Below are 50,135 nucleotides of genomic sequence, written 5' to 3'. Positions count from 1 at the left end.
TAGAATACTTTTATAATGCTACTCCTACCAGCAAAAACATATATTTTGTTGTCACGTTGTCACGGAAGTGTAAACGCGTTGATAGATAGCTGTTTATAAGCGTGACAGCAGTGTGACAACAAAATTTTATTGTCACCTTGTTGTCACGCTTATAATATGTACGTTATCAGATAGTTAAGACTAAAGTGTGACAACGTGACGACGTGACGATGAAAAAACAAAATGTAGGGAGGAGGGAGAGCATGTATAGATATAGTTTTCTTTGTTCTGTGCTCCATTGCTATAAAGGTGCTGACTGACGCAATAAGGCTATCAGCTGACAGAATAAGGCTATCAACTGACGCAATAAGGATGTCAGCTGACAGAATAAGGCTATCAACTGATACGCTTATTGTATCTGCTGATAGCCTTATTTTATTTGTGACTATTTAGACAATAGTGATGTGGCTCTGCCCGCTGCTGGGGAGTTTCTCTACTCGAATCTGTGGGCTGATTTGGTTGCGGATTTGGTCGGTATGACTGATGACGCCCACCTTTCTTCCCTGCGAGTCTTCGAGGCTTGAGAGAGCTTGCATCACCAGTTCGAGGCTTTCGTGATCAAGGTTGCCGAAACCTTCATCAATGAAAAGTGAACCTATGTTTAGACCGCTGGACGACAGATTGGCCAGACCGAGGGCTAACGCTAAGGAAACGACGAACGTCTCCCCGCCGCTGAGCGAGGTGACATAGCGTTTTTGGTCGAACATATCGCGGTCGATGATTTCGAGCATCAGTGTGCCGGGCATGTTTTGCAGGCGATAGCGCGGGCAGAACTTCTCCAACTGCACATTGGCGTGGTTGACGAGGAAACGGAATGTGTAGCTCTGCGCCAGTTCGCGGAATTTCTTTCCATCGGCCGAACCGAGCAAGTGGTCCAATCGTTGCCATTCGGCTGCGTTGTCTTTTGCTTTTTGGAACTCTTCTTTCCGCTCTTGGGATTGAGCAATGCTGTTGTTATGGGCCTGTAGGCGTGTGCGCAAGCCCACGATTGCTTCGTTGAGTTGTGCTTGCTGTTCGATGAGTGCTTGCTGCTCTTCGATGAGCTGTTGGCGCGTGTTGTCGTCAGTATTGGCAGGACGATTGCTTTCAGCCTGTAGTTGGAGCAGTGCTTTGCGCACCTGTTCCACTTGGTGCGCTGCGAGCGTTGCTGCCTTCTTGCGCGAATCGAGATTGGTGCGTAACTCGTTCCAGTTGCGTGTGTCGGAGAAAATCTGCTTTAGCTCAGTCATTTGTATAGGAGCGTGCGTTCCGTTGAACTTGAGAATCCATAAGTCCATTTGGGACATTCCGTCGCTGTATTCCTCTTGTTTTTGTAGGCGCGTTTTCTCCAAATTTTTATGTTGCCCCTCCAGCCGGTTAAGTTCGTTGTTGGTGCGGTCGAAAGCCTCCTGTGCTTTCTGCTGTGCTTGCAACATACCGGCGATATACTTCTTGAGGCGTTCCTCCTCGAGGCTGGGCGAAGATTCGCCAAAGAGGCGGCGCATCTCCTCGCGCTTGTCGTTGAGTCGTTGAAGGGCAGCATCCTTTTCGTCGCGCGCCTGCACCAGTTGGCGGTTGGCTTCTGTTTCGTTGTCCTTCATGGTCTTCACTTCCTCGCGCAGGATGTTGATTTTGCCGTTCAAATCCTCCAGGCTGTTATTGGTGCGGTTCCAATCCTCGAAGAGATTGTTGAGGCGCAGGCGGAAGTTGTCCGAGTTCTTTTGCCATTCTGTCAGCCAACTTGAGAGCGTAATCATGCTGTCAAGGTCGCGGTAGAGTTCGCTGCAAACGCGGTCGCTTCTGTGGAGGTTTTGTTGCAGTCGCTCAATGTCGGACTGCTTTATCTTCAGGTCAGAGCGGAACGTGTTTACTTGGTTTTCGTTGTTCTGAATACGCGTATTGAATTGCTCAATCTTCTCCGTGATTTCGTTGATGAGATTCTGGTGCTGATTGAAGGTGTCCATTTCTTTTGTAGACTCCTCACAACTCTTCATTGCGTTGTCGATAAGCATACCAAAGAGGGTGAAACGCGCACTGCGGTTGGTGGTTGGTGAGCAGTCGGTGAATGAAGGATCGAGGTAGACATAGTTTTGCCATTCTGTTTCGTCCGCCGCTTGACTTTGTTCAAGTTCTTGCAGGTAAGTCTTATCCGCTTTCAGCTCAGCTTCATCGGCCGCCAACTTATTAGAGAGTTCCGAAAATTTCTGCTCCGAAGTTTTGAGGAGTTCCTCCGCCTCTTCGAAGTCCTTACTGAGGTTTTCGATGAGATTGCCCAATTCGCGTTGTGTCTCCGTGTGGTAAGGATGATGTGTGGCACCGCAAACGGGGCAAGCCGTACCTTCTTTGAGACTTTTGCGTAACCGCTGAATGTTCTCACTATTGGAGAGCATATAGCTCTCGCGCTTTCGTTCGACATCCTCTTTGCGCACCGTCATCTCCAGTCTTGTTCGTTCCAAGTCCTTACGCGTTTGTTCGAGATTTCCCGTGTCGCGCGCAATTTTTGCCCGGCGTTCGTCAATACGTTCATAGCCCGTCACGATACGTTTCCAGAGTTCGCGTGCAGGTTTGAGCCCTTGCAGGCGATTGCGTAGTTGCGAGAGGCGCAGTTGGAGCTCGTCGCCGTTGTGTCCTTGATTGGCTTGGCGATGAATGAGCAATTCTGATTTTAGTCTGTTGAGTTGTGCTTGATCCTCCTGCTGTTTTTTCTCCAAACGCTCCAAAGTGTCGGAGATATTCTTGTGTTCGGATTGTTTCGTTTTCAGTTCGTTGTTGTCCTGCGCATTCTGTGTGGATTCCGTTCGGAAACTCGCCAGTTTGTCCTTGACAAGTTCGAACTTATCAAACATAACGCGGTGCACATTCAGTGTCTGTCGGTGGAGTTCCTTTTCTTTGATTTCCTCCTCCGTTTTTTCCATCACGGCGAGTTTCTCACGATAGCGCGTTTGCCTATCTATGAGTGTGTCCTGCGCTTGTTTGAGTTGCTGCAAGAGCTTTGTCACCTGATTTTCCGCTTCTGAAATTTCGCCCGATAGCTTATTTCCTTGATTGATAGCCGGCTGCCAACGCATTTGTTCGTTCTCGGCATCGGCCGTTTGCTCTTTGCTGGTGTCGAGAGCCGAAGTAGCCTGCTTCAGGCGCGTTCTGCAATCTGATAGTTGGCTCATAATCTCTTCGTCCTGGGCTTTGAGCTGCTCTATGTCGTTGGCGCGCACCTCTATCTTTTGGAAGAGCGGCAACACCTCCTGCACAGAGTCGTAGCGTTCCAGTTTGAGCTGTTCGCCTCTCATTTCAACCACGCGCTTCTGGGCTTCCATGTTGTGGTTTTCGGCAGCTTCCAGTTGGGTTTTGGTTTGTGTATAATTATTGAACCACAGTAGTTGCTCATCAATGCTTTTCTGTTTTTCGCCCACAAACTTATGGGTAGCGGTCTTCTGATGAATCTCGTTGTTGAGTTCGTCGAGTTCTTCAGGCGTCAGGCAGTAGCTGAGCAAACCTTTGATATTGCTATCCAGTTCCAGCACCTGCTTTTCAGCATCAGCGTGTAGTTCGTGGATTTTCTGCGAGATACGGCCGTAGATGTCCGTACCTGTGAGTTTTTCCAATAGCGACGACTTATCGCTCTTCTTAGCTTGCAGAAAAGTGGCAAAACTGTTCTGCGCCAGCATCACGGTGCGCGAAAATTGCGTATAATCGAGTCCGATAATTTCTGTGATTTTCTGTTGTATTTCACTATTGCGACCGTTGAAAGTAGTCTTCTTTGGCGCGAGCTGACGGAAGGAGCGTTGCACATCATCATAGTTGCCCGTGCGCTTCATGCGGCAGCTCCAGCCAGCCTCATAGCGCGCTCCGTCGGGCATAGTGAATTCTACCCGTGCATAAGCTTCTTTCTTTCCTCGGCGCAAGAGATTTCGCGTGTCGTAGGTCTGAAGATTTTTCACCACGCTGTCGTCCTGCGATAGCATTTCTTTGTTCAGCCGTTCAGCGTTGTCGAGGCGCGGGGCTTCATCGTAGAGCGCCAAACAGATGGCATCGAGCAGTGTGGATTTGCCCGCGCCCGTATCGCCACAAATAGCGAAGAGACCAGCCGAACGCAGCGGTTCGGCTGTGAAGTCAATGACCTGTTCTCCTTCAAAGGAGGTGAGGTTGGAGAGGATTATCTTATCTATTTTCACCGTAGTATATTCTGCTCAGTTAAATATCGGTACATTCCTTTTCTGCTTGTTCGAAACGCAGGCGGAGGGAGTCGGGCATTTCGCTGCCGTAGCGACTGTCGAACACCATTTGAGCCATTTCCATGGGGGTCAGATTGCGTATGGTTTCGATGCTTTCTGTTGTTGCGGAAGTAGGAGAACTCGTTTTCGGTGTTTCGCGCGTCATGCGGCAGAAGAGTACTGCTTTTGTGCTCAAGGCTTCCGTCACCTCGTGGAGGAAGTTTGGTTCTGGTTGTTCCTCCAGTACGCGGAGTTCCAGATAGGGCCATGCTTCGCCATTGTCCTTCTTTTCGCGCTCCGGCAGCTTATAGATTTCATCCATAATAGTGGCCGGAGTGGCAGATCCTTTGGCCGGAATGGTGAGCAAATGGCGCAAAGGGTTGTATTCAAGATGGCTCACAACAGTTTCGCCGTCTTCACCGATTTCCACCATTTCCACGCCGTGATGATAGAACCTTTCGCTGAAACTCATTGGGAGAGCCGATCCGGCATAGTAGGTGTTGCTGCTCACTTGCTGGGCTTTGTGGATATGGCCCAAAGCTACATAGCTGAATCCTTCACCCATGATGTCGGCATCTACGCGGTCCTGACCGCCCACCACGAGGCGTTCGCTGTGTTCTTCGGCGTTGATATCGGCCCCTGCAGCATAGTAGTGAGCACAAGCCACAGTGGGCAATACCTTAAAGGGCGATTTGCGAAAACGCTTCTGCAAACCATTGAGGAAATAGCGCAAACCCTCTTCCACGGACATTCCTGCTGGATAGTCGCCACTGCGCAGATAGGGAATGGCAAAGCAAACCACGCGCGCTTCGGCATCATCGCGCAAACTCAAAGGGAGGAGATACTCGTCGAAGTCTATCTCTCCTTCCTTGTTGCGGTGTATGAGTCCGCGCACATAGATGTTGTGAGTTTTCAACAAGGCTTGCGGAGCTTCCAATCGGCCTGCCGAATCGTGATTACCAGCTGTGATGACGATTTGAATACCTGGAACGGTCTCCGTAGCATCGTTGAGAAACTGATAGAACATTTCTTCCGCACGGACCGAGGGATTGGCCGAATCGAACACGTCGCCGCTGATGAGCAACGCGTCGGGCTGCTGCTGGCGGAGCGTTTCGAGCATCCAGCGCAAGAAATGGGTGAATTCCCCCTCACGATCGTGTCGGTGAAAACTATTGCCCAAGTGCCAGTCGGCAGTATGAATGAGTTTCATTTTCTTCTGTTTATATTATGATACAAAAGTAATGATAAGCGCGAAAATAGAAAACGCCACGCGTGGAATTATTCGTGACGTTCAGCAAATGAGGGCTCAGAAACTGACGGGATTGCATCTACTTTGGAACAATCCCCTCTGCTGCTTCTTGGAGTATGTACTTAAATAAGAATCTAAAAAAGTTGCTAATTTATTGATAAAATATATTCAGCAGCATGATGCTGAAAAAGGAGAATCTGCCCCATCTGCATCAATTTTTGCCCACTTTTTGGTGTGACAGATTTGATAAAATGGTGGAGAAAGTAGCAGGTAGTGCTGTTTTTCATAGTTTTTCCTTCATTTTCGGTCGGATTTTTCCTAAAATGAGTCTGTACCTCTTCGTTAATTTCCTTATTGTGTCTGCTGGCTTCCTTATTCTGTTGGCCGGCGCCCTTATTGTATCGGCTGACGCAATAAGGATATTTGCGTTCAGAAAGGTGGAGTTGCTCACTCTCTCCCTTTTGTGGAAGGTTTTGTGGCGTTTGTGGGGGGAGAAAAGTAAGAAGATTATTGATATTTTTAAGCCCCCTCCACCTCCCCCATAAGGGGGAGTGCTCAGCTTTGGTTCTCGGACTAGTCAGACTGGTCCGACTTGTCGGAGATTCAGTCCTCTGACTTGTCCGACTAGTCCGACCAGTCAGAAAACCAAAGCTGAGAAATCAGAAATCCAATAAGTCATCAAAGAATCCTGCGATAAGTGGCAGCCGATCACTCCCCCTCATGGGGGAGATGGAGGGGGCTCCCCATTGAATTGGAAAGGCTCTTAATTATCTCCCATCACCTCAACCACGCTTGCGGGTTGAGAGTAGCGGTTTCTTTGCGAATTTGGAAATGGAGCGTGCAGTTGCCCGAACCGTCGGGAGCTACAGCGCCGAGGGTTTGACCTCCGTTTACTTGTTGCCCGTTGTGGACAGAGACAGAAGAGAGGTTGCAATAAACGGTCATGTATTCGCCGTGGCGGACAATGACATTGTACATACCTCCGAGGGAGAAGATGGATGTCACCTGACCTCTGTAGACAGCGCGCGCCTGTGCACCAGGGTGTCCCGTAATGTTGATACCCTTGTTGTCAAGACGAATTCCGTTTAGGCCGTTTACGTTGTAAGAGCCATAGCGTGCGGTGACGGCAAAACTACCTGTGATAGGCATTGGCAGGCGACCGCGGTTGGCTGCAAAGCCACCACTGATGGCACGGTCCATATTGTCGGCCGCAGAGAATGTAGGTGTGGGTTCTGGCGTATCGTAGCGGTTAGGAGCATTTTTAGCTGCTTCAGCCTTTTTAGCTTCGGCTGCTTTTGTTACAGCAGCTTGGGCTGCTGCGCGAGCTTGTTGTGCTTTCTCAGCTGCTGCTTTCTTGGCTGCGGCAGTTTTTGCAGCTGCCGCTTTGGCCGCTGCTGCCTTTGCTTCTGCGGCAGCTTTTTCGGCGGCTTTCTTAGCTTCGGCGGCTTTGGCTGCTGCCGCTTTTGCCGCTGCGGCACGGCGTGCTTCTTCTTCCTGCTTCTTCTTGCGAGCAGCTGCTTCAGCGGCAGCTTTGCGCGCCTTCTCGGCAGCCGCTTTTCGGGCGGCTTCTTCAGCAGCACGGCGGCGAGCTGCTGCGGCAATTTCGGCCTGGATGAGGCGATCTATCTGAGCGTTGAGAGAAGCGTACTTCTGGCGTTGCTGCGCTATGGAAGTTTGCAACTCCTTTTGTTTCTGGTTCAGCTCGTTTACCACTTGCTGCTGCTGCACTCTTTTGCCATGGAGCGCTTGCTGTTGTTGGCGTCCCTCAACGAGCAGTTGGTTTTTCTCCGTCTTGATGCCGAGAATCTGGTTCTTCTTCTTCTGAATGGCTTCTTCCTTCTCGCGGATGATTTCGCCCTGTACCTTTTGATATTTGCTGTAGTTGTTCACATAGCGCATACGGCGGTACATATCGTTAAAACTACGAGCGTTGAGGATGAAGAGCCACTTGTTGTTGAGCAACTTATTGCGGAAAGTGTAGAGAACTGCGCGATGGTATTTTTGCTTAACGATATTGAGCTCTTGCTGCAATACGCTGAGTTCTTTCTCCAGTACGCTGAGGTTGTTGGTAAGAACAACCATTTCGTTCTGTATGCCTTCAACATATTTCTGCTGTTCGCCAATCTGCGTGTTAAGGACGAGCAGGTTGTTGAGCTGCGAACGGACGTCTTTCTTTGTGGTGTTGAGGAGTTGTTCTGATTCGTTGATTTTTTTCTGCATGGCAGTGCGTTCCACCTTCAGACGATTAATTTTTTTCGTCTGCGCGTGGATGGTCAGAGGCAACATGAGAACAAACAGGAGGAATACGAGATATTTTCGCATAGGAGATAGTTTTCTTCTTGCGGCAGAAGCCGTGCTACTAATTCATTTGAATGAGTCGGCCGAGTATGTCGTCGGCTGAGCGTTGCTTGTAAGTGTCTTTCACAGTAGTGCGAGTTTCCCAGTCGCTATTGTTGTTGGGGCCGGTGAGTTCGATATCGAGCTGAGCGTCCTTTCCAAGTCCCGTTATATTAAGGGTAATGGATTTTGGGAATGGTTTTCCGCCCACATTAACAAAAGAAGCGTATTTACACACCAGTTGTCCTTTCTGCCCCGCTTGTTTGCTCTGCACGGTGATGCGGTCGAGCAATGCCGTGCTGGTTTGTGTCAGAAACTGGTAGTCGAGTTTCGGCGCGTCAGGTAGGGATAGCAATGTGTGGTCGCCTGCCGATGAAAGATGGAAGCGGTTGAGGGAATTGTTAGCATTGTGTTGTCCTGGAACGAAAATCTCGTTCCAGAAGATAGCTTGCAGCGAATAGAAATCAATATTAGCTTGCTGGAGAAAACGAACCTCGTTGTAGTTGCCACGACAATACTGCTTGTTGATACGATCAATAAGCAGAACGTTTTGCGGCGTGAATTCGAGGCGGCCTACTTCGAAGCCGAGGAAAGAAAGGGAGAGTTGGATGACATCATTGCGCTTCATATTGAGCCGCCCGTTGCAGCTGATGTTTTTTCCCGCAGCGTTGATGTTAACCTTAACGCGGCTGGTGAGGTAATTAGCAGTCTGTGCGTTCTGAACGACCTTTCTTTTGTAAGCTGCCTCGGCGTTGTCAATAGCTTTGGTGTGTTCGGTCGTGTTCTGAATGTTTTTAGTGGTATGACAAGCCGACAAAAGGAGGGCTGCCAGAGGGAGTATTTTCAGAATGTTCATATTCTTGAGCTTGATAATGGTGCTGACGCTTAGGGGCGGCGGCGCTGAATTTTTCGTCGCAGCTGTGCACGCTGTTTTTTATCGGAAGAAACGTTGAGAGCCTTGCGCCAAAAGGCAAGGGCCGAACGGCGGTCGCCACAACGATAGTATATATCGCCAGCATGGAGGTAGAGCGTGGCACTTACCTCGTCGTTGGGAGTATGTTTGAGGGTTTGGTCAATATAAATACGCGCCTGCTGATAGCGACGGTTCTGGTAGAGAATCCAAGCATAGGTGTCGAGATAAGTAGCGTTCTGCGGCTCGGCATCTACTGTCTTTTTACTCATAGCTTCGGCCTGGTCGAGATTACGTCGTTCAAGGCTGAGAAAATAAGCGTAATTGTTGAGGCAAAGAAGGTTGTTTGGATTGAGATCTGCCGCCTGTTTATAGAGTGAAAAGGCTTTTTCGTGGCGACCCTTTTCGTGTTCGATGTCAGCCAGCATGCTGAGCATATCGGAAGCCGTTTCTTTGTCGCTCTCATTATCAATTCTGCTGATACCTTCATAGAGAACTTTCAGCGCCTCCTCTGTGCGGTCTTGCTGAAGGAGTGTAGCACCCTCGTAGTAGTAGAAAACGATTTCCGAAGGGGAGTAGTTGATACCTTCGCGGCAGAGGCGCAACACTTCCTTTTGGTTCTGATGATTTATAGCTATCTGAAGCAGCTGCAAACGGGCTTGCTTGTAGTCTGGCTCTACTTCCAGAATTTTGTTCATTATAGGTGCAAGCGAATCGACAGGCATATCGAGTGCCGCAACATAATAGGCGCAAAGTTCAGCCAAGGACCTATCTGCCTGCGGCTGGTCTAAAGCTTCGCGGAAGAGGGGGAGAGCAGCGAGCGAGTCCCCTTTTTGAGTCGTTGTTCCAATGTAGCCACGCATGGCCTCTACTTTAGCGTCGCTTTGCGTTTGCGGATTGAGCACCACCTCTCGAACCATCTGTTGATAGAGCGAATCTTGGTGCGTCTGGTTGTAGTATGCCAGCATGGAGATTTGAGCAAACGCGTTGTCGGGTTCAGAAGTCAGTACGTCGCGGTATACCATCGCTGCCTGCTCGGGATGTCCATTTTGGAAATATAGGTCGCCCAGAAGAACGCGATACTTGAGTTCATTGGGATATTCGGCGCAGAGATCCTCAATCGTTTTGTAGGCGTGGTCATCATCCTTCTGACCAATGTACATCTGAAACTTCTCGAGCGCTAAGTCCTCGTTGGGGCCCACTATGTCCTCTAAGCGGTTGATTGTTTGTATAGCTCCTTGAAAGTTTCCAGTTTGCTCGTATAGTTTCATCAAAGTGCCGAGCGTTTCCTCCGAAGGCTCCACGGCAGCAAGTTCTTCGTAGAGCTGCGTAGCTCCTTTGAAATCGGCGCGGCGAATGAGTTCGTTAGCGAGAGTTTCTTTGTAGAAACGATTTGCTGGGGCTAAATCCACAGCACGCCGCAGCAATGAATCGCCTTCATTAACAAGTGTCGTGTCAAATGCCCCACCTTGGGCAATCTTTAGGAGGGCCATATCAAAAACAGCCTCGGAGGCATCAGGATTCAGTTCCAAAGCCCCAGTAAGTAAGTCGTAAGAAGCATCATAATTGTTCTTTTCACGCTGACGTACCGCCTCGAGATAGAGATCATTGAAGCGTCGCTGCTGCTCATAAGAAAGCGTGCGGTGAGACACTTCATGCTGTGCCGCATCCTTATTTTGTCCAGCAGTCTGCGGCGCGGAGCAACCAACGGAAAGTAGCAGCACAACCAGCAAGCAGCTGTGCGCCCACATCTGATATTTCCAACTATTCTTCACTTTATACGTATCTTTCAATATCATTTTTCTCCGCTGTGACCGAAGCCACCTGCGCCGCGCTCGGTATCGTTGAGCTGTTCAACAGGTGTCCACTCCACCGCTTCGTGGCGGGCTACAACCATCTGCGCAATACGGTCGCCGTCGTTGATAGTAAAGGCGTCGCGCGAAAGATTGATGAGGATGACTCCTATCTCACCTCTATAGTCGGCGTCGATAGTTCCCGGCGTGTTTAGGCAGGTGATGCCTTTCTTTATAGCCAGTCCTGAGCGTGGCCGCACTTGAGCTTCGTAGCCCTCGGGTAGAGCTATGAAAAGTCCCGTGGGCACGATGCAACGCTCCAAAGGTTGCAGCGTGATGGAAGTATCGAGGTTGGCACGCAAATCCATGCCCGCACTGAGCGGCGTCTCATACTTAGGCAGCGCGTGGTGGGAGCGGTTGACAATTTCTATCTTCATGGAAATTCTCTTGTTTGGAATAGGGAACAAAATTACTGAAAAGCGTTTACATACTTCCATATTTTATGGAAAATCAGCGGGCTGCATAGTTTTTTACCGTATTTTTGCATTTCCACTTCCTTATGGGAGGGACAAAAAGAAGTATAGTATGGATTGGAAGCAACTTATCTCCTACAAGCGTTTTGGTAAGGAAGATGAATACCGCGTAGTAAATGAACGACGCACCGAATTTCAGCGCGACTACGACCGTCTTATCTTTTCATCGGCCTTTCGCCGCATGCAGAATAAGACACAAGTTTTTCCCTTGCCAGGAAGTATCTTTGTCCACAACCGTCTGACCCATTCTCTTGAGGTGTCGAGCGTGGGGCGCTCTTTAGGTACTGACATTGGCAACGAACTTCTCCACCGGCATCCCCATCTGGATCGCGCAGATATGGATGCTCTCGGCTCGATTGTTAGTGCTGCTTGTTTGGCCCATGATATGGGCAATCCGCCTTTCGGACATAGTGGCGAGCGCGCCATACGCAGTTTTTTTCTCGAAGGGCGCGGCGCGATGCTCCGTGAGCAATTGTCGGCCGACACATGGGCAGATATTACCAACTTCGATGGTAATGCCAACGCCTTTCGCCTACTTACCCATCAGTTCAACGGACATCGCCGCGGCGGCTTCGTTATGACTTATTCCACGCTGGCTTCTATTGTTAAATATCCCCGTTGCTCCCATCTGGCCGGTAAGCGTTCCAAGTTTGGCTTCTTTTATACTGAAAGCGAGGATTATTTGAAGATTGCCAACGAACTGGGAATCCCTCGCTCTGCTTCACATCCCGACACACTTTCTTATGCCCGCTATCCGTTGGTCTATCTCGTTGAGGCGGCCGATGATATTTGCTATGAAATAATGGACATTGAGGACGCCCACAAGCTGCGTCTGCTTTCGGACGAGCGGACGGAGGCTTTGCTTCTCGGCTTCTTTGATGAGCAAACCCGTCAGCGTCTTCAGCAGTCCTATGATGTGGTGACGGACTTCAATGACCGCATCGTTTATTATCGCTCCTGTGTTATCAATGCTTTGGAGCAAGCTTGCGTCCGCGTATTCCTCGACCACGAAGAAGAGATCTTGGCGGGAACATTTGAAGGAACGCTCATCGGACATTTGCCCGAGCCACTGAAAACTGCCTACAAACGTTGCGAGGAAGTAGCCGCCAGCAGGATTTATAAGGCCAAGGAAGTGACGGATGTGGACTTGGCCGGTTATCATATTATTTATACGCTCCTCGAACTTATGACCGACGCCGTTCTCTCCCCCGAAAAGGCCTACTCCCGCCTTTTGTTGAGCCAGGCCTCCCGTCAGTACGAACTTCATTCAGAGAATCTCTCCACCCGCATTATGGCCGTTCTCGACTACCTAAGCGGCATGACCGACGTCTTTGCGCTCGACCTTTATCGCAAAATCTCCGGCCAGAGTCTCCCTATGGTGTGAAACCTTTTTCCTATACATGAAAAAAGACACCTATAATCATGTTCTGAAATACACCGGCTTGTTGGGCGGCGTACAAGTGTTCTATATACTGATGTCTATAGTCCGAAACAAATTCACGGCTATGTTCATCGGGGCTTGGGGTATCGGATTGGTGGAGACCTATAACCGCGCCGTCGACCTCATAGCGAACATGACCAACTTCGGTATTGGCTTCAGTGCTGTGCGCCGACTGTCGGAACTTCACGAGCAGGGAAAGGAGGAAGCCATAAAGATGTATATCCGCCTCATACGTTCGTGGGCACTCGTCACGGCTCTCCTCGGCACGCTGATATGCCTTTTGTCCGCTCCATTACTGAGCTATTTCACGCTCTCCGACTTCCATACCACTAAAGGCTTTGTCTTGGTAGCTCCCATGGTGGGAATCTTGGCCATCACGGGCGGAGAAGTGGCCATCTTGAAGGGGTTGCAGCGCCTCAAGCAGATGGCCGCCATCAGTGCTTTGGGAGCGCTGGTCACGATGCTCATAACCATTCCTGCCTACTGGTTGCTGGAGTTGCACGGCGTTATTCCCGTGCTGCTGTCTACTACGGCTGCTGTCTGCCTGCTGAATCTCTACGCCACAACACGCGACTATCCCTACCGCGTTGGGCTTCGGAGCATGAAGCTTATGAAGAGCGGCGGCCATTTATTGAAGTTGGGTGGGGCTTACATACTGGCAGGGACCATCGGCAGCGGAGCAGAACTCATTGTGCGCTCTTATGTCACTAATTCCACGAGCTTGAACCGCGCCGGTCTTTATGCTGTGGGTGTGACCCTCATTGTTTCCTACGCGCGCCTGGCTTTTGTGGCCATGGATGCCGACTTCTTCCCTCGACTCAGTGCTGCTGGCGACGACCGCAAGCGGCGCAACAACGCCATCAACCGTCAAATTGATGTACTGGTGCTCTTGATGGCTCCGTTTCTCATAGCTTTCGCGCTATTTCTCCCTATTATTGTTCGCGTGCTCTATACCCCCGAATTCCTCCCCGTGGTTTCGATGGTGCTTTGCGGCCTTTCATTTATGTATTTCAAGGCTGTTTATACGCCCATCGCCTATCTGCCGTTGGCGCGAGGCCATTCGCGGCTCTATTTTTTGATGGAATTTCTTTACAACGTAGTGTTCACGGTGCTCGTCATAGTGGGGTATCACGTTCGCGGTATTGTGGGGGCAGGTATCGCCCTCTCGTTGGCCAATCTCTTTGATCTTATCAATATCTCGCTGGTTTATGCTCGCGTCTATGACTTTCGCTTCGAACGCCGCACACTGCTGCGTTGCATCGTGCAGTATGCCCTTTTGGTGGCAGGTATCGGAGCGGCCACTGTGGCCAGCTGGGGAGTGAAACTTCTCTTGGGCTTGCCCGTGCTTGCCCTTAGTCTGTGGTTCGCTTGGAACTTGCTGAGAAAGAAAACGAATATAGTTGATAAAATCAAGAATGTAATAGGGCGGAAAAAGCAGTAATTTGCTTGCGGTTTTAGCCCACGAATTTTTACGAAAAGGGCGAATGTTTACGAATTTCTCTATCATATTCGTGGGTGTTCGCCCTTTTTGTGAAAATTCGTGGGAGAGAGTTTTGGACAAGTCCGACAGGTCGGACGAGTCTGAGAAAGACGATGAAAAATAGCATATTTTTGTAAACAGAATTCTTAATTTTAGCTGCTCGTGGCTGGCTCGAAATCGAGCGCAGGTGGTAGCCATCGAAAAGAACGCAGCAGAAAAGCGTCCGTACAATAAGGCTGTTAGCTGATAGCCTTATTGTGTCAGCCGACCCAATAAGGAAGCTGAAAAATACAATAAAGAAACCGACGGACGGGAGTGGAGAAAATTTTCGGGAAATACGCTAAAAATGATCGGAAAAAGGGAGAAACGGGTCGATATGTGCCTTGTGTCGGTTGAGAGGGCTAACAATCTTCGTGAAAATCTTTGTGTTACCCACCGATAAAGCTATCTTTGTTCGCTAATAAATATAGAAGAATAATCAATAAATCGGAATGAAAATAGAAATAGCACTGATCGCTGCCGTGCAGAAAGCGGTTGAAACGCTCTACGGGCAGCAGATCGACGAGAAGCAAGTACAGCTGCAAAAAACTAAGAAAGAGTTCGAAGGCCATCTGACCCTCGTGGTGTTCCCCTTCGTACGCCTGGCGCGCAAGAAGCCAGAGGAAGTGGCACAGGAAATAGGCGAACAGTTGCAGCAAACCGACATAGTGGCGAGTTTCAACGTAGTGAAAGGCTTCTTGAACCTCGTCATCGCGCCCAAAGCTTGGATAGAGCTCTTGGCCGATATTGACGCGGCCGACAAGTACGGCTTCGTGCCCGTTACAGACCAGAGCCCGTTGATGATGATAGAGTATTCCTCGCCCAATACCAACAAACCGCTCCACCTGGGCCACGTGCGCAACAACCTCTTAGGTTGGTCACTGGCTCAGCTTGAGGAAGCCAACGGTAACCGCGTTGTGAAGACCAACATCGTTAACGACCGCGGCATCCACATTTGCAAATCCATGCTCGCATGGGTGAAATATGGCAACGGAGAAACTCCCGAGACCAGCGGAAAGAAGGGCGACCACCTCATTGGCGACTACTACGTGGCTTTCGATAAGCACTACCGCGAAGAGGTCAAAGAACTGCAAGCACGCTATATGGCGGAGGGGCTGAACGAAGAGGATGCCAAAGCAAAGGCCGAACAAGAAGCTCCGCTCATCAAGGAAGCTCACGAAATGCTCGTGAAATGGGAACAAGGCGATGCGGAAGTGCGCGCGCTTTGGGAGAAGATGAACAGCTGGGTGTATGCCGGATTCGATGAGACCTACAAGGCACTTGGCGTTAGCTTTGATAAAATCTACTATGAAAGTAATACCTACCTCGTTGGCCGCAAGAAGGTGGAAGAAGGCTTGGAGAAAAACCTCTTCATCCGCAAGGCGGACAACTCCGTTTGGGCAGATCTCACGGCAGAGGGACTGGATCAGAAACTATTGCTTCGTTCTGACGGTACGTCCGTTTATATGACCCAAGACATTGGTACTGCTGAGATGCGTTTCAACGATTATCCCATCGACAAGATGGTTTACGTTGTTGGCAACGAGCAGAACTACCATTTCCAAGTCTTGAGTATCCTGCTCGACAAACTGGGCTTCGAATGGGGCAAGAGTCTTGTTCATTTCTCCTATGGTATGGTTGAGCTGCCCAATGGTAAGATGAAGAGCCGCGAGGGAACTGTTGTTGACGCCGACGACTTAATCGCTGAAATGAAACGTCAGGCTCGTCAGACCATTGATGCTGCCGGAAAGTTTGGCGAACGTACGGAAGAAGAGAAAGACGAAGTGGCTCGCATTGTAGGCCTCGGCGCGCTGAAATACTTCCTCCTAAAAGTTGACGCCCGCAAGAACATGCTCTTCAATCCAGCAGAGAGCATCGACTTCAATGGTAATACCGGTCCATTCATTCAATATACCTACGCCCGCATCCGTTCCATCCTTCGCAAGGCCGAAGCTGAGCAGATGCAGGTTTCGTGCAACTTTGCCGCTACGCCTGAAATCTCTACGAAGGAAGAAGCCGTTGTTCAGCATCTTAGCGACTTCGCCAGCGTAGTGCGCCAGGCCGGCGAGGAATTTGCCCCCAATGCGATTGCTAACTACTGCTACGAATTGGCAAAAGAGTACAACCAGTTCTACCACGACTATAAAGTGCTGGGCGAAACAGATGAAAACAAACGTCAGTTCCGTCTGGTTTTGAGTCGCAACGTTGCCAAGGTGCTTCGCTTAGGTATGGGCCTGCTCGGCATTGAGATGCCAGAGCGCATGTAAAACCTTTTGACAAGCAGAGTTGTGGCAAAGGAGAAATACTATGTAGTTTGGCAAGGACGCAAACCAGGCATCTATGAATCGTGGGCAGACTGCCGCGAACAGGTGCATGGTGCGGAAGGAGCCAGCTACAAGAGTTTTCCAACACGAGCCGAGGCGCAGGCAGCGTATGAAGCCGGCGCACCCGCCCGTCCGCAACGGAAAAAAGACACAACGGCTACAAAGACCCGCTCCGTTAGCGCGTTGCCCGACAACCCGCCCGAAGATCGCCACGACACTGTACTGAATCTCCCGCCCGAGGTGACGGCCAACGCGCTGGCAGTGGATGCTGCCTGCTCTGGTAATCCTGGCAAGATGGAGTATAGAGGTGTCGATCTGGCCACGGGACAAGAGGTCTTTCATTTCGGACCTGTTTGGGGAACGAACAATATCGGCGAATTTCTCGCCATAGTCCACGGATTGGCATGGCTAAAGCAGCGAGGCGAAAAGAAGACTATCTACAGCGACAGCCGTAATGCGCTGCTCTGGGTGCGCGCGAAAAAATGTAAGACAACCTTGGCGCGGACAGCTCGAACCGAGGAACTCTACCAAATCATAGCACGCGCTGAGAAATGGCTGGCAGAAAATCGTCGCAATGTGCCGCTAAAAAAATGGGAGACCTCCAAATGGGGAGAGATACCTGCCGACTTCGGTCGGAAATAACCGATGGGCTCAGCAGCAGGTGCCGCCTGGCCGTGCGAGTGGGCTTGATAACAAACGCTACAATCAACCAATGAAAGAATTTTTCGAGGTTCTGCGACGCTATGTTGCTCCTTATAAAGGCTACCTTTTAGGTTCCCTTCTGTTCAATATTCTCTCTGCCGTGCTCAACGTTTTTTCGTTTGTCACGCTTATGCCGATGCTTAAGATTCTCTTTCGTATCGACACGCAGACCTATGTTTTCATGGCGTGGGATGCAGCGGACAAAAGTTTCAAGGATGTGCTCGTCAACAACATGTACTACTACACGCAGACGTGGATGGGAGAATTTGGCGCAAGTACTACACTGCTCTTCCTCGGCCTATTCCTCATCACGGCTACACTACTGAAAACGAGCACCTACTTTGCTTCGGCGGCCATTATGGTACCGATGCGCACGGGTATCGTTAGAGACATTCGCAATTCGGTGTATCACAAAATAACGGAATTGCCGCTCTCGTTCTTCAGCGAAGAGCGCAAAGGCGACATCATCGCCCGTATGTCCGGCGACGTGAACGAGATAGAAAACAGCATCACAGGTTCGCTCGAGATGCTCGTAAAGAACCCAATTCTCATCCTCTGTTATCTCGGCGTGTTGGTGTACACCAGTTGGCAGCTCACTCTATTTACCGTTCTGGTGCTTCCGCTCCTGATTTGGGCGATGAGTACCATAGGGCGCAAGCTGAAAGCAAAATCGCTCGCTGCACAAAACAAATGGAGCGAGACAATGGCGCAACTCGAGGAAACCTTGGGCGGAATGCGCATCGTGAAGGCATTCACTGCTGAACAGAAAATGCGGAATCGCTTCGAGAACGTTACGGATGACTACCGCCGCCTAACAAATAAAGTGAGCATCCGTCAGGCCAGCGCGCACCCCGTGAGCGAATTTTTGGGAACTGTACTCATCGTCATCGTTCTCTGGTATGGCGGTACGCTCATTCTTGATGGAGAGAACCCGCCCATTGATGCGCCGCAGTTTATCTTTTATATGGTGATACTCTACAGTATCATACAGCCGCTCAAAGACTTCTCGAAAGCCAGCTACAATATCCCCAAGGGCATGGCAAGCGTGGAACGCGTCAACAAGATACTCAACGCGGAGAATACCATCGTGGAAGCCCCTGCCCCGAAAGAGGTGAAGAAGCTCGAAAAGGAGATACTCTTCCGCAACGTAAGTTTCTCCTACAACGGGCGGCAGCAAGTGCTCCAGGACATTAACCTGCACGTGGGCAAAGGCCGCACGGTGGCACTTGTGGGCCAGAGCGGTTCGGGCAAGAGTACACTTGTCGATCTCCTGCCGCGCTATCACGACGTGACAGGTGGGGAAATCCTCATCGACGGAATAAATGTGAAGGATTTCCGCCTTAAAAGTCTTCGCGGACTTATTGGTAATGTCAATCAGGACGCTATTCTTTTCAACGATTCTTTCTTCAACAACATAGCCTTCGGAGTAGAGAACGCAACGATGGAACAGGTGGTGGAAGCCGCCAAGATTGCAAATGCTCACGACTTCATTATGGAGAGCGAGCAGGGCTACGATACTAACGTGGGCGACCGCGGCTGCCGTCTGTCGGGCGGTCAGCGTCAGCGCATCAGTATAGCCCGCGCAATTTTGAAAAACCCAGACATACTCATCCTCGACGAGGCTACGTCCGCGCTCGACACAGAGTCGGAGCGTCTTGTGCAAGAGGCGTTGGAGCGCTTGATGAAGACGCGCACCACCATCGCTATTGCGCACCGTCTTTCAACAATCAAAAACGCCGACGAGATTTGTGTGCTCTACGAAGGAAAGATTGTGGAGCGCGGCACACACGACGAACTCATCGCTCTGAACGGCTACTACAAGCGCCTCAATGATATGCAGCAGCTTTAGTGGGAGGCGCAGCAGCGTTGGTGGAAGATAATGAATGGCAAACGCCAAGAAATCTCCGGCAAGTGTGGCAGGACTGACCCTTCCGACTGTTCTGAGAAAAGCTAAGACAAAGAAAATGACAGATACAAAAGAGAAAATACTCATCACAGGGGCGAGCGGCTTCATCGGAAGCTTCCTCGTGGCGCGCGGCCTTGAACTGGGCTTCGATGTGTGGGCAGCTGTCCGCAAATCCAGTTCGCGCCGCTATTTGCAAGACCCGCGCATCCATTTCCTCGAACTGGATTTTGATGACGACGACCTACTTGCTGCGCAGCTTGAGAAACACGTTGCCGAACACGGGGCATTTGCTCATGTGCTTCATGCAGCTGGTGCCACGAAAGCCCGTTGTGAGGCCGAATTTGTTCGAGTAAATGCTGAAGGCACGGCACGTCTCGCTCGACAGCTCCTGCAGACCAAAGCACTTCCCGCTTCTACAGGTCGTTTTGTCTTTTTCTCCAGTCTCTCTGTTTATGGTCCTGTTCGCGAGGAGGACAATCGCCCCATTTTGGAAAGTGATGAGCAAATGCCCGATACTGCTTACGGTCGGTCGAAGCAACAAGCCGAACAAGAGCTGGCTCATATCCCTGATTTGAACTATATCATCCTTCGCCCCACGGGAGTTTACGGTCCGCGCGAAAAGGATTATTTCCTGATGGCCAAATCTATCATTCAGCGCGTCGACTTTTCCGTTGGCTACAAGCCGCAGACCATTACCTTTATATATGTCCGCGACCTTGTAGAAGCCGCCTATCTCGCGCTAAGTCATGGAGAAAGCGGCCGCGCATACTTCCTTACTGACGGACACAATTATAGTAGCCGTGATTTCAGTAACTTGCTCCAAAAAGAGTTGAATATCCGCGGCGTACTACATATAAAAGCACCCATCTGGTTCTTAAAGCTGGTGTGCTGCATTAACGGCGGACTGGCGAATCTCTTTGGTAAAACCACTACGCTCAATATGGACAAATTCAACATCCTAAAGCAACGCAACTGGCAGTGCGACATACGCCCCGCCGAACAAGAGTTGGGCTATCGTCCGCAGTATCCGTTGGAGCGCGGCGTAAAGGAAACTGTGAATTGGTATATACAAAACGGCTGGCTCTAAAGCTATAACCACAAGCAAAGCCCTCGGGCTGAACAATGAAACAAATGAATCGGATAGCAATACCGAGAAAATCAGAAGCAGAAGGCTTCCGTCTGTTGCCCATCGAATGGGCCACCATTCTATATGCGCTCTTCACCACAGCGCTCTTATTCTTATTTTGGCAAAATATGCACGCGCCCGGCTTTCTCCTTGCTGAGCGCATCGCCGTGTTAGGAGGTGTTGCTGCCTTTGCCAGTCTCAATCGTTTGCTACCTTTGAAGAGCACACGATTGCTCCGTACGCTATTCTCCCTCAGCTTACTTGCCTACTGGTATCCGGACACTTACGAATTTTGCCAGCTCTTTCCCAATCTCGACCACGTCTTTGCTCACGCTGATTTGGTGCTGTTCGGCTGTCAGCCCAGTTTGGCCTTCAGTGCAGCATATCCCTCATGTTTCTCCAGCGAATTATTCCACATGGGCTATTTCAGTTACTATCCCATGATAGCAGTAACCTGCCTATTGCCTTTCTTTGTGAAAGGAAAGAGCGAAGAGTCGCGTTTGGAAACGTATGAGCACATGAGCTTCATTGTGATGGCTGGATTCTATCTTTACTATGTTGTATTCTTATTTTTGCCCGTAGCTGGTCCTCAATTCTACTTTCAGGCTATTGGTTTCGATAATGCTTCCAACGGCTATCTCCCAGCTTTGGGCGACTATTTCCGCTATCACACAGAGCTCCACAAGTCGGGCGAAAGCAGCGGCCTATTTCAGTGGCTCGTAGAGTTCACGCAGGGCGCCGGAGAACGCCCCACCGCCGCCTTTCCCAGTTCGCACGTTGGAATGAGTACAATAATGATGATACTCATCTTTAAGCAAAAGCGCGTTGTGGCCTATTGCTTCTTGCCTTTCTACCTTCTGCTCTGCGCCTCCACCGTATATATCCAAGCACATTATTTAGTGGACGTTATCGGCGGCTTAGTAACCGCTGTGCTCTTCTATTATATCTGCGAGAAAGTGTATAAGAAAGTGATGAGGCAATAAAGCCCTCTCCCGCGAGTAGAACTTTTCCCATTCGCTCAAGGGTTGTGTCATTCAATATCCCGAATTTCCTAACTACCAAAACAGTATGAAAAGAATTCTTACCTTAACCTTTGGCTTGCTGTCTGCAGTGGCTTTCGCCCAAAAGAACGGCGCCATTACAGAAAGTATGCTGCAACAAATCAAGCAGCAGAACCCACCAACCGCCACCGACCGCGCGTTGCGCAATGCTTTGGCAGCTAACGGAATTAACGACCTAACAAAGCGTGCCGATAAAGCACCTGTTGACGGCAACTTCACTTATCGCGTTCCCTCCAATGGAATCACCGATCAGCAGTCCAGCGGTCGTTGCTGGCTCTTCACGGGACTCAACGTGATGCGTGCCCGCATGATTAAGGACTACAAGCTCGGAGAGTTCACTCTCTCCCAATCTTTCCTCTCTTTCTATGATCAGCTGGAGAAATCAAACCTCTTCTTGCAGTGTGTCATTGACTACGCCAAGGAACCGATAGACTCCCGCCAGAACACCTGGCTCTTCGAGCACCCTTTGTCCGATGGCGGCACGTTCAGTGGCGTACAAGATCTCGTGATGAAGTATGGTGTTGTTCCGGCCGAAGTTTTCCCCGAGAGCTACAATGCTAACAACACATCGAAGATGGCAGAAATCATTTCCTTGAAGCTTCGCCAGTACGGACTTGAACTGCGCGACATGGTCAGCAAGGGAAAGAGTGCTACCGATTTGCAGAAGCGCAAAACAACGATGCTGGGCGAAGTGTACCACATCCTGCAAATCTGCCTCGGCACACCCGTTGAAAAGTTTGTTTGGACCCTCCGCACGGCCGACGGAAAAGCTGTCAGCACAGCCGAGTACACTCCCAAGCAATTCTATCAAGAATTTGTGGGTAAGGATCTCAAGAACGATTACGTCATGCTTATGAACGACCCAACGCGTCCTTACTACAAACTCTACGCAGTAGACCTCGACCGACACACATACGACGGACGCAACTGGACATATATCAACCTGCCGATGAGCGAGATTAAGGCAATGGCCGTGAAGTCACTCAAGGACACCACCATGATGTATATGTCCTGCGACGTAGGTAAGTTCCTCGACAAAAAGACCGGTGTTCTCGACGTTGATAATTATGACTACGCTTCGCTCTTCAATACCACCTTCCCCATGAATAAGGCTGAGCGCATCCAGACCCATGCCTCTGCTTCCAGCCACGCCATGACGCTCATGGCTGTAGGGCTTGACGCAACTGGCAAGACCACAAAATGGATGGTAGAAAACAGTTGGGGGCCAACGTATGGCTACAAAGGACACCTTATCATGACCGACAAATGGTTGGATGAATACCTGTTCCGCTTGGTAGTAGACAAAAAATATGTCGACGCAAAGACGCTGGACATCCTCAACCAGAAACCAACCCTTCTTCCTGCTTGGGACCCTCTCTTTCAGGCAGAACAGTAAGAACACACCTTTTGCGGCTTTGGTCGCATATATATATAATGAGTGGCAAGTGAGAACTTGTCACTCAATTTTATAAAGCTCATGAAAAATCCAGAACTGGAACGCGCCCAGCAGATAGTGGAATGGACAGGTACGAACCTGTTTCTCACAGGCAAAGCAGGAACAGGGAAAACCACCTTCCTGCGGCAGCTCCGCGAACGCAATCCCAAGCGCATGGTGATACTCGCACCCACAGGAGTTGCCGCTATCAACGCCGGCGGCTCTACTATCCACTCGTTTTTCCAGTTCGACTTTGGCCCTTACCTGCCCGGGCGGACGAAGATGGAGTATAAGTTGCGCAAGGACAAGGTGAAACTCATTCGCAGCCTTGACCTCATCGTCATCGATGAAATATCTATGGTTCGCGGCGATATGATGGATCGCATTGATGAGCTATTGCGCCACTATCGCACTCCTTTCCAACCATTCGGCGGTGTACAATTGCTGCTCATTGGCGACCTCCAGCAGTTGGCTCCCGTAGTGAAAGACGACGAATGGGAACTGCTGCGCACTAACTATCCTACACCTTATTTTTTCAGTAGCCGAGCACTCAATCAGAGCGGTTATGCCACCATCGAACTGCATCATGTTTACCGTCAGAGCGACCCTCATTTCGTAGAACTTCTCAATCGTGTGCGTAGCAATACGGCAGATGCTGAAGTGCTCCGCCTTTTCAACGAGCGCTATGTGCCCAATTTCGAACCGCCCGAGGAAGCTGGCTATGTGCGCCTTGTGACTCACAACCATCAGGCCCGAGCGCACAACGCCCAGGAGCTGGACCGCCTCTCCACAAAAGAGTATGTGTTTGAAGCCTGCGTGGAGGGCGTATTTCCCGAGTCTTCTTACCCGACCGACGAAGAGCTTGTGCTCAAGCAGGGCGCGCAGGTGATGTTTGTCAAGAACGATGTGAAGCACCGCTACTTTAATGGAATGCTCGGCACAGTGGAGGAACTCACGGACAAGCGCATAGTGGTTTGTCCGTTCGATAATGATGAGCGCATCGAAGTAGACATCGATGCATGGGAGAATACGCGCTATGAGATGAATCCGCGTACGAAAGAGGTGGAAGAACGCATTGTGGGAATGTTCAAGCAGTATCCGCTCAAACTCGCGTGGGCTATCACCGTTCACAAGAGCCAGGGGCTCACCTTCGAACATGCTATTATCGACGTACACGCTGCTTTTGCCGCCGGACAAACTTATGTGGCCTTGAGCCGCTGCAAGTCGCTCGAAGGAATGGTACTCAGTGCGCCCATTCCTCCGCGGGCTATCATCACCGATGCCAATGTAGATCGCTACCACCGCGAACTGTCCGCCCGCACTCCCGATGAATCTGGCATCCGCCAATTGCAGCGCATCCATTTCGTCAACCTAATTGCCTCTCTCTTCGACTTTCGCAGCATCGAGCATCTCCTGTCTCTCTTTCTGCGCCATCTGGAAGAACATTTCTACAAGGATTATCCCGCCACACTGGAGCGTTTCCGCAAAGAGCAGCTGGCTCTTCAGCACAATCTCTTCCCTGTTGCCCATCGCTTTCATATTCAGTATGAGCAGCTGGTGGCTGCCTCCGACGACTATGCCAATGATGCGCTTTTGCAAGAGCGTATCTCGAAAGGTGCCACCTATTTCCGCACACAAGTGAGTCCGCTCCAAACGTTGTTGGCAGATACAGATTTGGCTTCCAACAACAAAGAAGTGCTTAGCCGCTATATGGATCTCGATGCTGAACTCAATGAGGCCATCCGCCAGCGCAAAGCCCTTTTCGATTATGTCCTGCGCAATGGTTTCCACATGGCCGACTATCAGCGGGCGCATGCACTGATCATGGCAGGCGAGAAGCCGAGGAAGAAGGAGAAGCATACAGAAGAGTGAAGGAGCCCCCTCCAGCTCCCCCATAAAGGGGGAGTGCTCGGCTACCACTTGTTTGTATTTCTGATTATCCCTATTCTGAACACTCCCCCTAATGGGGGAGTTGGAGGGGGCTTCCTGATTCGTGCCCATTCGCCTAATTCGTGCTCTTTCGTGGGCTGAAATTATCAACAGATTTCTTACTTTTACCCTCTCACAAACGCCTCGAAATTACACACGAAAGGGAGAGAGCGAACAAAGTCTCCTTCTTGCGCACGGATTTCCTTATTGCGTCAGTCGGCACAATAAGGATGTCGATTGACAGGATAAGGAAGCCAGCCGATACAATAAGGAAAATGACAGACGGAACAAGGGCTACTGACGACCGAAAAAGGCTGTTTTCTTCTGAAAAGAATAAAAAAAACGGACTTTCTTCGATTTTTGGTGGATTTTCTCTCACTGATTTTTTGAGAAAACCACTTTTATCAACGAAAAAAGCTGTACAAAAATTCTCTTTTATTAAATGCGTTTGTTAATAAAAGCGTACGTTTTTACTACGGTGATAATCCTTTTTTCAAGCAGAAAAAGGCTGCTGGAGGATTGGAAAAAGCTGCGGAAGAAGCGCCTAATCCTATCCCTCCATCCAAGTATAAACGTAGCTTTTTTCCCTAAATACGCAGAAAGGTAGAGCCTTTTTTGTATTTTTGTAGGCCTTTCCCAACTTTTGTGAAAATAAACTAAGGGAGGAATACACTAAAAAAGAAAAATATTACGTTCTTTAGGGTAACAGACACTACAGTCTCTGGCAAGCCTTCAGGCCATCCCAACAACCATTATGCTCAAGATATCCATCATCACAACAGTCTATAACAATGGTAGCACTATCGAGGACACAATCAAGAGTGTTCTCGCGCAGGACTATCCCAACATAGAGCACGTTATTGTGGATGGTGGGAGCACGGACAACACTTCGGCCGTCATCGCGAAATATCGTGACCAGATAGGACAGTATGTTTCCGAACCCGACAAAGGGCCTTACGACGGCATGAACAAAGGTGTGCGCATGGCTACGGGAGATGTTGTGGGAATTCTCAATTCTGACGATTTCTTCACTGCTCCCAATGTTGTGAGTCAGCTGGTTGCCGCTTTCGAGGAGTATGACTGTGACGCCGTTTACGGAGATATTCACTACGTTCGCCCAGAGAATCTGAAGAAAATCATACGCTACTATTCTTCGCGTTATTTTCGCCCGTCGTGGATGCGACTTGGTTTCATGCCCGCGCATCCTTCTTTCTACTGCAAACGCTCTGTTTATCTGCAATACGGACTTTTCGACACTTCCTATAAGGTGGCAGCAGATTTTGAGCAATTGCTCCGTTTGATTTATGTACACCACATCAAGACTCACTACCTGCCGCTGGACTGCGTGACTATGCGCATTGGCGGTTTGTCGAGTTCGGGTGTGCCCAGTCACCTACAGATTTTCAAGGACCACAAGCGTGCCCTGAAAACCAACGGAGTGAGAAGCAACAGTTTCCTACTGGCGTTGCGCTATATTTATAAGGCAGGCGAACTGCTGGTTAGCAAAATTCGCTATTGATACACACGGCAGAAGGGAGCAGGGAGAAGAAGAACCACTTCCGGCATCTCGCACCAAGCCACTGCCGCATATTTCAAGAAGAATCAAAGATTTTGATTATGGAACAAAAGACAAAGGTTTCGGAAATAGATATCATCGGGATGCTGCAAAAGGTGCTCCGTCGTTGGAAGCTCCTCTGCATCTATGTGCTGGTGGGAGCCGTTGTCGGCATTGTTGTGGCTTTCAACACGCCAAAGTTCTTCACAGCCAACGTGGTGTTAGCCCCCGAAATGCTCAGTGGAAGTTTGGGACTCTCAGAGAGTTTGAGCGACATGGCCTCTTCCTTCGGTCTCGACCTGGGAGGAAAGGGCAAACAAAGCGTAGATGCCATCTATCCGCAGATATATCCCGACCTCTTTGCCTCCACTGATTTTATCATACCTTTGTTCAGCGTGAACGTAGTGACCAAGGACGGACAGAAGAAGACATACTTGACCCATCTCGTGCAAGACGTCAAAATTCCTTTCTGGCAGAAACCAAAACTTTGGGTACTGACAGCCATCAAGAAGATGAAGGAAAAGAACGCTGCACCAGGCACAACGGGCATCGGAAAGATGAATCCCTTCCGCCTGACAGAGGACGAGGAACAGATTGTGGACATGGTGCGTGGCTCCATAGGGTGCCAGATTGATAAGAAGACCAACGTCATCAATATCAGTATAACAGATGCCGATCCGCAAGTAGCTGCCATCATGGCCGATACTCTTCAGATGCGTTTGCAAAAATATATCACTCAGTATCGTACGAAGAAAGCGCACGCCGACGAACGCTACTACACGAAACTCCAACAAGAGAGTCGCGAGGCTTATCTGAAGGCGCAAAAGAAATATGCTGATTTTGCCGACTCCAATCAGGATGCTACGTTGGCCTCGGTGCGTTCACAAGAAGATGAGTTGGAAAACGAAATGCAACTCAAATTCAATGTCTATAGCCAAATGCAGGCACAGGTGCAACAAGCCCGTGCAAAAGTGCAAGAGCAAACGCCGGCTTTCACCATTATAGAGAAAGCCACTGTGCCCAACAAACCGAGCAGCACACCAAGATCGATGATTTTGCTCTTTTTCCTGGTGTTGAGTGTCTGCCTCCACGTTGTTTGGGTGCTTATGATTTCTCCAGTTCGGCAAAAGAAGCGCGAGCCGGTTATAGAACTTGACGAAGAATAGTTGGGCATCGCTTTAACTCTACAACTATTCTGCAACGTTCAGTAAAGCAAAATTCAAATGTTAGGAAAGATAAAAGCACTACTGGCAAGTAATGACAACCGTTCAGTAATGCTGCGGCGGAACATACTCTTGTCTGTTGTTCTCAAAATAATAGGCTTGGCCACTTCGCTCTTGATTGTGCCCGTCACGCTCCACTATCTGCAAAAGGAAGAATACGGTATCTGGATGGCTATCTCCTCCGTGCTCTATTGGTTTTCCTTTTTCGATATTGGGCTGGGTAATGGTATGCGCAACTACTTGACCAAATCCATTTCGACAGGTCACTTAGAAATGGGGCGCGCCTATTTGAGTACGACGCTCTGGGTACTCTTCCTCATTGCTTGCGGGCTCGGACTGATTTCTTTCTTTGGACTGAATTATATTGACCTTACCAAGGTGTTCAACACGCGGGCAGTGTCCGACGAAGTGCTGCATGGCGTGCTGTTTACAGCTATTGCTTTCACGCTGGCAAACCTCGTGGTGCGCAACGTGGGCTTTGTATTTGTGGCTTTACAAAAGTATGCGCTCAACGACTTCCTGCTCATCTCGGGCAACATTATTTCGCTCATCGTCATCTTTGTGTTGAGCAAGACAGCAGAGCCGAGTCTCTTCAAGGTGGTACTCGTGTTTTCTGCCACTCCCGTATGTATCTTTCTCTTGGCGGCTATTCCGCTTTTCCGACATTATAAAGGTTTGCGTCCGTCCTATCGTGCCGTTGACCGCCGTTTGGCAGGTGGTATCATCAGTAAGGGGATGGGATTTTTTGTTATTCAGATCACCAGCTGCCTCGTTATCTTCGGTTCGTCCAACCTTTTCATCTCCCATTATTATGGTCCGGCTGAAGTCTCAGTTTATAATGTTGCTTACAAATACCTGAATCTTCTGGCTGTAGGTTATGCTGTAGTGTTAGCTCCCATGTGGAACGCTTACACCGATGCTTATGTGAAGAACGATTTCGATTGGATTCACCATGCCTACAACAAAGCTTTCCGCATCTGGCTACTGACGCTCGCTGGCGGACTCCTTATGCTGCTGTTGTCGGGCTTATTCTATCATTTGTGGATAGGCATTTCGCTGAAAGTGCCCATAGAGATGTCGATCAGCGTGTTCCTTTACATTTCATTCTTCAACCTGAATAATTGTGCCACATATCTCATCAACGGACTCAATAAAATACAGGTGCAAATCTATACATCCATAGTCGTAACAGCCATCTATGTTGTGGTGATGTATTTCTTTGGTACGCGCCTTGAGCCGCAAGGCATCGTGCTCGCTATGGCCGCTTGCTACGCCGTGATGAGCCTTATCCACTGCTATCAGTGCCACCTGCTCATCAATCGCCGCGCTCGTGGTGTTTGGAATAAATAGTTTATAGCGCGTTGAAGCTGCTGATGGAGTCCTACTATGTAAGCCTGTTTATTCATACCTCAAAACTACCTTTCTATGCAACATAAAATCAGTGTTATAACAGTGGTCTACAATGATGTGAAAGGCATCCGTCAGACCCTCGAAAGTTTCTTTTCACAGACATGTGCAGAGAAAGAACTCATCGTGATTGATGGGGGAAGTCAAGACGGTACGGCCGATGTCGTGCGCGAGTATGCCGACCGTTTGGCGTATTGGTGTTCGGAGCGAGACGAGGGAATTTATGATGCCATGAATAAAGGTATCGCTCACGCCACGGGAGAATGGATCAACGTTCTCAATGCTGGTGATGTCTACGCCAATGAAGCTACGTTGCAACAGGTGGTGGATTTTATCGCAGAACAGGGTGCAACGGCCGATGTGATATATGGAGACAGCATTGCAGTAGGGCGCGACTACGACCAATTAGAGAAAGCTTCTACTGATGTAAGTCTGATGGACTACTATCCCATATATCGCCATGGAAGTTCCTTCGTCCGCACGGAAGTGCAACAGCAGTTTCTTTACGATTTGAGCCAGCGCGCTCGCTTGGGGTATGCACTGGATTGGCACATGATTTATCGTGTTTATAAGGCTGGTTATCGTTTCCAAAAAATAAATATCCCCATCGAGCGATACCTTGTGGAAGGAGCGTCGAGCAACGTATATCGTAATTTCTACTATAATTATAAAGTCACGTCCGAGGGGCGTTTCAATTTGCGCCACTTTTTGGTGCTCGCAAAGAGTACTGTGCGCTATGCTTTTTCTCGCTCTTGGCTGTATCGATATTTGAAAGGTTTTGGAACGGAAGTGATGGTGAACGATGTTTTGCCCCATCTGCCGTGGCGTTTGCGCCGTGCATACTTGAAACTCTTAGGTGCAAAAATCGGCAAAGGCTCTTTCGTGATGAAGCGCACTTATTTTATGGCTCCATGGAATGTAGAAATCGGTGAGGGAAGCCATATAAACCGTGGTTGCACGCTGGACGCCCGTGCAGGCATTACTATTGGCAATAGCGTTTCGGTTTCTCACCGCGTAAACATTATGACGGGTAGTCATGATGTGCGTAGTCGTCGTTTTGAAGGCGTATTTGAACCCATAACAATTGCCGACTATGCTTGGCTGGGCATAGGTTGTACGATTCTGAAAGGCGTGCACATAGGCAAAGGTGCAGTGGTGTGTGCAGGCGCTGTTGTAACAAAGGATGTCCCCCCTTATGCGATTGTGGGCGGTGTGCCCGCGCGTAAAATCGGAGAACGGCCGCAGGATTTGGACTATCATTGCTATTGGAACGAGCCTTTTACATAAGAATCTCTCCGACTTAGATTCTCATTTTCAGCAGAGACCTCTCCCGTGGCATCTCCTATGTCTTTCTTGTATAGCTTATGAAAAGTTTCAGCAAATGAAGCTTGGCTGAAACTTCACCGAAACTTTTTCAACTTTTTCTTGGAGCGCATGCGCAGCCGCTATATATGTAGTTGTAAATACCCTTATTGCGTCAGCCCGCGCGCTTATTGTATGGAGGGTTGCAATAGACGCGCTGACGGATTCTTCTATTCGTACTTGCGTGTGAAGAGTTTGCGGAGCGTGGCAGCTATGCGTGTGAGAAAGAACGGGAAGTTGTAAGCGAAAGGTCGGCGCAGGAATAGCGCGAGATAGCTAAAGGTTAGGCCGAAAGCCACTTGCAGGCGGTAGCTGTAAGGATAGGTCTTATGAGAGGCAGAATTATCGCGATTGCGAACGTAATAAATTGCATCTTCGCCCGACATGCGGATGGAGCGGATTCGGCGGGAGATGGTGAACATGAAGAGGGAGTCTTCTCCCAATTTGTATGCTTTGTTGAACCGTTCTGTGCCGATAACTTTTCTTGGAATCAGTTTGCAGCAAGAGCTGGAAAGGAAACTCCGTGCATTGAAGAAGGTGAGTTTTTGGCTACCTTGGAGGCGTTGGAAAACAGATGTAAGGAAGTAGTCCATTCTCTCGCCTGTGCTATCTCGGTACTGTATCACGTTGGCGTGGACAATGGCTTCTGGTGTGGCGCGTTGTAGCAATTCTTCGAGATAGTTATCGGTTACCCAATCATCGTCATCAAGAAAGGAAATATACTCTCCCTTTGATTGGTCAATACCTATGTTGCGAGCGTTCGATACGCCCCCTTTTTCGGTTTGAATGAGCTGGAAGTTGTGAAGAGGGTGCGCATGGATGTATTGCTGTATGCGTCCGAAGTACGGCTCGTTGCAACCATTTAGCACGACCACTACCTCAAACTCTTTGGGCGCTAAAGTTTGGCGACAGAGAGAGTCGAGACATTCCCAAAGATAGTTGGCGGGCTGATAGGTAGGGACGATAACGGAAATCTTCATACTTAACTATTTTGTAGCGAGAATCTGTGTGTAGTCTGGGCGGAGCTTTTCAGCGGTGGCCACACACTGGAGTGAGGAATCCTCTGAGAGTTGTTTCAGTAGCTGGCACATTTGTCCGATGTTGTCGAATATAGGATCGTAGTTGTAGAACTGCCGGCAATAGTTGAGCGAAGGATTGTGGAAAATGAGAACCTTTTTGTGGTTGCTGACACATTCGAAACTCACGCCGCTCACTTGGAAGCGGAACTGGGGCGGATAAGCCAATAGGATAGTATCTGCTTGGAGGAAAAGCTGCTGATACTGCGACTGTGTGAGATAGTGATTGATAAAACGGATATTACCTATTTCTGTTTTTCCTTCTGGGTGGTTTCGCAGGATGAGCAAGATGTTTTCTCGTTTCAGAAAATCCTGTAAATCGGAATCTTTGAGCAGCTGTTGCATAAACACTCTATCTGGACTGGCCGAAGGATGAAAGACAACGTGCCGATAAGCCGACAAGTTGGGTAGTACATTAGTGGCGTTTGACACCTGGAAGGGAGGGATGCAGCCATGGGAGATGATGTCAACATTCTTTATTCCGTTTTCAAGAAAAGGCTGAGCCATCTCGGAATTGAACACGATGAAACGATTATGGCGAGCCAGCCGCTGGAGGAAGAACGTTTTCAGTTTGCTGAAACCAAAGCTTTGCGCATTGCCATGACAAATGATGTGCATATTGCGACAGAGAGGGAAAAGTCCCAGCGTGATTTCCTCACAACTGGATACAATGACGCTGCGATACTTCTGCGGGCGTATCTTCCAGCGGATGAAGAGCAGGGTGAGAATAAAGAGGAGACGATTGAAAAAAGGTCGGTTGTCCCGTTGGTAAAGCCAGGAGGGGAGAATGGCTGCATACTCATCTTTGGAGTAGGGCAATTGATCTGCCAATTCTTTATGTAGCACCAAGCGAACATTGCGATGGGTGGACTTGAGCGCATCAATATGAATATGGTCGAAATTAACGTGCCCCACTTGGTGGATATAATCTACATAAAGGATATCTTTCACAGCTTTAGCCATAAGCTTATTTTGATGTTGTGTATGTTCTTAACGTTATCGAGTTTCTCTTTATTGTATCTGCCTTACTTAATCGTTTCGCTGTACACATCGAAGGTGATGCGCCGCAGGTTGTAGCTCTCTGTGCTAAAGATAACGTTGTCGTAGCGATAGATGACATTGTTGGTGGATTGGTATATCTTGAGCATCGAATAGATAAAGAGGAAGCAGACGAAGAGCCGTCGGTTGTTTTGCACCGCGAAACATTTGATTAAGTCGAGCCATATCACCCAATAACCAAAGGCAAAGAGATAAGAGAAACGAACGCTCAGAACCCGGAATTCGCTTAGGAAGAAGAAGAGTGCAAAATAGATGAGGAGCGCGTTGATAAAGAGGTCGGCATCTTTGCGTATGTCGTGGAGTTTATTGTAGTAGATAAGTACCAATACCCCCGTGAAAAGGCGTTCCAGATAGCCAATGCTGATTTGGAAACCTACGCCAGGTGCCATTTCCATATAAGCATCGATTTTTTGCTTTAGTGTAGGGTCGATGATGCTTGATGCAAAGCTCACTATGTTCATGAGCATAGGGATTCGCATGAGGTAGACAACGTTTCCGATAAGGAAAACGATGAGGAAAGTCCAGCGCCCCCATTTCCGGTGTAAAAAGAAATAAAAAGGGATGAATATCAACGAAGTGGAATGAAAGAGAAACGCCACGCCGCATATAAGGAAATAGGGGATAGGTCGGCGTGCCTCTAAATAGGGCAAGGCGTTAAGGAAGAGCATGATAGCGATAGAGTTTCGCATCAAGTCGGTGGACATCACCAAGCCGCCCATGGCCAGGTATATGATAAGTGCTAATGGCGTGTTCTCAACGTAGCGCGAGAGGAAGCGGGCGAACAAAACGAGGTTGATAGCTGCACAAACGAACGAGAAAAAGAAATAGTTGCTCGAAATGCTCTTACACGTTAGCATCAGTACCATGAAGCCCGGTTCGTACTGCCAATCGGATATGTCTGTCTTGGGTAGTTCCCACCATTTCCAAGTAATGAATGCTCGGTAATATTCTGTCCAGTCGTAGAAACAGAATCCTCGGAAACCGAAGAAGAAGAGGAATACGCCCAAGGCTAACCATGTGAGGCGCTTGCGGATCTTTTCGTTTTTAGTATCATTCGACCACCAGGCCAAAATACTGAAAAAGACAATCAGTGCGAGGTAAGGGATTGAATACTCCATCAACTTTGGCTTTTAGTGAATGAAACGCGCTCTTTGATGACTACAACCCACAAGCCGTCAAGTACTACAAATAAAAACATCCATATCAGAACGATGGTTAGTGGGGAAATTCCGCTCGGATGATTAGGAATCGTAGGGCTTGAAAGCTCCGCAAATACGGGGGCAGCATACTGCACGTCGGCTTGTGCCTTCTCCTTTTGTTTCTGGCGTTGTTCGTAGCGTTGGTAACTGATTTGCATATCGTTTTCCAGCGTTGAGAGTTTTGTGCCAATAGTTTGCAGTGTCACATCCTGATTGGCGTCAGCAAAGGCAGTATAGCGTTCTTTTGCTTTCTCATATTCAGCTCTGCTCTCATACAGAGCTTTCTGTGCGTTGCTTAAAGCGATGCGTTCTTTCTGCGTTTTATAGTCCACCACAAAGCGTTTCAACCGATTCTGAAGCGTATCGGCAAGCGAAGCAGCCACGCGCGGATCTTGATCAACTACTGTGATACACAGAATGCCCACTTTGCGACTATAGATACAAGCCACCGAACCTTGAATAAGTTCAACCATATCTTCTTGCTCATCGGTGAGGCGGAACGGATCGAGCTTATCTTTGCTGGATGTGGCTGTCTTTTTCTTCGGGATGAGGCTCATGAGGCTGCGTTTCGCCTGTGCGGTGAGTCCCAGTTTAGTGTCTTCCACAAGGTGGCGGTAGTAAGTTTTTCTTTCCCCTGTTTTTAGTGTGACAGGAACAGAGAAAAGTTTGATGATGAACGATTTTGTCGAAAAAATATCGGGATATAATGCTGGATACACCCCATCTGCACTCGTGTTAGTATTGAGATCCACATCCAAGGCTTTAAGCGTATTCTCCACGTTCTCAGAGAAAGAGGACTTTCCTGTTTGTTCTGGCGCTAAGAGAGTTTGAGCAGTATAGTATCGTGGAGTTTGTATGGCAACGAATATGCCTATGAGCAAACCAAGTAGTAAGAAAACCACCAGACTGATACGATCTGTGATGATTTTCTTACATATATATTCAAAATCAAATTTGTTTTCTTCACTCATTTGAGTGTGTGCCAAAAAAATTACTATATAGAGCAAAAGTAATTTATTTTTCCCGTTATTCAAAACATCAGTTTAGATTTTCGCGCCTTCTGTCTTCCCCGAAAAAGAAAGTGCACTTTTAGATTTTCCAGTATAGCTCCGTGTTTGTTCGTCTTTTATGTGAATATTTATGGACTAAAAACACCTGTGATTATCTCAATTATAGTCAATAATATTCTTACTTTTTCGTTCTGAAAATGGCTCAAAAATTGGCGCGGAAGGGAGCGGATGAATCGTTTCTCCTTCTTGAGCGTGGATATCCTTATTGTGTCCGCCAGCGCAATAAGGATGTCGGCTGACAGAATAAGGAAACCAATGGATACAATAAGGATGCAGACGAGCAGAGTAAGGGTGTTTTTGAACGAAAAAGAGGAAAGAAGCGGGCCGTTTGTGTTGTTGAGCGGAGCGTTAGAGGAAATTTTCGGAAAAATAGGACAAACTGCTTGCTCGACAAAAGAAAAAAATCGGCAGAAAGCGGAGAAGAATGCTTTTTTAGGAGAAAAGCGAATGTCAAATAATAGGGCGGTTTTGTGGGTGTGTTTCTCTCAGTTTGAAAGCTTATTGTGGCAATCGGTGCGTGAGCATCGAGCGATTGACAGCATGAAGAAGCGAGAGGAGAGCTGGGAAGTGTTGGTGATTTACTGACTTATGGGCATAAAAAAAGGGATACCACTGTATCCCAACCTTGTTAACCTTAAATCTAATACTATGAAAAACACGTTGCAAAGGTAAGGTGGTTTTCTTTATCCTGCAAGTGTCTGAGTATATTTTCTTTCTATAAAATGCTATTTTTAAAGAAATTTAGCAGAACGAGTATCTGTTTGCTCCGTATATTAAGCTCCTTTCACAAAAATATTTAAGCTATTGGAAGAGCAGAAGGAGTGCGTGAAGGAAGGATACAGAGGTGCTGACAAACATACTCATTATTATATATAAAAGCTATAATTTCAACGCGGTAAACCTTTTGTATTGTGAAAAAAACGTATATTTGCACGCTAATTGTACTTATTTTAGCACAAGCTATAAGCAAATTCAATAAAAAACTAAATCAATAAAATCAATGCAAAACAAAGGATTTGTAAAAGTCATTGCAGTCCTGCTTACGCTGATTTGCCTCTTCTACTTCTCTTTCTCTTTTGTGGTGCGCCACTACGAGAGCAAGGCGGAGGCTATGAACGCGAAAGTGGCAGGCTCGGGTGACCGCTACCTTGATTCAATGCGCAACGTGGTTGTTTATCCCGTTGTTGGCAAAACGCTCAAGGATTGCGAGGCCCTGCAAATTGGTCTGGGTCTTGACTTGAAGGGTGGTATGGATGTCATCCTCGAAGTTTCTGTTCCCGATGTAGTGAAAAACCTTGCAGGCGATAATGCTAATACGCCAGCTTTCAAAAAAGCTGTTGAATTGGCTTATGCCGACTACAAGCAAGGTAAGGGCGACTTCGTGGATATGTTCGTTCGTCATTACGACGAAGCCAACGGCTCAGGAAAGTTAGGTGCTGTATTTGCCACTGGCTTAAAGGCTAAGAATATCACATTCTCTTCTTCCGACAACGACGTTCGTAGCGCGCTCAACGAAGAGGTAAATGCTGCCGTTGAGAATGCTAACCTCGTGGTACGCCAGCGTGTCGATAAATTCGGTGTGGCTCAGCCCAATATCCAAATCCTTCGTGGTAAAGGCCAGATCGGTCAGATCATGGTCGAGATGCCGGGTATCAAGGAACCGGAGCGTGTGCGCAAGCTGCTTCAAGGAAGTGCCAACCTCGAATTCTGGGAGACTTACAACCGCTCCGAGATCCAGAGTCAGCTGGCAAGCCTCGATCTCATCGGTACTGCTGCCGATACCATCGCAACTGATACTACAGCTACAGCTAAGCCCGCTGCAAAGACCAGCACGCCTGCCCTGAAGTTCAGCCAGCTTGTGATGAACGCTGGTGGCCGTGAGGGTTGCTCCGTTGGTCTGGCTCGCTTGGCCGATACTGCCGCAGTGAATGCCATTATCAACAGTCCGGCTGCTAAGTCAAGACTGCCGAAGGATTTGCGCCTGGCTTGGGACGTTAAGGCAAACAACGGATTAGTGACGCTCTATGCGCTCAAAGGCAACGGCAACAACCAGACACCGACTATGCAAGGTGCTGTGATTGCCGATGCAAAAGCCGACTTCAACCCCACAACTCACGCTCCTATCGTTTCGATGGAGATGACGAGCGACGGTGCCCGCGACTGGTCCACTATGACAGGTAAGAACGTGGGTCGCGACGTGGCAGTTGTCCTCGATGGCGTTGTATACAGTGCTCCGCGCGTAAATGGTCAGATTTCTGGCGGTAAGACTGAAATCTCCGGTGCTTTCACTATCGATGATACTAAGGACCTTGCCAACGTGCTCAACTCTGGTAAGATGCCCGCGCCTACGAATATCATCTCTGAAGAGACTATCGGTCCGTCACTCGGTGCTGCCTCTATCCAGGCCGGCCTCGAGAGCGCGATTATCGCCTTCGTTCTGTTGATGGTCTTCATGTGCTGCTACTACGGTCTTATTCCGGGTATGGTAGCAAACCTCGCACTGATTCTCAACTTCTTCTTCACGGCCGGTGTCCTTACATCGTTCCAGGCTGCCTTGACGATGAGCGGTATTGCCGGTATGGTGTTGTCGCTCGGTATGGCTGTCGATGCCAACGTGCTTATCTATGAGCGTACGAAAGAAGAGTTGGCCGCAGGTAAGAATATCAAGAGCGCGCTGGCAGCTGGTTACGGCAATGCCTTCAGTGCAATCTTCGACTCCAACCTTACTTCAATCATCACCGCCGTTATTCTGTACAACGTTGGTACAGGCCCCATCCGCGGTTTCGCCCTCACGCTGGGTATCGGTATTTGCGCAAGCTTCTTCACCGCCGTTTGGATTAGCCGTATCATCTTCGAACATTTCCTCAACAAGGACAAGTGGCTCCACCTGACGTTCGAAACGAAGCTCAGTCGCGGTCTGTTGCAGAATAGCAAGTTCAACTTCCTCCAGAATGCTCCTAAAGCTTATGCTATCTTTGGTATCGTTCTGCTCGCAGGACTTGTATCCTTGGGTGTGCGTGGTCTGAGCAAGGGTATCGACTTCACGGGTGGTCGCAACTTCGTGATCGAATTCGAACAGAAGAACACGACGCCAGAACAAGTGAAGGAAGTGGTTGCTAAGACCATTCGCCCGTTGGACAACAACGCCACTGTTAATGCCATCGAGGTAAGTACCACGCAGGGCAAGGCAGTGCGTCTGACAACCAACTATATGATCAATAGCGATGCAGCAAATGCTGATGAACAGGTAGAACAAGTAATCTGGAAGTCGCTTCATGACGCAGGTCTCATCAAGGCCGACTACAATACGTTCAAGAACCGCGACGACCACACAGGAGGCTCCATCGTGAGCGCGCAGAAGGTGGGCGCCAGCGTAGCTTCCGAAATGACTAAGGATGCTATCTTGGCTACGGTGCTCTCCCTCATCGCCATCTTCATCTATATCCTCGTGCGTTTCCGCAACGTTGCGTTCTCCATTGGTTCTGTTGTGGCATTGACCATCGATACTATGCTCATCATTGGTATGTACTCCCTCTGCTGGGGATGGGTTCCCTTCTCGCTTGAAGTTGACCAAACCTTCGTTGGAGCTGTGCTAACCGCTATTGGTTACTCAATCAATGATAAAGTGGTGGTATTTGACCGTATCCGCGAGAACCTGAATCTCTACCCGCAACGTGAGACGGCGAAACTCTTCAATGATTCTATCAACCAAACGCTGACACGTACGTTGATGACTTCATTGACCACGTTGCTCGTATTGCTCTGTATCTTCATCCTCGGCGGTGACAGCATCCGTAGCTTTGCTTTCGCAATGATTCTCGGCGTTGTCTTCGGCACGATGTCCTCTATCTTCCTCGCTGCTCCTATCGCAAACCGCGTGCTGGGCAAGAAACGCGCAGCTGCAGCAACGGCAGAATAAGATTCAAAAGACATATACCTATATATAATATAGGAGTGGTTCTCTCGCAGGGCCACTCCTTTTGCTATCTATGGGAGGAAGAAAGCAGAGGTCAGCAGCAAGAAAAAAATTAGTATCTTTGCAAATCAAGCAAAAAGGCTCTTATGGAAGAAAAGATCCGCGTGAAAGGTGCACGCGTCAATAATCTCAAAAATATAGATTTAGAAATCCCCTTAGGTAAGTTTGTCGTGATCACGGGCCTGAGTGGTTCTGGTAAATCGTCACTGGCTTTCGACACCCTCTATGCCGAAGGGCAGCGTCGCTATGTGGAGAGTCTGTCGGCTTATGCCCGTCAGTTTCTCGGGCGCATGAATAAGCCCGACTGCGACTATATTAAAGGACTTCCGCCCGCCATAGCTATCGAGCAAAAGGTGACGGCTCGCAATCCGCGCTCTACCGTGGGGACATCAACAGAAGTGTACGACTATTTGCGTATGCTCTTTGCGCGAGCGGGCCACACGATTAGCCCCGTCAGCGGGCAGGAGGTGAAGAAGCACAGTAGCGAGGATGTTGTCAGCTGCATGCTGTCCTATTCTCCTGGCACTCGTTTCACGCTGTTGGCACCCATAGTGTTGCGCCACGGCCGAACGCTCCGTGAGCAATTGGCTGTATATCTGAAGCAAGGCATCTCCCGCCTCGATGTCGATTTGCCCAATGCCTCTTCCGACACCTTGCAGGGAGGAACGCTCATCCATATCGACGACCTCCTGGCAGACGAGGAAAAGTTCAGCGAGATAGAGGCAGCCTGGAACGCGCAGCAGGAAACCACGGCTACAGAAAGCGGAACGAGCGGCGTGTACCTACTCATCGACCGCCTCGCGGTGGATAATTCCAAAGATGTCCTAAACCGCTTCCGCGATTCGGTAGAAACCGCCTTCTTTGAAGGAGATGGCGAATGCTTGTTGCGCTTCTATCCGAGCCGCGCTCTGCACCACTTCTCCATTCGCTTTGAGGCCGACGGCATTTGCTTTGAAGAACCCAACGACCAGATGTTCTCTTTCAATTCTCCAGCAGGGGCGTGTCCAACGTGCGAAGGCTTTGGCAGCGTGATAGGTATAGACGAAAAACTCGTCGTCCCTGACACGTCGCTCAGCATCATGGACGGAGCTGTAATTTGTTGGAGAGGTGAGAAAATGGGGATGTGGAAGCAGGAATTCGTACGTAGGCAAAGCCCGAAAGGTTTTCCTATATTTAAGCCTTACTATGAGCTTACCCAGCAAGAAAAAGACATACTCTGGCACGGCGACGCTGAAGAGCGTCAACGGGAAAAGACCGACCAAGTATTCATAGATGCCTTCTTCGACATGCTCCGCGAGAACCAGTACAAGATACAGTACCGCGTCATGTTGGCACGATACAGAGGCAAAACGATATGTCCCACCTGCCACGGCTCACGTTTGAAGCCTGCGGCAGCGTATGTATACGTGGGCGGCCGCAACATTATGGAACTGGTGCGTATGCCCATCAGCGATTTACAACAGTTCTTCAACAATCTCCAATTAGATGAAGCCGATGAAAAAGTGTCTCGGCGTTTGCTGACCGAAATCCGCAACCGCCTGAACTTTTTGTCCGATGTCGGCCTCGGCTACCTCACACTGGATCGTATCTCCAACTCTCTTTCTGGTGGCGAAAGCCAGCGCATCAATCTGGCCACCAGTCTTGGCAGTAGTTTAGTAGGTTCGCTTTATATTCTCGACGAGCCCAGCATCGGATTACATTCCCGCGACACGGGTCGACTTATACACGTGCTCAAGCAGCTGCGGGACTTAGGCAATACCGTTATAGTGGTGGAGCACGACGAAGAAATCATGCGCGCCGCCGACTATATCATAGACATCGGCCCAGAGGCTGGACGCCTCGGCGGGCAGGTTGTGTTCGCCGGCGAAGTAGCCCCCCTCTTGTCCGCCCATACTGCGGAGAGCAACGCGACCGCTTCGTCTGTCGCCACAAGTTCTCAAAGCCACACCGTCAACTATCTGCTCGAGCGCGAAAAGATTCTGTTGCCGAGCAGCCGGCGGAAATGGAACAACAGCATAGAGGTGAAAGGCGCTCGAGAGAACAACCTGCGCGGTATAGACGTGAAATTCCCGCTCAACATAATGACCGTGGTCACCGGCGTAAGCGGATCGGGCAAATCAACTTTGGTAAAGAAGATTCTCTACAATGCGCTGAAGCGTAAGTTGGACGAACCCAGCGACACGCCGGGCGAATTCTCCAGTCTCTGCGGCGACCTCACGACTATCAAAGGTGTAGAGTTCGTTGATCAAAACCCCATCGGCAAGTCCTCCCGCTCAAATCCCGTCACCTATATCAAAGCCTACGACGAAATCCGCAAACTGATGGCTTCGCAGCCTTTGTCCAAGCAGATGAACTTCACGCCCGCGTTTTTCAGCTTCAACGCCGACGGCGGACGCTGTGAAGAATGTAAAGGCGAGGGAACTGTCAAGGTGGAGATGCAGTTTATGGCCGATTTGGTGCTCACTTGCGAATCCTGCCACGGTATGCGCTTCAAGAAAGATGTGCTCGAAGTGCGCTACCAAGGTAAGAACATCCACGACATCCTTGAGATGACCGTCAACCAAGCCGTGGAATTTTTCACTCAGTATGGCAACGAGAAAATCTCCAAGCGCTTGCGCCCACTCCAAGATGTAGGTTTGGGCTACATCAAGTTAGGGCAAAGCAGTTCCACTCTTTCTGGCGGTGAAAATCAGCGTGTGAAACTGGCCTACTACCTAAGCTTGGAGCGCACCGAGCCCACACTTTTCATTTTCGACGAGCCTACCACCGGTTTGCACTTCCATGATATTCAAAAACTCCTCCATAGTTTCAACGCACTCATTGAGCGCGGCCACAGCATTCTCATTATTGAGCACAACATGGACGTTATCAAAATGGCCGACTACGTTATCGACCTCGGCCCTGAAGGCGGACGCGACGGCGGACAGATTGTTGCTGTTGGTACGCCCGAGGAACTGGTGGCGCAGGGTAAAGGCTATACGGCGCAGTATCTCAAGGAGAAGTTAGAATAAGTGCTCACTTAGGCTGCATCCGATCCATTCTATCGTTCAGTCAGTGGCTCGAGGCCGTTAGAATTTCCTGAAAAATCATCACTCCCCTTATCGTGTTCATCATTGCGATAAGGGGAGTGTTTTGTAGCTAAAATTCTGTATTTTGCAAAGTATGGATGCTAAAATATAACTTTTTTGTGTAATTTTTTTGATACATAGAAAATACTCCATATATTAGGCCTTCGAATCAATGAAAGCATACATACTGACAAGAATATCAAACCTTAAATAAAAACATTTATGACTGTAACTCCCCTTTTCTGGCTGGTGCCCATCGCATCAGTAGTAGCGTTGACTATGGCCTGGTTCTTCTTTAAGAATATGATGAAGGCCGACGAAGGAACGCCCCGTATGCGCGAAATCGCAGAGCACGTCCGCAAGGGCGCAATGGCTTACCTCAGACAGCAGTACCTCGTCGTTCTCAAAGTCTTTTTAGTGCTCGTCGTTCTCTTTGCTTTCATGGCCTATGTCCTTAAGATTCAAAATCCCTGGGTACCTTTCGCCTTCCTCACGGGTGGTCTTTTCAGTGGTTTAGCCGGCTTCTTCGGTATGAAGACTGCTACCTATGCTTCCGCGCGAACCGCCAATGCTGCGCGCAAGAGCTTGGACAGCGGTTTGCGTATTGCTTTCCGCTCCGGTGCGGTAATGGGGTTGGTCGTTGTAGGCCTCGGACTCTTGGATATTGCCCTGTGGTTCATCGCCCTCTCCTATGTCTACGGCTCTGACCACGTTGCGCTCATCACCATCACTACCACGATGCTCACCTTCGGTATGGGAGCTTCCACCCAAGCCCTCTTTGCCCGCGTTGGAGGCGGTATCTATACGAAAGCAGCCGATGTAGGCGCGGACATTGTTGGAAAAGTTGAAGCCGACATCCCAGAGGACGACCCGCGTAACCCTGCCACCATTGCCGACAACGTAGGCGACAACGTGGGCGACGTTGCCGGTATGGGCGCCGACCTTTATGAGAGCTATTGCGGTTCCATTCTTTCTACGGCAGCTTTGGGTGCCACGGCCTTTGCTTCGGCTGGCGACATGCAGCTGCGGGCTGTCATCGCCCCCATGATTATTGCCGCCGTCGGCATCTTCCTTTCGCTCTTCGGTATCTTCCTCGTGCGCACCAAAGAAGGGGCAAGTATGAGCCAGTTGCTCCGTTCGCTCGCTGTCGGCACCAATACCAGTGCTGTGCTGATTGCACTCGCGACGTTCCTCATCCTTTATGTCCTCGGCCTCGACAACTGGTTAGGCCTGAGTTTCTCCGTCATCAGCGGTCTGACAGCGGGAGTTATCATCGGACAAGCCACAGAGTTCTACACTTCGCATAGCTATAAGCCCACCCAGACTATTTCCGAGTCGGCCCAAACAGGATCTGCCACGGTCATCATCAAAGGTATCGGTACAGGCATGATTTCCACCTGTATCCCCGTGCTTACCATCGGTGTGGCCATTATGTTGAGTTATCTTTGCGCCAATCATTTCGATCTCTCCATGAGTGCTGAGAGTATCTCGAAAGGACTCTACGGCATCGGCATTGCAGCTGTCGGAATGTTGTCCACGCTGGGCATCACGCTCGCTACGGACGCTTACGGCCCTATCGCCGACAACGCCGGCGGCAACGCTGAGATGAGCGAGCTGGGCGAGGAGGTGCGCCACCGCACGGATGCACTCGATGCGCTCGGCAATACTACGGCTGCCACGGGCAAAGGCTTTGCCATTGGTTCGGCAGCACTCACTGCTCTGGCCTTGCTGGCTTCCTATGTAGAAGAAATAAAAATCGCCATGACGCGGGCCATGGAGAGCGGACAGCAATTCATTGACGCGGCCGGTAATGCCTTTGATCCTTCAAAGGCTTCGATGCCCGAAATGATGGAATACTTCCAGGTGACGCTGATGAACCCGCGCGTACTCGTAGGTGTATTCATTGGCGCGATGGCTGCCTTCCTTTTCTGCGGCCTCACCATGGGTGCTGTCGGCCGTGCCGCAGCCAAGATGGTCGATGAAGTGCGGCGCCAGTTCCGCGAAATCAAAGGAATCCTCGAAGGCAAGGCCACGCCCGACTATGGTAGCTGTGTCGAAATCAGTACGCGCGCTGCCCAGCACGAAATGATTCTGCCCTCGCTCTTAGCCATCATCATCCCCATCGTCACGGGCGTAGTCCTCGGCGTTGCCGGTGTGCTTGGTCTCCTCGTTGGCGGCCTCTGCGCTGGCTTTACGCTGGCTGTCTTTATGGCCAATGCTGGTGGTGCGTGGGACAATGCGAAGAAATTCGTGGAAGAAGGAAACTTCGGCGGCAAGGGTAGCGATGTCCACAAAGCCACGATCGTGGGCGACACCGTTGGCGATCCGTTCAAGGACACATCAGGCCCAAGTTTGAACATCCTTATCAAACTGATGAGCATGGTCAGCATCGTCATGGCCGGCCTTACGGTGGCCTGCAATCTGATGTAGTGGTGCACAATTCCATCAAAAGCCCCGGCTCAACCAAGTATTGCTTTGGTTCAGCCGGGGCTTTTGTGTGTCAGCGAGAAGAGTCAGTGCCGCACAATAAAGTCCACGATGGTTTCCACAACGGGGGTGGCGATGAGTTGCCGAGTGGCGTAGTCATCGGGGCGGGACATGTTCGGACTTTCCGCCATCAGATGGTTCAGCGTAGGCATCCAGCGAAAGTCTACGTTGGGCCTCTTCTCCAGTGCCTGCTGCCATAGTTGGAAGTCGGTTTGGCGCACCTGATAGTCGTGCCCACCTTGTATGAAAAGCATCGGCACTGCGAGCTGCTGCGCCGTTCGGAGTGGGCGGTATTTGCGGTCGAATTTCAGATACTCCTTAGGGAGCGGTGCGAGGGCGGCTCGGTATGCGCTGTCGATTTCAGTAGGCGCGATGTTGTTGAGACGTCCCAGATAGTTCAATTGTTCTTTCATCACCTCGGCGAGAGGGCGCGCAGGAGCGGCCAGAGCTATCATGCCTGCCAAAGGCGTTGTGGCGCGTTGCGCTATGCGCGGCAGTAGCATTCCGCTGAGCGAATGCCCCACCACAAAGATGCGCCGTGCATCCACTTCGGGCAAAGCGCCGGCCTGCTGAAGTGCCGCAAGTGCATCGTCCACAATTTCTTTGTCGTAGTCCATGCCGCCACTGATTTCTACGCACGCCGACCCATAAACAAGGGTGCGCTTGTCGTAGCGGATAGAGGCGATACCATGGAGCGCCAACGAATCGGCCAAATCGCGCAACAAAGCGTTCCGCCCGATAGTCTCGTTGCGGTCGCAAGGGCCGCTGCCCGCCAGCAGTACGGCCAGCGCCACTGGTTTCTTTCGTTCAGTGGGTAGCGTGAGCGTTCCCGGTAGGAATATCTTACCATTCTCAATCTGCACCTCACGGTTTTCCACGCCCCCAACCGCCACTGTCTGCGGTCGCGTGGTAGGTCGGAAAAAGAGTCCGCAGAGCTGTCCCTCGCCATTCCAAGAGAGGAGCGCCATGAGCGACGTCTGCGAAAAATCCAGTCGTATCCCATCGACCTCTACTCCTCCTTCAACCACCGTCCGCTCCCATTCGCCGCGGCCGTTCTCCGTGCCCGCCTGCTGCACAAGCTGTGCGTAGATTCCTCCTAATTGTTGCGTGGAGAGCGCCGCTTTCATCTCGGCGTTGCAGAGCGCATATACGGAGTCGCCCTTTTGTTGTTGCAACCAGTCCAACACGCGTTGCGACCGCCCGAAGTCTTGTGCCACAGCCGCCGATAGGCAGAGCAGTAGGCTGAATAAGATAGAGATGCGATGTATCATAGCCTTTCTTTTTTTGTAGGCAGTTATTGTCTGCCTACTTTGCAAAAATAGGGATTTTTCTTCAGAAAAAGGTGGGAGAAGAGAAAAGCCCCCTCCATCTCCCCCATAAGGGGGAGTGCTCAGCTGCCTCTTGAGGCTCGAGCTGCTTTATTGGATATCGGACTGGTCCGACTGGTCCGACCCGTCCGACAAGCTGTTCTCTCAACAGAATCTCCGACTTGTCCGACCCGTCCGACTTGTCCGAGAACATCTAAAACCTCCCGAAAATTTGACAAGATGCCTTTCTCTGAAAATTTGAGAAAGGCTCTCCTCTTTGCTTTCTGCCAAAATTTTCGCGGCATTTTTGTTTTCGCGGACGGGAAAAATCGAGCGAAATCTTGAAAAAGCAGGAGTTTTCGTGAGATTTTCGATTTTTTCGGCCGTTTTTGCTGAAAACTCTCCTTATCCTGTTCGTCGGTTTCCTTATTGTGTCGGCTGGTTTCCTTATTCTGTTGGCGGACGCAATAAGGAAGTCAGCCAGCAGCCTTATTGTATCGGCGCGCAGGAGGGGGAGGTTGTTCGCTCTCTCCCTTTCGTGCGCGGATTTGTGGCCTTCGTGGGAGGGGAAAAGTGGGAATTCTGTTGATGTTTTTAGCCCACGAAAGGGCACGAATAAGGCGAAGGAGCACGAATCAGTATCGGTTCTCGGACGAGTCCGACTGGTCCGACTCGTCTTAAAGCTCTCGCAACGGTCTTGGTAAACAAAGGCTGGTGTGCGACTGTTCCTATTGAAAAAATCTTAAATTTGCAGCAGCTTAGCAATAGCGCAGTAGCAATACAGCTTATGAAGTACAACAAAGACCTTGATTTTTTTAGGGCTATCTTAATAGGATTGGTCATTCTGATACATATCGTCAATTTTGGCAATATCTACCCCGACATTAAGAATGCAATTCTCGCGTTTTTTATGCCCGCCTTTTTGGTGATAACTGGTTATTTGGTAAACATCGAAAAGACGCTCCGGCAGTTTGCCTTATATCTTTGGAGGATATGGTTGCCCTATATGGTGCTCGTCTTGGGCTTTGCAGGGCTTTCGCTGTATCTGCCCGTCCGCGATGGTATCACGTCGTTCGATGTGCCCACGGTGCTCAATGTGCTCTTTGTGAAGTCGATTGGCCCCTACTGGTTTCTGCACGTCATGATGGTGTGTGGCATCCTCTATTATGCAGCTTTCCGCGTCTTGCCCAAACTCGACATTACGGCCAAATATTCCCTCTTTGCCGCCCTCCTCATCGGCGTATCGCTCCTCACGCCTTTGCTGGACATTCATGCCGCGTTCTATTATTTCTTAGGCGTGGGCGTGCGGCAATATATAGGCGATTTCTCGCGCATCTATAAGGCGAGTCTGTGGCCCATACTTCCGTTCGGTTTGCTCATCGTTCAGCGCGAGTATTGGGGCTGGGGAACAATCGCCATGCTCGTTTGCGTGGTGTCGTTTCTTTGTTTTGCAGCTTATTTCAGTAGTCTCACAACGGGGCGCACCAAGCAGGTCATCGACTACATTGGGCGAAACACTTTCCCGATCTATATCTTCCATCCCATATTTACAATGCTGTCGAAATACTACCTGCCTCTCTTCGGCTTCGACCCTACGGGATTGCTCCACGCCTTTGTGACCGTTGGCGTGGGTCTTGGAGGAACTCTTGCGCTCGCCCTCTTGCTCGACCGCACGCGCTTGTCCTATCTTTTCGGCCGTAAGAGAATTTTGCGATAACCAAGCAGGTGGGAAAGAATAGAAAGAATGTGCTGATAGGAAAAACAAACAAAATGCGGCTTCTCTCAAAGGCTTGCTTTGTGAGCTACATAGAAAAGCGTAATTTTGTCGGAAATAGTTATAAATAGAAATGTCAAGTCTGAAAGAGAAAACCGCAAACGGACTGCTATGGGGCGGTATAGCCAGCGGTTTGCAGCAGTTGCTGAACCTCGTGTTCGGTATCTTTTTGGGACGTTTGCTCACCGATGCCGACTACGGTATGGTGGGGTATCTCACCGTCTTTACTCTCATTGCCGGTTCGCTGCAAGAGGGCGGATTTATCTCGGCACTCAATAAGCGGAAAAACGTGACTCGCGCGGATTATAATAGTGTGTTTTGGTTCAACACGCTGATGAGTCTTTCACTCTATACGCTCCTTTTTTTCTGTGCCCCGTTGATAGCTGATTTTTTCCATGAGCCGGATTTAACTCCCTTAGCTCGCTACGTCTTTGCGGGCTTTGTCATCTCGAGTCTGAATATCGTGCCGCGTGCTTATCTCTTCCGCGAACTAAAAGTGAAGCAGAACACGATTATTAGCTTTGTTGCACTCCTCACTTCGGGTATTGTGGGCGTGACCATGGCGTGGCAAGGCTTTGCTTATTGGGGCATCGCCACGCAATCTATTGTTTACGCCGTCTGCACAACCCTCGGAACGTATTGGGTCACCCGCTGGTGGCCCAGCACCCATTTCTCATTCCGCCCCGTCAGGGAGATGCTGGGCTATTCCGGCCGCCTGATTATCACCAATGTCTTTGTGATTCTTAACCAGCAGCTGTTTTCTATCTTGCTCGGTAAGCTCTTCAATCGTCGCGAACTGGGCAAATTCACGCAGGCTAATAAATGGAACACAATGGGGCATAGTCTCATTTCGCAGATGCTTTACAGTGTGACGCAGCCCCTTTTTGCCAAGATGGACGACCGCGAGCAGCAACGCGCCGCTCTGCAAAAGATGGTGCGTCTGACCGCATGCCTCACTTTCCCCGCTATGTTCGGTTTGAGCGTCATTGCACACGAGTTCATCATCATCACTATCACGGAGAAATGGCTTGCTTCGGCTGTCATGCTGCAACTCCTTTGCGTTTGGGGCGCTTTCGTTCCGATGCAAACGCTTTTCCAGAACTTCCTGTTGGCACGTGGGCGTTCGGGGATTTATATGTGGGGAACAATCGGGCTGGCCATACTTGTGTTTGGCGCTGCATTACTGGTGAGTCCCTACGGATTAGAGTGGATGTTGCGCGTCTTTGTGGCGGTCAACATTCTCTGGCTCTTGTTTTGGCACCACTTTGTTCGCCGCCTGACGGGCTATGGATTGTTGGCATTTCTAAAAGACATGGCGCCCTACTTGGGGCTTTCCGTCGTGCTTTGCATAGGGGCGTACTTCCTCTTCTCCAGCGTGACCCACCTTTGGCTGAGCCTGTTGGGCAAAGTCCTATTCGTAGGCACAACCTATTGCCTCACGCTGTGGATGAGTGGCTCTGCCATATTCCGCGAAAGCTTGCTTTTCCTCTTTCAGAAAGGAAAAGCGTCCTAAATTTTTGATAGCGTTTTATTAGAGCCTTATTCGAAAGAAGAGAATAAGGCTTATTTCTTGCGATATTTCCCCCACAGTTTTTCGCCACTCTGCCAGGCCGCCACGCGCAATTGGTCGAGCAGCGTACAAGCCAAATAAACGGCACAGAGCATCAAGGCTACGCCCAAGAAGTTGAGGCCAAACGGTAGCGCGGAGTGTATATCCTTAACCGCCTGAAAGTAGAAAGGACGGACAAGTGTGTTCTGATGGACGAGATAGACCGTGAAAGCCCCCGCTGCCAACCAGTTAATGGGGCGCGAAAGACTGGGGCGCAGCTGTAGGCGGTCGAAGAGGATGAGTAGGATAACGCCTTCTAATACGTTGATAGGAAAGGAATAGGGGAGGAGGAACGTTTTTCCCAATTGGTAGCAGATGAGTGGCAACCAACGGCCTGAAGCAAACGTGTAGAAAGCGGGAATCAGTAGGCACGCGGCATATACGATTAACAAGGTGCGTGTGCGCAAGGCTTTATAGTCTACATGGAGGCGAATATAACGAGCCAGAACGTAGAGTCCCATAAAGAAAATGGCAGAGTAGCCATATCTGAAATCATCGGAGAAGTGTGCAGCCAAATCGAGCGTTGCGAAAGTGAAGAACGCAATTAGGAAACCTCTCAGTTGTCGCTTTCCAGCCGTCTCTACAAAGGCATTGAGGGCGGGTGCAAACAGATAGAGAAGCAGATACGACCATACAAACCAATAGGAGATAAAGCTTTTTGCAATAGCTATCAGTCCGCCCGTGGGCATACCCTTGAGTAGCAAAACCGTCCCCGAAGTAAGCAGGGCGATGAAGAACACCTGAAAAAGCAGTTTTACGGCTCCTTTCAGTGAAGTGCGTATACCAAACCATCCCGAAATAAGGATGAAGACATCCACACCTATGATGGCCCAATGTTCCACCAATATGCGTACGCCCCAAACCTCCGGAAGCGTCAGAATATCACGCTGCTGAGGCCATCCGAAGCAGGCAAAATCGGCATGAAGGGTGAGAATCATAAACATCGCCATGAAGCGGAGCAGCTCCATATTGGCCAAGCGCGGTTTCTTCTGTATCGTCATGAATTTGTCTTTTTTAGAAATCGTTGGAGTACTTTTCCGGCAAAAATAACCAAAAAAGTCCAAAAGTCAGTATATTTGCCTTGAAGCGCCTGCGGCACTTCGGCGAGAGGAGAAAGCTGAGTCGGACTGGTCTGACCTTTCCGACTGGTCTGAGAATAAGCTATCTCTCCCTCCTCCCAAAGCCTCTTCCGCCGCCAAGGCTAAAACTAAACATTATGCTAACAACCCTCAATATTCGCTGTAAGAATACCGGCAAGTCGCACAAAGTGCCGGCTGGCTACAATCTGGAACAAGTCTATGAGATGCTGGAACTGCATCTGCCCTACGGATGTACTTCCGCAAAAGTCAATAACAAAGTGGAAGGGCTGCATTATACCCTCTTCAACGATAAAGACATCGAGTTTCTCGATATTACTTCCGCTTCGGGAATGCGCACCTATACGCGCTCACTCTTCTTTGTGCTCTACA

Annotated in this window: 34 protein-coding genes and 1 pseudogene; 23 read left to right on the top strand and 12 right to left on the bottom strand. The window is 49.7% G+C overall.

Going from position 1 to position 50,135, the window contains the following annotated elements; all coding sequences use genetic code 11:
• Window positions 1–428 precede the first annotated feature (428 nt).
• Together ABLA33_RS04565 and ABLA33_RS04560 are read right to left on the bottom strand one after the other, a co-directional pair.
• The gene (locus ABLA33_RS04565) at window positions 429–4,190 is read right to left on the bottom strand and encodes an AAA family ATPase (RefSeq protein WP_347719415.1); all 3,762 of its coding nucleotides are present in this window, start codon (window positions 4,188–4,190) and stop codon (window positions 429–431) included.
• Window positions 4,191–4,209: 19 nt separating this feature from the next.
• Window positions 4,210–5,439, bottom strand: coding sequence for an exonuclease SbcCD subunit D (locus tag ABLA33_RS04560; protein WP_347719414.1), 1,230 nt, complete (start codon window positions 5,437–5,439; stop codon window positions 4,210–4,212).
• Between the two features lie 215 nt (window positions 5,440–5,654).
• On the opposite strand from ABLA33_RS04560, the gene ABLA33_RS04555 reads away from it, so the two are divergent.
• Entirely contained in the window at window positions 5,655–6,023 is a 369-nt protein-coding gene (locus ABLA33_RS04555; protein ID WP_347719413.1) for a hypothetical protein, read from the top strand.
• A gap of 232 nt (window positions 6,024–6,255) precedes the next feature.
• On the opposite strand, the gene ABLA33_RS04550 is transcribed toward ABLA33_RS04555, so the two are convergent.
• From ABLA33_RS04550 to dut, 4 genes are read right to left on the bottom strand one after another with little or no spacing between them, the layout of a single operon-like run.
• Window positions 6,256–7,800, bottom strand: coding sequence for a peptidoglycan DD-metalloendopeptidase family protein (locus tag ABLA33_RS04550; protein ID WP_347719412.1), 1,545 nt, complete (start codon window positions 7,798–7,800; stop codon window positions 6,256–6,258).
• 37 nt (window positions 7,801–7,837) lie between these two features.
• The gene (locus tag ABLA33_RS04545; protein ID WP_347719411.1) at window positions 7,838–8,671 is read right to left on the bottom strand and encodes a DUF4292 domain-containing protein; all 834 of its coding nucleotides are present in this window, start codon (window positions 8,669–8,671) and stop codon (window positions 7,838–7,840) included.
• A 29-nt stretch (window positions 8,672–8,700) separates the two neighbouring features.
• Window positions 8,701–10,524 carry a tetratricopeptide repeat protein gene (locus ABLA33_RS04540; RefSeq protein ID WP_347719410.1) on the bottom strand — a complete coding sequence of 608 codons (1,824 nt, stop codon included), beginning with the start codon at window positions 10,522–10,524 and terminating at the stop codon, window positions 8,701–8,703.
• Window positions 10,521–10,955 (bottom strand): dUTP diphosphatase, encoded by a 435-nt coding sequence (dut, locus tag ABLA33_RS04535; protein ID WP_347719409.1) that lies wholly within the window; start codon window positions 10,953–10,955, stop codon window positions 10,521–10,523. Before dut ends, ABLA33_RS04540 begins: the two co-directional genes overlap by 4 nt.
• A gap of 148 nt (window positions 10,956–11,103) precedes the next feature.
• Between dut and dgt the strand changes: the two genes are divergently transcribed.
• The 14 genes from dgt (at window position 11,104) to ABLA33_RS04465 (ending at window position 29,966) form a co-directional block, all read left to right on the top strand.
• Window positions 11,104–12,435, top strand: a complete 1,332-nt coding sequence (gene dgt / locus ABLA33_RS04530; protein ID WP_347719408.1) for a dGTP triphosphohydrolase — start codon at window positions 11,104–11,106, stop codon at window positions 12,433–12,435.
• Window positions 12,436–12,451: 16 nt separating this feature from the next.
• On the top strand, window positions 12,452–13,933 hold the full coding sequence (locus tag ABLA33_RS04525) for an oligosaccharide flippase family protein (protein WP_347719407.1): 1,482 nt from the start codon (window positions 12,452–12,454) through the stop codon (window positions 13,931–13,933).
• A 530-nt stretch (window positions 13,934–14,463) separates the two neighbouring features.
• Window positions 14,464–16,278 (top strand): arginine--tRNA ligase, encoded by a 1,815-nt coding sequence (argS, locus tag ABLA33_RS04520; protein WP_347719406.1) that lies wholly within the window; start codon window positions 14,464–14,466, stop codon window positions 16,276–16,278.
• A 21-nt stretch (window positions 16,279–16,299) separates the two neighbouring features.
• Window positions 16,300–16,977 (top strand): ribonuclease H family protein, encoded by a 678-nt coding sequence (locus ABLA33_RS04515; RefSeq protein WP_347719417.1) that lies wholly within the window; start codon window positions 16,300–16,302, stop codon window positions 16,975–16,977.
• A 70-nt stretch (window positions 16,978–17,047) separates the two neighbouring features.
• The gene (locus ABLA33_RS04510; RefSeq protein WP_347719405.1) at window positions 17,048–18,886 is read left to right on the top strand and encodes an ABC transporter ATP-binding protein; all 1,839 of its coding nucleotides are present in this window, start codon (window positions 17,048–17,050) and stop codon (window positions 18,884–18,886) included.
• 115 nt (window positions 18,887–19,001) lie between these two features.
• A complete protein-coding gene (locus tag ABLA33_RS04505; RefSeq protein WP_347719404.1) occupies window positions 19,002–20,030 on the top strand; it encodes an NAD(P)-dependent oxidoreductase in 1,029 nt (342 codons plus the stop codon).
• A gap of 44 nt (window positions 20,031–20,074) precedes the next feature.
• Window positions 20,075–21,052 (top strand): phosphatase PAP2 family protein, encoded by a 978-nt coding sequence (locus tag ABLA33_RS04500; protein WP_347719403.1) that lies wholly within the window; start codon window positions 20,075–20,077, stop codon window positions 21,050–21,052.
• Window positions 21,053–21,137: 85 nt separating this feature from the next.
• A complete protein-coding gene (locus tag ABLA33_RS04495; RefSeq protein WP_347719402.1) occupies window positions 21,138–22,526 on the top strand; it encodes a C1 family peptidase in 1,389 nt (462 codons plus the stop codon).
• An 81-nt stretch (window positions 22,527–22,607) separates the two neighbouring features.
• Entirely contained in the window at window positions 22,608–24,437 is a 1,830-nt protein-coding gene (locus ABLA33_RS04490; RefSeq protein WP_347719401.1) for an AAA family ATPase, read from the top strand.
• 332 nt (window positions 24,438–24,769) lie between these two features.
• Window positions 24,770–24,949 carry a hypothetical protein gene (locus ABLA33_RS04485; RefSeq protein WP_347719400.1) on the top strand — a complete coding sequence of 60 codons (180 nt, stop codon included), beginning with the start codon at window positions 24,770–24,772 and terminating at the stop codon, window positions 24,947–24,949.
• Window positions 24,950–25,248: 299 nt separating this feature from the next.
• A complete protein-coding gene (locus ABLA33_RS04480) occupies window positions 25,249–26,013 on the top strand; it encodes a glycosyltransferase family 2 protein (protein WP_347719399.1) in 765 nt (254 codons plus the stop codon).
• Between the two features lie 98 nt (window positions 26,014–26,111).
• Window positions 26,112–27,215, top strand: coding sequence for a Wzz/FepE/Etk N-terminal domain-containing protein (locus tag ABLA33_RS04475; RefSeq protein WP_347719398.1), 1,104 nt, complete (start codon window positions 26,112–26,114; stop codon window positions 27,213–27,215).
• A gap of 57 nt (window positions 27,216–27,272) precedes the next feature.
• The gene (locus tag ABLA33_RS04470; protein ID WP_347719397.1) at window positions 27,273–28,622 is read left to right on the top strand and encodes a hypothetical protein; all 1,350 of its coding nucleotides are present in this window, start codon (window positions 27,273–27,275) and stop codon (window positions 28,620–28,622) included.
• 75 nt (window positions 28,623–28,697) lie between these two features.
• Window positions 28,698–29,966, top strand: a complete 1,269-nt coding sequence (locus ABLA33_RS04465; protein WP_347719396.1) for a glycosyltransferase — start codon at window positions 28,698–28,700, stop codon at window positions 29,964–29,966.
• A gap of 245 nt (window positions 29,967–30,211) precedes the next feature.
• Here the strand turns inward: ABLA33_RS04465 and ABLA33_RS04460 are convergent, their stop codons facing one another.
• The 4 genes from ABLA33_RS04460 to ABLA33_RS04445 all read right to left on the bottom strand — a co-directional run bounded on the left by ABLA33_RS04460 (window position 30,212) and on the right by ABLA33_RS04445 (window position 34,346).
• Window positions 30,212–31,021 (bottom strand): glycosyltransferase family 2 protein, encoded by an 810-nt coding sequence (locus ABLA33_RS04460; RefSeq protein WP_347719395.1) that lies wholly within the window; start codon window positions 31,019–31,021, stop codon window positions 30,212–30,214.
• 6 nt (window positions 31,022–31,027) lie between these two features.
• Entirely contained in the window at window positions 31,028–32,080 is a 1,053-nt protein-coding gene (locus ABLA33_RS04455; protein WP_347719394.1) for a hypothetical protein, read from the bottom strand.
• A gap of 62 nt (window positions 32,081–32,142) precedes the next feature.
• Window positions 32,143–33,294 (bottom strand): EpsG family protein, encoded by a 1,152-nt coding sequence (locus ABLA33_RS04450; protein WP_347719393.1) that lies wholly within the window; start codon window positions 33,292–33,294, stop codon window positions 32,143–32,145.
• Window positions 33,294–34,346: a hypothetical protein gene (locus tag ABLA33_RS04445; RefSeq protein WP_347719392.1), complete on the bottom strand. Its 1,053-nt coding sequence runs from the start codon at window positions 34,344–34,346 to the stop codon at window positions 33,294–33,296. The genes ABLA33_RS04450 and ABLA33_RS04445 overlap by 1 nt, the downstream gene beginning before the upstream one ends.
• Window positions 34,347–34,700: 354 nt before the next feature.
• Here ABLA33_RS04445 and ABLA33_RS04440 point away from each other — a divergent pair, with 354 nt between their 5' ends.
• The 4 genes from ABLA33_RS04440 to ABLA33_RS04425 all read left to right on the top strand — a co-directional run bounded on the left by ABLA33_RS04440 (window position 34,701) and on the right by ABLA33_RS04425 (window position 43,919).
• The gene (locus ABLA33_RS04440; RefSeq protein ID WP_347719391.1) at window positions 34,701–35,030 is read left to right on the top strand and encodes a hypothetical protein; all 330 of its coding nucleotides are present in this window, start codon (window positions 34,701–34,703) and stop codon (window positions 35,028–35,030) included.
• Window positions 35,031–35,445: 415 nt separating this feature from the next.
• Window positions 35,446–38,364, top strand: a complete 2,919-nt coding sequence (secDF, locus tag ABLA33_RS04435) for a protein translocase subunit SecDF (RefSeq protein WP_347719390.1) — start codon at window positions 35,446–35,448, stop codon at window positions 38,362–38,364.
• 143 nt (window positions 38,365–38,507) lie between these two features.
• On the top strand, window positions 38,508–41,432 hold the full coding sequence (gene uvrA / locus ABLA33_RS04430; protein WP_347719389.1) for an excinuclease ABC subunit UvrA: 2,925 nt from the start codon (window positions 38,508–38,510) through the stop codon (window positions 41,430–41,432).
• Window positions 41,433–41,711: 279 nt separating this feature from the next.
• Window positions 41,712–43,919 (top strand): sodium-translocating pyrophosphatase, encoded by a 2,208-nt coding sequence (locus ABLA33_RS04425; protein ID WP_347719388.1) that lies wholly within the window; start codon window positions 41,712–41,714, stop codon window positions 43,917–43,919.
• A gap of 83 nt (window positions 43,920–44,002) precedes the next feature.
• On the opposite strand, the gene ABLA33_RS04420 is transcribed toward ABLA33_RS04425, so the two are convergent.
• Complete coding sequence (locus tag ABLA33_RS04420; protein ID WP_347719387.1) at window positions 44,003–45,247, bottom strand: alpha/beta fold hydrolase; 1,245 nt, start codon at window positions 45,245–45,247, stop codon at window positions 44,003–44,005.
• Between the two features lie 397 nt (window positions 45,248–45,644).
• Between ABLA33_RS04420 and ABLA33_RS04415 the strand changes: the two genes are divergently transcribed.
• From ABLA33_RS04415 to ABLA33_RS04405, 3 genes are all read left to right on the top strand, one after another.
• Window positions 45,645–45,872 (top strand): hypothetical protein, encoded by a 228-nt coding sequence (locus tag ABLA33_RS04415; protein ID WP_347719386.1) that lies wholly within the window; start codon window positions 45,645–45,647, stop codon window positions 45,870–45,872.
• Between the two features lie 198 nt (window positions 45,873–46,070).
• Window positions 46,071–47,000 carry an acyltransferase gene (locus ABLA33_RS04410; protein WP_347719385.1) on the top strand — a complete coding sequence of 310 codons (930 nt, stop codon included), beginning with the start codon at window positions 46,071–46,073 and terminating at the stop codon, window positions 46,998–47,000.
• Window positions 47,001–47,124: 124 nt separating this feature from the next.
• Window positions 47,125–48,570, top strand: a complete 1,446-nt coding sequence (locus ABLA33_RS04405) for a lipopolysaccharide biosynthesis protein (protein ID WP_347719416.1) — start codon at window positions 47,125–47,127, stop codon at window positions 48,568–48,570.
• Window positions 48,571–48,620: 50 nt separating this feature from the next.
• Here ABLA33_RS04405 and ABLA33_RS04400 read toward each other — a convergent pair whose 3' ends face one another.
• On the bottom strand, window positions 48,621–49,667 hold the full coding sequence (locus tag ABLA33_RS04400) for an acyltransferase family protein (RefSeq protein WP_347719384.1): 1,047 nt from the start codon (window positions 49,665–49,667) through the stop codon (window positions 48,621–48,623).
• A gap of 215 nt (window positions 49,668–49,882) precedes the next feature.
• On the opposite strand from ABLA33_RS04400, the pseudogene ABLA33_RS04395 reads away from it, so the two are divergent.
• Window positions 49,883–50,135, top strand: a pseudogene (locus ABLA33_RS04395) (nucleoside kinase); the annotation flags it as partial.

Source organism: uncultured Alloprevotella sp. (assembly GCF_963536905.1).
Lineage (GTDB): Bacteria > Bacteroidota > Bacteroidia > Bacteroidales > Bacteroidaceae > Alloprevotella.
The sequence above is the reverse complement of the archived record's forward strand: the minus strand, read 5'-3'. Positions and strand labels throughout refer to the sequence as shown.

What these genes read in the sequence shown, in the direction of transcription:
- ABLA33_RS04465 (WP_347719396.1), top strand. Translation starts at nt 28,698, where the DNA reads ATGCAACATAAAATCAGTGTTATAACAGTGGTCTACAATGATGTGAAA.
- ABLA33_RS04560 (WP_347719414.1), bottom strand. Translation starts at nt 5,439, where the DNA reads ATGAAACTCATTCATACTGCCGACTGGCACTTGGGCAATAGTTTTCAC.
- ABLA33_RS04545 (WP_347719411.1), bottom strand. Translation starts at nt 8,671, where the DNA reads ATGAACATTCTGAAAATACTCCCTCTGGCAGCCCTCCTTTTGTCGGCT.
- ABLA33_RS04550 (WP_347719412.1), bottom strand. Translation starts at nt 7,800, where the DNA reads ATGCGAAAATATCTCGTATTCCTCCTGTTTGTTCTCATGTTGCCTCTG.
- uvrA (WP_347719389.1), top strand. Translation starts at nt 38,508, where the DNA reads ATGGAAGAAAAGATCCGCGTGAAAGGTGCACGCGTCAATAATCTCAAA.
- ABLA33_RS04450 (WP_347719393.1), bottom strand. Translation starts at nt 33,294, where the DNA reads ATGGAGTATTCAATCCCTTACCTCGCACTGATTGTCTTTTTCAGTATT.
- ABLA33_RS04470 (WP_347719397.1), top strand. Translation starts at nt 27,273, where the DNA reads ATGTTAGGAAAGATAAAAGCACTACTGGCAAGTAATGACAACCGTTCA.
- ABLA33_RS04525 (WP_347719407.1), top strand. Translation starts at nt 12,452, where the DNA reads ATGAAAAAAGACACCTATAATCATGTTCTGAAATACACCGGCTTGTTG.
- ABLA33_RS04445 (WP_347719392.1), bottom strand. Translation starts at nt 34,346, where the DNA reads ATGAGTGAAGAAAACAAATTTGATTTTGAATATATATGTAAGAAAATC.
- ABLA33_RS04455 (WP_347719394.1), bottom strand. Translation starts at nt 32,080, where the DNA reads ATGGCTAAAGCTGTGAAAGATATCCTTTATGTAGATTATATCCACCAA.
- ABLA33_RS04480 (WP_347719399.1), top strand. Translation starts at nt 25,249, where the DNA reads ATGCTCAAGATATCCATCATCACAACAGTCTATAACAATGGTAGCACT.
- argS (WP_347719406.1), top strand. Translation starts at nt 14,464, where the DNA reads ATGAAAATAGAAATAGCACTGATCGCTGCCGTGCAGAAAGCGGTTGAA.
- ABLA33_RS04420 (WP_347719387.1), bottom strand. Translation starts at nt 45,247, where the DNA reads ATGATACATCGCATCTCTATCTTATTCAGCCTACTGCTCTGCCTATCG.
- ABLA33_RS04485 (WP_347719400.1), top strand. Translation starts at nt 24,770, where the DNA reads ATGACAGACGGAACAAGGGCTACTGACGACCGAAAAAGGCTGTTTTCT.
- ABLA33_RS04500 (WP_347719403.1), top strand. Translation starts at nt 20,075, where the DNA reads ATGAATCGGATAGCAATACCGAGAAAATCAGAAGCAGAAGGCTTCCGT.
- ABLA33_RS04540 (WP_347719410.1), bottom strand. Translation starts at nt 10,524, where the DNA reads ATGATATTGAAAGATACGTATAAAGTGAAGAATAGTTGGAAATATCAG.
- ABLA33_RS04440 (WP_347719391.1), top strand. Translation starts at nt 34,701, where the DNA reads ATGGATACAATAAGGATGCAGACGAGCAGAGTAAGGGTGTTTTTGAAC.
- ABLA33_RS04505 (WP_347719404.1), top strand. Translation starts at nt 19,002, where the DNA reads ATGACAGATACAAAAGAGAAAATACTCATCACAGGGGCGAGCGGCTTC.
- ABLA33_RS04490 (WP_347719401.1), top strand. Translation starts at nt 22,608, where the DNA reads ATGAAAAATCCAGAACTGGAACGCGCCCAGCAGATAGTGGAATGGACA.
- dut (WP_347719409.1), bottom strand. Translation starts at nt 10,955, where the DNA reads ATGAAGATAGAAATTGTCAACCGCTCCCACCACGCGCTGCCTAAGTAT.
- ABLA33_RS04475 (WP_347719398.1), top strand. Translation starts at nt 26,112, where the DNA reads ATGGAACAAAAGACAAAGGTTTCGGAAATAGATATCATCGGGATGCTG.
- ABLA33_RS04495 (WP_347719402.1), top strand. Translation starts at nt 21,138, where the DNA reads ATGAAAAGAATTCTTACCTTAACCTTTGGCTTGCTGTCTGCAGTGGCT.
- secDF (WP_347719390.1), top strand. Translation starts at nt 35,446, where the DNA reads ATGCAAAACAAAGGATTTGTAAAAGTCATTGCAGTCCTGCTTACGCTG.
- ABLA33_RS04400 (WP_347719384.1), bottom strand. Translation starts at nt 49,667, where the DNA reads ATGACGATACAGAAGAAACCGCGCTTGGCCAATATGGAGCTGCTCCGC.
- ABLA33_RS04460 (WP_347719395.1), bottom strand. Translation starts at nt 31,021, where the DNA reads ATGAAGATTTCCGTTATCGTCCCTACCTATCAGCCCGCCAACTATCTT.
- ABLA33_RS04510 (WP_347719405.1), top strand. Translation starts at nt 17,048, where the DNA reads ATGAAAGAATTTTTCGAGGTTCTGCGACGCTATGTTGCTCCTTATAAA.
- ABLA33_RS04425 (WP_347719388.1), top strand. Translation starts at nt 41,712, where the DNA reads ATGACTGTAACTCCCCTTTTCTGGCTGGTGCCCATCGCATCAGTAGTA.
- ABLA33_RS04410 (WP_347719385.1), top strand. Translation starts at nt 46,071, where the DNA reads ATGAAGTACAACAAAGACCTTGATTTTTTTAGGGCTATCTTAATAGGA.
- dgt (WP_347719408.1), top strand. Translation starts at nt 11,104, where the DNA reads ATGGATTGGAAGCAACTTATCTCCTACAAGCGTTTTGGTAAGGAAGAT.
- ABLA33_RS04555 (WP_347719413.1), top strand. Translation starts at nt 5,655, where the DNA reads ATGATGCTGAAAAAGGAGAATCTGCCCCATCTGCATCAATTTTTGCCC.